Below are 50926 nucleotides of genomic sequence, written 5' to 3'. Positions count from 1 at the left end.
CTTTTTGAGACAGCCTCTTTTATCACACAATACTAAACCTACAAATCGTTCAACCACTTATTTACCTCATCCTGTGTTTTACCGGTCTTCTTTTGAAGCTTACCTACCAATTCGTCTTCTTTGCCCTCAGCATACAATAGATCATCGTCGGTAAGGTCTGCATATTGTTGTTTTACCTTGCCTTTGATTTCGTTCCAACGGCCTTTCCATGTTAATTCGCTCATAATTACTTTCGTTTTATTGTTTGTTAATAGAACAGTATCGCTCCGCAAATCGTTTAGAAAATAATGTTATAAAATGTTAAACTCACAACATTCACCTGGCAAACAGGCGCTTTCTATTTTTCGCAGGACTATTTCCGATTACAATTGGCCGTCCATGCCTTGCCGTCTTTTGTATAACCAATTGTCAATTTACCGGCATCAATACGGATAAATCCCGTACCTGCTGAGCCGATATTAACTAAGACGTTATCCTTTTTTTCAAAATCTACTCCATTGAGATTAGGAATGCCATTTCCAAAAGCAAAATTATAGGTATCGCCAACTTTTGTTACAGTAACCGTTCCTTCTCCCGAGGCAACATCGTTATCATTGTTGTTCATGTCATCAAAGCCAATAGTGCCTTCATATTTTCCAACAAAAAGATCGTTATCAGCCGGATCATCATCTTTGCTACATGATGTAAAGCCTACTAATACTGTTAAAATAAGCATACCTAGTCCCAGTGTTTGAATTAATTTTTTCATACGTCGATGTGTTATTGTGAATAATTTATGTATTACAGCAGGGTAAAATTCAAACTTTGTGCCAGTCCAAATACAAGATTCGAAACATACGTATCAAAACGCCCAAGAAGAGGTATAAATACAGTCTAAGGGTATTAATACAATCCGACCAAGACGAAACGCCCAATTGAGAGTCTATAACCGTACATCGAAGATCATTCAGAAAACAAATCTCATCCACTAAGAAAAGAGGCAAAATATTTTTTAAAAAACTTGGAGCGAAAGCGCATTATCGCTAAATTCATTTATTCCAAGCCTACACTATGGAAATCAATTATGCGTCTATTGTCCGAAGATTTGAGGAATACTTTGACGTATGGAGTTCCAAAGTATACCAATATGGGCTCAACAAAACCAAATCTTCTTATCTAGCCGAAGAAACTGTGCAGCGTGTATTTATCAAACTCTGGAAAAATATGCGTGACAAAAATATTGATTCCAGCATAGAATCCCAGATATTCTGTATCACCCGAACAGTAGTGATTGATTTGGTCAAAGCAGAGTATAATCGAAAGAAACTTTTGGATCACGATCAGACAATTGTCTTGCGGCATAGTCCTCATGATGATTTTTATGCCAAACAACTTTCATCCACACTCCATGAAATTGTCGATAAATTACCAAAGAAACGCAGCTGCCCTTTACCTGTTTCAATATATGCTTCTAAACTTTTCACAAATTGTCGCCATCCATCTGTACAAATATCATAGCATTCGATTTCAGGGGATAAGCCAATATGTTCAAGTTGCAACACAATCCCTTTTTCTTTTTCTGTGATGTCCCAAACGATCGTTGTGCCAATCCATTCTTTTTGATTATTCAATCCGGGAAGGGCTATCAATGAATCTTCGACATGCCAAACAACTTTTGCATTTTCATGTAAGTCTTCCACTTGCATTACTTTGTAAATAAGATCTCCAAATCGAATTGTAAATCTATCGTCCTTCTTATTGGAAGAGCCCTCAAACATGACTGTCCACCAAAATGGTATTTCATCGGTTAGTGCTTTAAATACCCGATCCTTTGTTACACCCAACTGGATAGTTTGACTATAATTTTCCATTGCCAATTTTTTTTTATTAAATACGGCCTCGATTTTCCGTTATTATTAACGAATTTATAGATAGATTTTCCAATCGATCTTAGCATAAGACAAGTTTTTCTTTAGTTTTAGGTAGTAGCGGATAATAGCTATATTACTTTTATACTCCAAACAACACGTTACTAATCAAATATAAAACCATCTATGAAGACTATGCTTCGAAAATTAGGAATATTAGGATTTCTGATCGTACTAAATCTCTCCACATAAAAGCCACGTCTCACGACGTGGCCTTAAACTATACATATGAAACAATTGTATTTTCTGTATAGCGCTGATCATAGCGCAAAATATACTCTTTCGGTGTGCAGCCGATAATCTGTTTAAATACGCGGTTAAAATTTGTAATGCTATTGAAGCCGCAGTTGTAAGCAATAAATGAGATATTTTCCAAATGTAAATGATCTTTTCCCAATTGACTACAAACCTCATTAATTCGTATCCGGTTTAGATAACCAACTAAAGTGATTCCACAGTGTTTTTTGAAATAACGGCAGAATGCCTGTGGCGACAGGTGTGCCCTTTCTGCAACACTTTCTAAAGTAAGCCCATGTTTAAAATGTGTATTGATATAATGACAAACCTTCTCTATGCGGTTATTTTTTCCAGTGGAACCGACTACAGTCTCCATCGGTTCGGGACAGAGCGCATCTGTTCTCTTTGAAATTTGGGCTAGTGTCCGGAGCAAATAGAAGAAATGCATCATTTTATCGATCTTTTCCGATTGTTTTAATAACAGCATACGCTTAGATACCATGTCGAAATCCACCTCCGGAATCTTAAATCCCCTGGAATCCTGACTTAAAAATTGCTCCAAGGATTCAAATTCACCCAACATAAAAAGTTGTTTCAACCTCCCTTCCGGATCAAAAAAGATCGAAATGGATCTAGCGGCATCACCAGCCTTATCCTCGGATACAGATTTAAATACATGTGCTTGGTGAGCAGCGATGAAAAATATATCGTTTTCCTTAAAGGGATGGAGGGTTTCATCCACAAGCAACACACCTTTTCCTTTCGTAATCCACATTAACTGGGCTTCTTGATGACGATGCAAATGTGGATAGAACGATTCCGAGATATCCTCCTGGACAGTGATGCTTTGTCCTTTAATTACAGGAATATTAAATTGTAACGTTTTCATAGCATGTTAGTATTAGGTTACTCAACATTGGTTTTACTAAATATAGACAACAAGCGTAACATATTGAGAAATGTCAATCGCACATCTAATAAAATGTCAAAATTTGCTCATAATTGGTTAATTTTCGCACTGTGGGCATCTAAGTTTAATATAGATCTGGGTTTAATAAAGTGTGGGGAACTTACTATGCTCCCCTAATCTTTATTGTGTAATACGCGTTACCGTTGGCAGTTTTACCTGAACCTCATAAGTACCTTCCATCAATAGCTGGAATCCAAAAACAGGGTTGACATTATTAGCACTTAAGCCGTCGATTTGGGCATACTTCATGGGGATGCGATAGTAATTGAGAAAACCCCAATCTGTTCCATCTTTTCCAATTAATTTAGCAAGCGGAAAAGGTGCAACCTCAAAATCACAGATCAACGAATTATCTGTCACTTGGACTGGATTAAACTTCACATGAGATTCAAACATCGGTCGATCCCCCCGTTTGATCACTTCTCCATTTTTAGGATTGAATGCATTTCCATTTTTATCGACGATCTTTAGGATAACACGAGCGCCATCGTTTGAAATTTTTGTACAAGTCACTTTTGGGGCTGTAATTCCGGTAAAAACTTCTGCAGCGCTCGATCCACTTGCCGCTTGATAGGTTACTTTAAACATATCATCAATCGTAGGTTCTACAATCTCGATGGTGGCCAATTTAGGGAATACACGCTCTCCTCTAGGGTTGGTCATTTTGACATCAAAATTAAAACGCCCTAAAGGTAGATTGGCAGAAGCTCGATTAAAAACCAGCTGTCCACTGACTGTATTAAATTCCATCGGGGCTTTCTTTACTGTTTCTCTCTTTTTATTGAGTAGTTCGACCGTGGTATCTGTCTCGGCATTGAACACTAAACCAGGCTTAAAGGTTAGAATGTCAAATTCTTTAAAAAAGACATCCGGTGCGGGCTGACCTGTTGCTTCATCGTTTAAGTTTAACAATTCGAATGTATAGGGGGGCGTAGAACCATCTGTATTAATACGGTCAGACATCGTTAGGGACATTCCACGTTTGCAAAAAATGGTATTATCTTTATATCGTATACCTTCGCTCAAAAAGCCGTTTTCAATTTTCTTGCAGCCAGAAGTTAGCGCAAAAGCAAACAGCAAGCTATATAAAATTTTTAAATTCGTTTTCATATCAGTCTCTAATCAGCCATTTTTCCGGCGTTAAAAAATAAACGATGTGTGTTTTGCAATACATGCAATACACCTGTCGTCGTCCTAATTCCCGAGGTTTGACAATCATAGGATTTATCAAGTTGATCTTTTGGAATCGCATTATAATCGGGTTCCTCAGCATCAAGAGTACCGATCACCTTTGTGAAATTGAGATAATCTACATAATCCAGATAATCGCTGTAGTCACGTGTTCTGCGCAATTTGATATTGAACCTGACATTGGGAATTGCACCAAGCTTGCTTACAAAATATTTGTTGTCAGGGCTGAGATTTTCTCGTGTGATCTTTCCATCGAATAGGTAGATCATCATCGAATCACGTAATTCTTTGACTGGGATGTTATTGATCCCGAACTGAATATTTTCGTTTCCCACCTCAATGATCCTTTGTTGTTTTTTGGCGGCTACATAATCCCGTACGCCATAATCGCTCGTTGCAAAGAACGTGACATCTGAATTCACAATATCTTTAATACCGGCACGGTCTATAATCTTAACCAACGAATCAAAGCTACCATGCTGCTTCAAAAAATCATAAGTTGTCTGGTTCACGTTGGCATCGCTCTTTCCACCATCGACTTTATAATTATCCTTCTTACATGCGAAAAGAAAAATTAATATTGACGCAAACAATCCTGTTATCTTTTTCATAATTCTTTTTTTAGTGCTTACACCTTTCCTCTCCAGTATGAGGTCTGTGTCAACTTGTTATTATTTTTGAATAGGGCTGGATTAATTGGCCAATAGAATCCTTCCTGACGGAAGCGGGACTCAGAGAGCCATGGAACAAAATTGCTGTATTGCCTTGTTCGCAATAGATCATAAAAAATATGCCCTTCGAGATAAAGTTCTTTTCCTCTTTCAATAATATATTCGTACATGACATCGTCTTTACTCGATGTATTATCCACGAAGGCAGATTCATCGGCGCCATTCCTTTTTCTAAATTCATTGATGATGTCTATTGCTTTGGAAACTTGATTTCTATAAAGTGCAATTTCGGCTTTCAACAAGCGCATATCCGCTAACCTAAAGACAATCAGATTATTGCTAACATAAGCATCTTGCTTTTGTGAGGGATTACGGTAGACAACACTTTGATATTTTACGCAAGTAGGTTTATCACTGTTTAGATCGGTAAAATTACGTCTACAACGAATATCACTATCGTCGAAGACCTGTGAAGGCATCGCCTTCCACTCCCACTGCTGCAAACTTGTATTCCAATACCAGTCCCAAACCTGGTCTATTTTATAAAAATGATTTGTCAGATAATCTGCATTGACATAACACCTCGAATTTGTTCCAGAAGTTGCCAGCTGCGCAGTTCTCAAAAACATATTGGCAATATGTTGATTGGTTCCTTCGCGTGTATTTTCACTCATTGCAATTTCAAAAATACCTTCACTCGAAAGTCCTTCGAAAGTCTTATAATAATTAGATGTGTCGGTCAATGAATACATACCATTATTTAAGATTTCATCGATGGCTTTATCTGCTTTGTCTACCGTTTCGAGATCAGGTTGGTTTGAATTGACATCACTCATTGTTGCCTTCCAAAGGTAGAAATGAGCTAACAATGCATTCACCGCGCCTTTATTGGCTGTGACTTTGGCGTTCCCAACAAGTGAATATTGCCAAGGCAACAATTCATGTGCCTGCAGTGCATCCTTCTCGATCTGCGCCATAACCTCTTTTTTGGTACTCCGTGCTAATTCTGGAGCAGAAATAGGGTCGTCGTATTCTTCCGTTACCACGGGCACGTCTCCCCACACGCGTAGCATCATAAAATAAGTGAACGCCCGTAAAAAATAAGCCTCTCCAAGCATCTCATTTTTGAACTTCGTTGGATTGGTCACATCGGTCAGTAAATCGTCCGCCACCTTAGGAACTCGATTAATAATGATATTGCTCATCGTAATCGCTTTATAGTACTTGGTCCAATCTCCAAAATTCTCTACATTGTATTGAAATGTAAAATCTCCATTTTGGATCCCTTCGAGTCCATCACCATTATATTGGATTGTAAAATAATTCTTGGCAATTGCATCGCCATACATAAAGTATCGTGGACTCGGATTCCAGTTACCCGAATTCATCACATCCCGTACCAAAGCATAGTTACCTGCCATAGCACTCCGTAAATCCCCTGAGCTTTTCCAATATGCGCCCGCGAAAGTCGAATTGACGGGTTCTTCCACCAAAAACTTTTTACATGACCCTAGCAAGAAAACCAGCATCAATAGCACCGCTAGTCTATAGTTTAAAAAAAATCTTTTCATCGTCTTAAAAAGTTAGTTCAAATCCTAATGTATATTTTCTTGGAATCGGATAACCACCACCGTTATACTCTCCATATGGGTTTACAGCCTCGGCATCCGGCAATTTTTTTGATTTTTGCCAACGGGCAACATTATCCACTATACCAAAGAATCTCACTTTGGAAATACTCCATTTCTTGCTGATCCGTTCAGGGAGGTTGTAAGAAAAAATCAGGTTCTTAAATCGCATATAGGAACCATTTTCTAAAAAGAAAGTCTGCGCAGAGGTGTAATAGTAACGATAGGTGCCGATATCATATTTTGCGTATTCGGCCTTGTCGCCGGGCTGTTTCCAGATATTGAGTTTGTCCAGATCCCGTATCGAATAGTAAGCAAAATTTGAAGTCGCATCGCCCGAAGTGGAGTTACTGAATTGATCTGATTCAAAAAGATTCAGTACATCCCTCCCAAAACCGTAGGTAAAAAACAAAGTAAGCGAAAAGTCTTTATAACTAAAGACGTTATTCCAGCCTCCGGTCCACTTAAAATTAGGATCTCCAATCGCCCTTTTATCTGGATTAATACCACTATTAAATACGTCTACAAAATAATCGCCATCTATATCTTCAAAATAAAAATCTCCGGGATTGAATGTTCCATTGGAATTTCGATAGCGTTCGCCTGTATATGGATTGACCGGAATATCGTCCAGGGTCGAGAAAACCCCCAGAGTTTTATAGAGATAAAATGCATTGATCGGGCTGCCCACCGAGAGGATATGAGATTTATCAAATCGATCGCCATCCATGACCATATCGCGGCCGCCATTTGGCAGATTCATGATCCGATTCTTGACATAGGAAATATTTAAATTGGACCGCCAGCTCAATGTGGAGCTACGTGGGAACATATCAGCAGACAATTGAATATCGACACCTGAATTGCGGATTCCTACCGAATTTGTTTTGGCGTAATCGTATCCGGACGTGACGGGAAGCATGACGTCAAATAGCCCATCATAGTTTTCCTTATTAAATACATCTACCATAGCTGTAAAACGTCCCTTGTACAATTCCATATCGACACCTAAATTCCATTGCCTATTGCGCTCCCAGCTGAGATTTTTTTGGGCAACGCCATTATTAAAGTTTGGTGTAATAGCCACTTGGCCATTATAGGAAGTTGCTCCGGAATTACCCTGATACCCCCCATTATTGACATTATAGAGATTATACTGCAAATAGTTACTTTTAGGGAGAGATCCGGTCAATCCATAACTTCCTCTAATTTTAAGTAAGGTGAATATAGGATTGTTTTTCAGAAAATCTTCTTCAGTTAAAATCCAGCCGACAGATGCGGACGGAAAATATCCCCATTTGTTGTTTTCTCCAAATCGGGACGATCCATCCGCACGGACAGCCCCTGAAAACAGGTATTTACTATCAAAATCATAGGAAAAGCGACCGAGATAGGACAGCTGTGACCACTTTTGCAAATCGGAGTTGGCACCGATGTTATTTTGCAGAAATCCTGTAACCACTTGGATCTGATCCGATACCCCCTGACTACCCCATGCGGATACATTTTGCATTTTATTTTTTTCCGCTTCCTGACCCAATAGTACATTTAAAGAGTGTTTTCCAAACTGTTTGATATAAGTTAAAAAGTTCGATATCCTGACTTGGCTATTCTCATAAGAATAAGCTGACGAATAATTACCGGCACCGCTCATCAAAGCTGATGGCCTATTATAAGCCCTATTGGCCATATCTTTGATATAGGCGGATTGGGAAGTAAAAGTTAATCCTGGTGCAATATTGAAAATCAGATTTAGATTGGTATTCAGATTAGAAGATTCATTGTTATCAAGACTACTATTATAGGTACCCAAAAGGTAAGTTTTTTTTGCATCTGAAAGATTAAAAAGTGATGATGGCATACTACCGGCACTCAAGGCAATTGGGCTCACGTCACTCCCGCTTCCTCGCGCTCGCTTATTATACGAATAGGCCACAATGGGATTGATCGTTAAACGTTCATTGATTGCCTTACTGGACAAATTGAGCCTTCCAGTATAGCGTTTAAATCCGGTTGCTTTAATGATTCCCGCCTCATCGTAATAGTTCCCACTAAAACGATATGAACTAATCGCTGACCCGCCGCTAACAGAAAGATCTGCACTCTTAATCTTTCCTTTTTGGTAGAATAGATCCTGCCAATCTGTATTCCCATTGAATGCAGGGTTCAACGAATCGGTAAGCATAAAGGGCAGATTTCTGAAATCGTTGGAAGAAAGCTGATTCTTTAGTATCCTCATCTTCTGCTCACGCTCGGTTCTTCCGAGTGTCACTTCACGGAGTTCGGGCCGTTGCGTTAGACCACCATATCCGGTTAACATAAAACGCGGATCTCCGTTACGCCCTTTTTTCGTCGTGATCATGATCACCCCATTTGCTGCCCTAGAACCATAAATTGCGGCGGCAGAAGCATCTCGGAGCACATCCACAGATTCGATATCATTCGGATTCAGACCTGCTAGATAATTTGTTCCTGTTCCTGTATTCGGGCCTACAAATTGTTCCGTTGGCTGCGGAACTCCGTCAATAACATAGAGTGGATTACTAATGACATTGTAATAATCGTCATTGGAGTAATTCAGGCTAACGGCCGATGTACCACGAACAGCCAATGTCGGCGAAGCACCTGGAGCGCCAGAAAAATTCTGAACGTTGACGCCGGCCAATCTTCCCTGAAGCAACATATCAAAACTGGCTGCCGGAAGATTTTCCAGATCTTTACCCGAAATACTTGAAATCGCAGCGGTCGCTTTTTTGCGGGAGGTACTCTGGTAACCGATCACTACGGCTTCATCTAGAATACTCAATGTTTCGACCAGGGTAAAGGTCATTTTGCCTGCCTCGGGAATGGGTTGACGAGCCCGCTCGTATCCGATAAAACTTGTCTCTAAGATATCTCCGGATTTACCTGAAATCTTAAAATTCCCCTGATCATCGGTCTGTGTACTGTTGGAAGTACTCGTGTTTCTCAAAGTTACTCCGGCCAATTGTTTACCATTTTTATCACGTACGGTTCCCGTGATCTGCTGGCCCAGTGCAATTAGTGAAGTTAGAAACACAGATAAAAATAAAACTATCTTTTTCATTTGTGTTTGATTAGGTGCTCTTACTTAGGTTATTCCAAATATAAGTGCCAAACACAGGTCACATTTTCTTAATTATTACCTGTTTACAGCACTTTTTTAGCAAAAAACAAAACGAGACATCTTTTAGTCTAGCAAGACTGTTACATTTCAATCCATAGCTTGTTCACACAATTTTATATCTTTAGCGCAAGAAAAAACCGATTTAGGTTCCAAAATCAATTATAGACCCAGGTAATACAATGACTAAACTAAAATGCATCATCCTATTGTTGTTCTTCAATTGTTTTATGGCAGTTGGTCAGGATGCGATCAGAATAAATCACTTACCTTTCATTCAAGGATTAACAGAGCAATCTGTTTCCATTATTTGGACGACAGACAAGCCTGCTACTGGCTGGGTTGAGCTGGCCCCAGATGACTCCAGTCACTTTTACTTTAAGGAAAGACCAAAATATTATGCGGCTGCCTATGGCTTCAAAAAAGTAGGTACGTTGCATCAAGTTACATTGAACAACCTAAAACCTGGAACACGCTATAGATATCGTGTGTATAGTCAAGAAGTCCTCAAACATGTTGGCGTCAATGTACAATATGGAAAAGTAGTAGCCAGTGATGTTTATCAAAAGGCACCCTTATTTTTCCAAACCTTTGGCCATGCCAGCTCCACCCATTTTACAGTTGTCAATGATATTCATGAGCGCAATGAGGTACTCGATAAGCTACTGGATATCGGCAATCTAAAGACAAGTGACTTTGTGGTATTCAACGGTGATATGGTTAGTAATCTACTCAGTGAAACACAGCTGTATGAGGGGTTCATGGATACCGCCATTAAAAAGTTCGCCAGTGAAAAACCAATGTTTTATGCAAGAGGCAATCATGAAACACGTGGACCTTTTGCCATTGAATATCCCAAATATTTCCTAACACCAACAGGTAAACTATATTACCAATTTAAGCATGGGAATACCGGTTTTATCGTCTTAGATTGCGGTGAAGACAAGCCCGATACCGACATTGAATATAGCGGTATTGTAGACATGGATAACTATAGAAGCGAACAAGCGGCCTGGTTAGCTCAAGCAGTTGAGAACCCGTCATTTAAAGATGCTGAATATAAGATCGTAATCTGCCATATGCCCCCTTTTGGTGGCTGGCACGGGGAACAGGAGATTTTGGAGAAATTTGTTCCTATCCTCAACAAAGCAGGAACACAGATCATGTTATCAGGACATTTACATAGACACATTATCAAAAATGCGACAAATACAGTACAATTTCCGATCATTGTAAATTCCAACAACAATGTGCTCCGCGTAGATTTAGACGACGAAAAAGGAATCTTCAAAATTCTCGATCAGCAGGGGAAAATGGTCGATCAAGTAATCATTAAGCCGTTAAAATAAAGCGGTAAATTCGCGTATGAAATAACGAACACCATTTTTATGAAACGATGATCGATTTAAAGCCGCTCTCACTCGAAGATGTCTCTCCATTTTATGAATGGATCAATGATGAGATGTCTATAAAGTACTCCCTTTCTCTTTTTCAGTCGCTAAACACAAGGGATCAAATCGACAATTGGTTTCTCTCCGTTGTCAACGATTCTAAAAATTTTAATCGTGGAATTTTCCTAAACGACTCTAATAAACTGATTGGTTATACAGGCATTTGTAATATTTCCAAAGCAAACAGATCTGGAGAGTATTTTATTTTTATAGGTGATCGCGAAGAATGGGGGAAGGGAATAGGCACTCAAGTTACCAAATTAATCTTAGCTATCGGATTTGGAAAACTAGAGCTCAACAGAATTATGCTGACGGTATCTGAGCCAAACTATACAGCCATAAAAGCATATGAAAACGCTGGTTTTAAATTGGAGGGAAGAATGCGTAAAGCTGTTTTAGAGATAATCAATTTCACGACAAGCTATTGATGTCAATCCTGGAAGAAGAGTGGCGTGATCGCACAAAACTAAGTATAAAATAAAACTAATCTCAGAATAGACATATTGTTACTTTGAATAGGCCGTTTTTGGATACAACTTCTTAAAAGCGTTGTAGACCGCTTGATGTATTACAGTCGAATGCAATTCATCAGGCATGTAATCAAATACAAAATGAATCTTCTTATTTCGTTTAAGAATCTCCGATAACGCTATAGCCTCATCAAACATTCTTATGTCTTCTTCCTTGTTGGGGATACCGAGATAAACCTTTATATTTTTTTTCAAATTAGTTTGCAGAAACTTCTCCCCATGCGTCAATAAAGACTCTTCTCCCCACCATAAACTTGGACTTATAATAATATAATTATCAAATAATTCGGGTTGTTTAAATAATATTTCTGATGAAAAAAGTCCTGCCAATGATTCTCCAATTAAAGTCTGTTTTCCGTTCGATTTAAAATTGCCATTTATATAAGGGATCAATTCATTTTTCAGGAATATCCGGTATTTTTCTGAACCACCATACGAAGGAAAGCTCGCTTTTTGAAAACCTTCCTTTTCTATAAAATCTGTGTTTTCAACAGGGAAGGTAAAATCTCTCCTTCGTGTGTTTCCACCGATTCCAACAACAATACTTTGCGGGAATCTATCGATCCAGGGTTGTGTACTGAAACGTACAATACCGGCTATATGAAAAAAATCTTCATCCATACTACCATCAAGAACATATACCACTGGATAGCGAACAGAATCATTGGGGTTATAATTGTCGGGAAGATGAATGTTGATCATTCTGTCTTCAGCCAAAACTTTTGAATGCAATATCTCTGATGTGCCTATCGTTAACGGTGTTCCATTTTGTGCAAAACAGTCTGTATTAAGAATAAAGAGCATTAAAAAAATGAGCATGCTATTGCCTATCATATCCGATATATTACGCTTACCAACAATGTTTTTTTGAGTAATCTTATATTGAAATACTTGACTATTAGACATAACATCCTTAGGGACTGCCAACAGTTTTGTTCAACAAATTACCAGCGCAATTTACAACGAAAATTAATATAATATTTAGCTTTTTATTTTTCATGAATGATTAAATGATTCTTTCGCAACGATAACCCCACTCAAACATCTTTCTAACAATGCTGTTGGTCTCAATTTCCAATTGCGAAGATTCAATTCTTAGAATACGTTCTTCATCTTCAAGATCGAAGTTAATTTTATAAGATGAAAACAGGCTGACAAGAGTTGCAACAATTTGCTGTGCATCTTTCATTCGATAAACATTGGTTTTAAATATTTCGACTCGTTTCATTAGATCAGATTAAGTTCCATTCAAGAAATACGGTGTTAGTCCTATTCCGTTTACTCATTCTAAACTACAATACGGGGCGTGCAACAGCTACAAAATTTAGATAAAGACAGTAAAAAACTCGGTAAATATGGGAAATTAAACGGTGAACATCGAGTTGCTATTTAATAACTGAATTGTAACCGTTCATAAATCCCTGAATAAGTTCTGGTAGATTCAATAATAGAAATACGCAAATGACAATAGCAATAATGGCATAAAAAAACCACGACGAACTTTTCTTTTTCATAACAAGCTATTTAAGAATAATCAATTTAAAAATATAGGCTTCCCAAAGCTAGAAATTACGCTAGAGCTCTACACAAATGAACAGATGCCGTAACATACCCTTTGGATTTTTCACTATAACTCAATATACGAAATTAATCTATATAACAAAAAAGTAATTTAAAAATTATATTTTTCAAAAATAAAAACAGCAGCTTCAAATAAGAAAGTTCATGTTATAAAATGGAATCTTTGCAGTCGGTATATAAATGAATCTTATCTTGCCGCATACTGTGTAAGGTATTAGGCTTTACAGTGCCATTGATTGAAGATTTATATTCTACCATCGTGTCTCCAATATTGGCCTGGGAATCTTTAGTTTTCACATTGGTAGAGAGGCTTACCAATCCTACTATAGTTAAAATTGCCAATGAATTAAAGAAGTGTATCATAAATAAAGATTGAATAGTTTATCCGCCCAATTTCAAAAAACAAACTGTAAAACACCATAATTTTTCGGTGAAAAAACAATTTTCATCGGTAAACAACAGAGTTTTACCTATTAACCGATCACCCCTTGTTATAAACGATTACAAAGAGTATTCCGTGCAAAATTTTCTGATCAGTCCTGTATTACAGATTTTCAGAGGCCCTTGACCATACTAAAAAACAGCGCGTCATCACCTACACTAAGTTCGCGGTCCAATATTAAGTTTTCTTTAATTTTGAAGCTTCCTATTTAGTCTGACTACTCAATTTCGTAAATATGTCCCATGAAAAGAATAGGAACATTTATTTTGACAACGTGTATGTTTGCAACCTCACAACTCACATTCAGTCAAAACAATATACAAAATAGGATTAGTTCAATTTTGGAAAGCAATAAAGTTGGACTACCAAATGGCTGGACACTAACCCCTGTTGGGAAACAGATAGAGCTCGGAGATTTACCGCTGAACTTAGTTATCAGTCATCATAAAAAGCTTGCAGCTGTCAGCAACAATGGACAAAGTACACAAACAATAGATCTTATCGATCTCGCTTCACAACGAAAAATCGATAGTATTGCTATACCAAAATCTTGGTATGGATTGGCTTTTTCGAGCGATGATAATACACTGTATACTTCTGGGGGACATGATAACATGATCAGGATCTATAAAATCAACGGTGGAAAAATTGCATCCAAAGATTCTATTGTTCTTGGCAAGCCATGGCCCAATAAAATAGGAATAGCCGGATTGGCTGTAGATGATAAAAACAAACAACAATTATATACTGTCACCAGAGAAGATAAAAAACTATATGTCATCGACTTAAAAACCAAAGCAACGAAAGCAACTTATGATTTGGGAGCTGAGGGGTATACCTGCCAGCTAACACCTGATGCAAAACAACTCTATATCAGCGTCTGGGGCGGAGAAAAGATTTTAGTATGGGATGTTACACAAAATAAGATAACCAAAGAGATCCCTGTGGGTAGCCACCCAAATGAAATTACGTTTAGTAAAAATGGTAAATGGCTTTTTGTCGCCAACGCAAATGACAACTCGGTATCCATAATCGATACTAAAACAGGAGCAGTCGTAGAAACATTGAATGCAGCATTGTATCCTAATGCTCCAAGTGGATCGACCAGCAATGGTGTTGCTTTGTCCACAGATGGTAAAACCCTTTACATAGCCAATGCAGACAACAATTGTTTAGCAGTATTCGACGTAAGCAAGCCTGGGAGATCTATTTCGAAAGGATTTATTCCAGTGGGCTGGTATCCAACGAATGTAAAAGTAGTCGATAAAACAATTCTGGTTACAAATGGTAAAGGCTTATCATCCAAAGCTAATCCAAAAGGTCCCAATCCGACAGACCAAAAGGAAAAAGTCGATCGTCATGCAGGCGACCTCAACAAACCAAAAGAGATACAATATATTGCTGGTCTTTTTAGGGGAACGTTAAGCTTTATACCTGATCCTAAACCAGAAGAACTCGCCCTATATTCTCGTGCGGTATACCGGAATACGCCCTATTCGAAAGAAAAAGAGCTGCAAACAGAGGGTGAAGCCGGCAACCCTATTCCAATGAAAGTTGGAGACCCCTCTCCGATCAAATACGTATTTTATGTCATCAAAGAAAATCGTACCTACGATCAAGTTCTAGGTGATGTTAAACAAGGAAATGGAGACGCTTCACTTTGTTTATTCGGCGAAAAAATCACGCCTAATCAACACAAAATTGTCAATGAATTTGCACTTCTAGACAATTTCTATGTCGATGCGGAAGTTAGTGCGGATGGGCACAATTGGAGTATGGGTGCTTATGCCACCGACTATCTGGAGAAAACCTGGCCATCAAGCTATGGCGGTCGCGGCGGCACTTATGGAGGAGAAGGGGAACGAGAAATAGCCAACAATAAAGGCGGATTTATTTGGGATAATGCCAAGCGACATCAAGTATCTTATCGCACCTATGGTGAATTCGCAGATAAAGGAAAACCCAACGTAAAATCTTTGGAAGGGCATGTTGCCACTGGATATACAAGTTATGACCTGAGTGTTGCCGACACCACACGTATAAGACAATGGAAAGCTGATTTTGATCAACTCATCCAAAAAGGAGAAATGCCCCAATTGACAACCATTCGAATCAGCAACGACCATACGGAAGGGATGCGTGCCGGCAAAAAGTCCCCTTATGCTCATGTAGCGGACAATGACCTCGCTGTTGGGATGTTTGTTGACCATATCAGCAAGAGTCCAATCTGGAAAGAATCTGCGATCTTTATACTGGAAGATGATGCCCAGAATGGTCCTGACCATGTGGATGCACACCGTAGTCCTGCCTATTTGATTAGCCCTTATGTAAAAAGAAGATCTGTAGATCACACCATGTATTCAACCTCAGGGATGATTAGAACGATAGAGCTGATTTTAGGGATGAAACCAATGACGCAATACGACGCTGCTGCAACACCCATGTGGCGATCGTTTAGCAATAACCCCAATTATACTCCATTTGATCATGTCGACGCAAATGTAGATCTCAATGAGCGCAATCCAAGTAAAGGGAAACTAGCTGTATGGAGTGACAAATATGATTGGTCGAAAGAAGACGCGGTACCTGATTTGGTATTCAATGAAATTCTATGGCAGGGACTTAAAGGTGAATCTGCTCCAGCTCCAAAAAGAGCCGCCTTCCTAAAGGTAAGCGAACAAAAAGAGGATGATGACGATTAATGTATATTTATAAAACCACAATGGTCAGCAATAGTATCGGGATTACTGCTGGCCATTGATGAGTATCCTACCTACTCTCCTTTTTTCAGAATCCCCCGAGCAACTCCAGCATCAATCAATTTTTCTGCATATTCCCACAATACTGCTGAGCCATCCTTAATGACAGATTTTTTTTCATAAACCTTTTCATAATTTACACCAGGTTCATTCCAGGTTCCACCATTATTGGAACTATTCTGTAAAAGTGGCTCCAATCGATCCATCGCTCGTGCGAACTGTGCTTCCGGCGTTTGACCAGCTTCAAATTCTTCCCAGATCGCAATGAGTTCCTCTGCTTGCTGCCCAGGCAAAATTCCAAAAATCCGCTGAGCTGCCAAACGCTCCGCACTTGTATTGGTATGGTTTTTTTCTGTATCATAGATAAAAGTATCACCTGCATCGATTTCGACGATATCATGTATCAATACCATTTTGACTACCTTCAATAAATCCACTGATTGATTTGCATGTTCTAAAAGCACAATAGCCATTAGGGCAAGATGCCAACTGTGTTCAGCGTCATTTTCGGGACGGTCACTATTGAAAAGTTTTGTCCTGCGCTGGATATATTTAATCTTGTCGATCTCCTTAATAAACTCGATCTGTTGTAATAATTTGTCTGAAAGCATCACTCTGAATCACTTATACAATTATATAATACATAAAATTACTCTTTTTGAGCCACAGCCTACTTGTCATTTGGCAAATTCATTCAAACCATATATTATTGACACCCATCGGACAATCCAAACTACCGATATAATCGCAACATTTATTAAATTTGATTGACATCAAATCCCATTGTGATTTATGAAAAAAATAGGCTTTTTATCTTTTGGCCATTGGTCCAAGCATCCCGCATATAGTACGCAGACCGCAAGCGATACTTTATTGCAATCCATAGATCTAGCAGTAGCTGCTGAAGAAATAGGTATAGATGGTGCATATTTCCGTGTACACCATTTTGCGAATCAGCTAGCATCTCCCTTTCCTTTATTATCGGCCATTGGAGCCAAAACCTCAAAAATTGAGATCGGCACCGGTGTCATTGATATGCGCTATGAAAACCCCCTTTATATGGTGGAAGACGCTGGAGCTGCAGATCTAATCTCCGGGGGCAGATTGCAGCTCGGCATCAGCAGAGGATCGCCTGAACAAGTAATAGATGGTTGGCGTCACTTTGGTTACAATATCAACGAGGGCGAAACAGATGCTGATATGGGAAGGCAAAAAGCATTGGAATTTTTAGAAAAACTTAAAGGAATTGGTTTCGCTGAACCAAATCCCTATCCAATGTTTCCAAACCCGCCCGGTCTGCTGAGGCTCGAACCCCATTCGGAAGGGTTACGTGATCGTATCTGGTGGGGAGCAGCATCGAACGCCACGGCTGTATGGGCTGCTCAAAACAGAATGCACCTGCAAAGTTCCACTTTGAAATATGATGAAAATGGCAAACCTTTTCATATCCAGCAGGCCGAACAAATACGTTTATACAAAGAGGCCTGGAAAGCAGCAGGGCACCCTGGTGAACCCCGCGTTTCAGTCAGTCGATCCATATTCGCTCTGGTCGATGATTTAGATCGTTATTACTTCGGGCAAGAGGCTGACAAAACAGATAAAATTGGGGTAATCGAATCGGACAAGCGGACGATTTTTGGGCGAAGTTATGCCGCAGAACCAGATCAACTCGTGAAAGAATTAGCGCAAGATGAAGCAATACAGGAAGCAGACACGCTATTATTGACCATTCCAAATACGCTAGGGGTCGACTACAATGTCCACATTCTTTCAGCCATTTTGGAACACGTAGCTCCCGAACTTGGTTGGCGTTAACTCCTCTTTCGTATGATAAAGAACATTCGCTACAAAACAAAAATTGCAGTCATTGGTGCGGGTCAGGCTGGACTTTCTGCTGCTTATCATTTGAAGAAGCTCGGACTTAAAATCGGGCCGGATTTTATCATCCTGGATGAAGCCTCTGCACCAGGAGGAGCCTGGCAATTTCGCTGGGACTCCCTTACCTTAAGTACAGTCAATAAAATATACGATTTGCCCGGCATGTCGTTTGAGGAGACTTTATCAACAAAAGGGGCGGAAGTTCAAGCCAACACCGCTGTTCCCCATTATTTTAAACTTTATGAAGAAAAATTTGGACTTCAAGTATATCGACCAGCTAAAGTAGAAAAAGTCTACATGTACCAAGATCGCTTTCATATCGATACGGCAGAAACTCTTTTCTCAGCACTCGGTATTATCAACGCCACTGGAACATGGGAAAACCCCTATATTCCTACCTATCCAGGTGCAGAATTATTTCGGGGCGAGCAACTCCACACAAAGGATTTTAAAACTGCAGAGTATTTTCGTGGCAAACATGTTATTGTTGTTGGAGCCGGTATTTCTGCCATTCAGCTATTGGACCAAATTTCCCAGGTTACAACGACAACCTGGGTAACACGACGACCGCCTTTATTCAGAGAGGGGCCATTTGATGACATGGCCGGGCATAATGCGGTTGCTATGGTAGAGGAACGTGTACGATTGGGGCTTTCACCTTTGTCTGTCGTTTCCGTTACGGGCCTCCCCTATTCTACAGAAATCCAGGAGATGGAAAAACGGGGTGTCCTTCAACGTTTTCCAATGTTTCAAGAAATAACAGAAAAGGGGATCAAATGGGCCAATGGAACAGAACAACAAGCAGATGTTATACTTTGGAATACAGGCTTTAAAAGTTCATTGAGCCATCTAGACGCAATGCTACCAAAAGAAAAACAGGGTGGCATTCAAATGGCAGGCAGACTAGCGACCATGGTCGCTAAAGAACCAAGAATTCACCTCGTGGGTTATGGTCCATCAGCATCGACAATCGGTGCAAACCGTGCAGGTAGCGCCGCAGCTAGAGAACTTCTAAAAACGCTTTCAGCTGCCGACCTGAACACAAATAAATTTAGTGGGAGCCAACTATAATGGTAGTTTCAATTTTGAGTACAATAATAAAAAGTCAAAGCAGTGGATTCAGTCGTTTTAAAAAGTGACCTGAGTCATTACAACCCTTCATTGGATTCAAATTGGATTGCCAATTATTGGCAAAATAATTATGTTAAATTACTGGAACATGCACAATTATTTCAGGTGAGAAGAAAAAAACCGCTCTACTATTTCAAATAAGTTGAATCAACGACATATACTTTAAACACTACGGGTCACAGTAAATCCACTAATCGAAATCCAACGATTATCCATATATTCTTATTTCATATTTCTGTATATTTAAAATTATAAAAAGTCGTAAAGCAAAGCCAAACAATTTATAAATGAAGCCTCAGATTATCTGTCCAGATACATCCATTGCATTATTCGTAAAGGCGATCCTAGTGTTTGAAAGTCAGACGAATGATTGCGTAAACTTACCTTTTTATGCTGATGGTTACCCTGGTTTATTGTTTCAACGATGCTATGGTGATTTTACAATCAAGCCTCATGATAAAAAAATGTCAAAGATTTTCCTCTATGGTCAGACAATAAAACCGATTTCAATCGATGTAAAAGGCCCTTTTCAGATTATCGTTTTTCAATTTTACCCATTTGTATTACGGACATTTTGGGGCATCTCGCCCGAAAGCATAAACGACGACTGTTATGATCTAAATACTCCTTCAAATACAACCTTCCACCAACTTACCGGCACATTATCCTCATTTTCAACAACTGAAAACAGCATCCAACTATTGACACAATCGCTTCTCAGCTTTTTCGATAGCAAGAAAAATAAACTTGATTTTTCGATTCAGCGAGCAATTCTTGAAATCATCGAAAGCCAGGGCCAAATCATTATTAAAGAAATTGCAAAAAGAGAAGCATTGAACATCCGAACTTTTGAAAGAAGGTTTCTCAAGGAAACTGGGATATCCGCTAAACAATTCGCTAAAATGGTACAATTTCAGGCCGCTTTTAAACAGCTCAATAGCAAAGACTTCCGAAAGATAACGGAAATTGTTTATGAAAATGGATTTGCCGACCAATCGCATTTTATTCGTGTCTTTAAGACTTTCACAGGCACAACTCCAGCGTCATTTAACAAAAAATAGGTTACTGTCGTTTTTATTCTATATTGACTCCCTGATTATCACAACTTTTGTATTGTCTAAGGTCGAGAGCAACGAAAGTGTGTATTTTTTTTAGCCTCAACTCCTTCGAAAAATTTACGATAAGAAAACAATGCTTTGATAAATCAGAACGCTTAGACAATGAGTTCAGCAAAACATGATACATCAAAAAAATATAGACATGAAATTACAAGACATCATTTTAGCGCTGGCAACAATATGTTCGGCTATCATATCAGGCTTATTTTTTTCGTATACCTTTTCGGTCAATTTGGGGCTACATAAACTCAGCGATAAAGCCTATTTGACCGCCATGCAAAATATTAATAAAAAAATACTAAATTCAGCTTTTTACTGCTGTTTTCTAGGCGCTCCAATTTTATTATTGATGGCTACAATATTATCTTTGGATCTATCGTCACCAAAATTTTATCTAATACTAGTAGCATGCCTAAGCTATATCATTGGTGTAATTGTGGTCACAGGCACACAGAATGTCCCCTTGAACAATCAATTGGCCTCGATCGACCTATCTATATCTCCAGAAAAATCTTTAAGACTTGCACGTGATGCCTTTGAAAAACCCTGGGTATTTTGGAATAACATCCGAACTTGCTGCTCTTTACTTACACTCACTTGTTTAATTATTAACTTGGTATTTTTTAAAGCAAGAAATTGATCATAATATGAGGTAATAGTTTAGGATCAAATACCATATAGCCCGTTTACTGGCATTTCCACCGAAAAAAACTTGCTATTATTTACCGACCTCTTTTAGACGAAAAAAAGTCCAATGTATGCGAATTTAAATCCATTCCCCCCGAATTTAAATCAAGTGCTAAAACCTCTTCCTCAATACCTTACTTTTATAAAAATTAATCGACGGATGTTATTGAATGTGAGTGTAAATCAGCATGAAGGCAGGTATATCGAAGATTCCAAAAAATCTTCGATAGATTACCAAAACATTAATAAGCAGAAGTTGTCTATCAATAAAAATAGTCTTTACAATTAATGAAATTTTTCCCCATGAAAACTAAACACTTAATTTCAACATCATTATTAGTATCTTCAGCCATAGGGTTGTTCTCATCTTGCAATGGTAGTTCTGTCGATACGGTAAAAGCGATCGAATCAAACTATGACAACCAAAACAAAACTATTACGTTAACAGGTGAATTTGATGCGCCTTCTTTTACATTCTCATCAGGAAAATCAAAAACTATGGCCATGAATTTCGTAGTTAAATCTCATGCGTTTAGTTCTGAAAAGTTCACTGCATTCAGCGTTATATTACCTGTAGGGACAGAAAAGAACAATGTTTTATTTGAAATTCCTACAGATCAGAAAAATTATACGCTTAAGAACTTTTATGTATTTGACGATAAGGGAGAAAAAATCAACCTAGATTCTCATACAACATTCAAGATGACAGGAACAGTACACTACAATGAGATGGAAAAACCTGTAAATGAACGGGAAAAAGATAATTTTTCCTATAAAATAACCGATGTAAGCTTTGTCAAAGATTAAAACTAACAACAATTGATAGCATAAGAAATAAAAAAGCCAGATTTCGAAACCTGGCTTTAAAAATAAACATATGATGATTAGTAAATGGCAAGTCCATAGGTACAGCTTAGTAGATAGTTCAATTATTCGAAAATTCCTCCACCCCGCGTTGATAACCTACGCACATGTACCTATTATTTCAATTGAACGCTACGAACATGCCTGAATAATGAGCAACCAATATTCTCGTCACGTTATCAGTCTTCTTAACGTTAAATATATACTAGGAGCGCCAAGATAGGACGCAACAACATGTCCGCATACGTTCAATTTATAGCCAAATATAGAAATAAAAACTAANNTTAGTTTTTATTTCTATATTTTTTAGCAACACCATACAAACTTGGTACGGATAACTTTCAATTAACAGTGCGCGATTGGGTTAATTTATCGCACATATAGCTGAAGCAAAAAGGTCCACCTATTAACTTTGGTGTGAAAAGATGAACTGTCAAAACGAAATTAATCCGAGCTAGGCTATTCCTAAAGCGAACGGCTGATATCTACAACATTAAAAATTTGGTCAACATCATCCAAACTTACCTCAAAATCTGGGTACCTTGTTTTATCAGCATTTAGCGAACGAAGGGTAAGAATTCCGTTATTGACATCATGATGAGCAATTTCTTTAATAATAACTCCTTCATATTTATGTACAACAACCCAATACCGATATTTGTGGGTATGAAATTTTGATTGCCATAACTCTCTTTTAATCAAACGTCCAGTCACAATATCACCGTCCAATACACTTGCGTCTGTTCCATCGGTCATACTATCACCACTAACTTCAAAAGAACGATAGGCACCTTTATGAAACTCAGTGACTGTAATAAAATGTGCCGGTAAATCGTCCATATATTCAGCATCAGAAAAGCCAGAAAGATACCCGGCTTTAGCTTTCTCTGTGACAAGTTTTGTCTGCATCAAATATCGTCCTGGGGAAACTTCAAAAAATATATTATTCTTATTTTCGTCAATAAACTTGACGTCCTCCGAAAAATATCCTATTGACTTACCATTACCAATACTAAGCATGGCTATCGTGTTGGGTTGCACTAAAGGAGCTACCTCCATTCTTTCACCTTTTCCATACAGCAACCAGTCATACTGAACATGAGGAAAAGCCGCTTGAATACGTGTTTTCATCGTAAGTCCAATAGGATACTCTCCTTTTTTAATACGCGAGTACACCTGCTCGCGTACCCCTAGTAAAGACGCGAATTCACGGTTAGTAACGCGCATCTCCAAGCGTAAAACTTCAAAGTTATTATTTGGATAAGTTTCCATAGTCGATCGGGTATTTAACAAATGTTACACAAATATATAACAATCTGACACTAAGTTACACAACTTATTAAACCTAAACAAATAGACAATCAAAATAAAACAATAAAATTCTAACTATCAAAGCATTACAGTTAAACAAATAAGTTTACTATTTCATATAAAAAGTAAAAATTAGGTTTTAATAAACTTGCAAGATTAACAAATTTGTTTAACTTTGTTAAACAATAAAAAAATATAGACCCCTAGAATAGATAAGCCGGGTAGTAAGCAGATCAGCTATTCGTTGGATTTGCAATTTGCGAGACAAAAATCAGTTCATACTTAAAGATAAAAGAAAATGTAACAGCTCATGTCATAACATCTCAGACAGCCCACTGTATACACAGTGGATTATTATCAACTACAAAAAACCAGCAATATTTTACGAAAAGAGGAAAGCAGTATAGTAACCGACAAAAATCGTTCACAACGTATGAACACATTATATTATTCATTCATCATGAGTTTCTTAAAAGAAAATCATCCCGAGATACTAAAATCCATCGATAAGATCTATGAATCTGATCTTTCCAAAATCAGCCAAGTAATTGACTGTTATTGTCAATTTGTGGGTATTCCTTCTCAGCAGATTATGGGAGAATATATCAATTACAAGGACATACAGCATCGTTACAAAGCTATCGCCGTTGTTCTACGTATCTTTCAGCCGGAAAAATTAAATAATCTGAAAACAAAAGTAAAAAGTAGCATATACAAGGAACTTGGTCCTTACTTAAAAATAAACAATGACACATTACAGAAATCTATCATCTGCGCTTGCAATCAATTTGACCTCTATCGTGATTTCAAAAAAGAGATTAAACAGATTGCCAATTATTACCTTATTGACCGGCATTTCGATGGGGATTAATATTATTTTATACAATCACAGCAGCTCTGCTCATTCAGCAACTGTATCCAGCTCTACAAAATAGTCCTTGAATTTTATACTCAAGGACTATTTCGTGTTATTTACTGAATTTTATTAAAATATAATGGTAACGATCTTTTTAATGGGTAACTACCAAATTCTAATCAACTTACGTTTATTTATCCACCAAATAATCAAGCCGACCAATATACTGCACCCCATTAAAAAATAAAGAAGACTTGACACTGCTGGTTTTGCAACCTCTTTTGATTGTTCTTTAGTTAGCTCCGTTTTCGTTTCAATTTGCTGACTACTTTTTGCTTTGTGATCTTTCCAATTGGTATTTAACCTTCTTTCAAGCTGCAGCTTTTCAGAATAATGTTCCTTTTTCGCATAGACTTTCTCCTTATGTAGCTGAACAACCCCATCCTGCATAATCTGAATCCCCTCACCTTCAACTTGCATCACATATTCATCTGTTACCAAAGCCTCTTTAGCTAATCCAACAACTTGTATATGTCCTGTCTTCTGTGCTATAGTAACAGACTCTGTATTTTTTTCTTTGATGCCAAACTCTTGTGATGCATTGGTTTTCTCAACCTTTTTAAACAAACCGCAGCTGCTAACCAGTAGCAGCATTGCGATTATCTGTAGTGTATTTTTCATTTTTAACGCGCTTTAATTCAATCTGTAGCCTATTATAAAGTTTCATAAGATCATCATATTTTACCTGCAAATCCGCTAAAGTCTTAGCACAAGACATACGTTCGTCATTTGCCAAATGTAACCCTTCATTAAGATCTTCAATGATCGTCCGTAAATGCTCAATATCTTTCTCTAACCTATTGGCATAGCCTTCCCATTTTTCAATTACCTTTCCGGCATTCTCAACATTTGTCGCCTCCACCTCGGCTTGCTGCTTAGGCCTTCCAACAAGATACCCCCCTACAGCTGTCGCTACAGGGATAATCAATTTCTCTAAAATCTCAAGTAATTCCATTATAATTTCCTTTTGTTAACGGTTTAAATTTTTCCCAGGGAAATTGTACCCCTGGATCCTCCTTTCTTTCAGGTGCAATATCCGAATGCCCTAAAATCTCTCGAATCGGATAAGTACGGATAATTGCTTTACATACTGCTATCGCCGCATTGATCTGCTTTTCAGTGTAACTCTCCATCCCTTTATTTTGCAATTCGATTCCAATGCTACAGTTATTCAAATTTTTTTGACCGGCCCAAGTACTAAGGCCTGCATGCCAACATTTTGTATTAAAAAGCGCCAATTGCGTTATGATACCATCACGACTAATATGAAGATGAGCGGAAACCTTGCTCCGGGAATCGGTCATCCAATCAATTGCACTTGTAGCATTGGACGCACCGTCGTAATGCATAATAATATAAACGGGTTTAATAATCCCACCTTTGTTTGGTGTTTCTCTATAAGAAACACCGATAAGTTTGTTTTCTTTAATTTCCATATCACGATTTTTTTATGAATTAATCTGTCTTACACTAAAAAACTTGTATTGAGAGAAGGGAAACACACTTTATTAGAGTTATTTAGCTTCTATTTTATACAAAGTTAAGCGTGATCCTGCGCAGTGAAGCGCACTATTAGCTGGATGTAAGCGGTAGGTTACAGATACCGAATATTGTGCAAAATTTTCATCGATGTACGTATACACCAAAAGCGAGCTTAACAGGACTTGCTCTTCATAGCACTCTCAAAAGCGAGAATAACACAACAAAATACTACTATAATTTATGGGAATATGTTGCCAAGACCGTGATATCATTCTCAAGCCATATCACAACAGACCATCCTTGAAGAGACATCAAACATTTCCTGTATTCCTTTGTTATTTGTTTGTTATAGCATAGGATAAGTTATACCGTGAAGGCTAGGAAGTTGGTTCGCCTAGCCTTTTTTGACGAATAAAACCAACATATTTGACTGATCCGTCCATCGCAATGACGTAGCCATTTTTTACAGAAGTTTCAATTTACATCACATTGTTTCCATGCGGTATATAATGAGATTAAGAACCCATTCATCGCTGTGGTCATGTACAAAATCCTTCGATTTTTTTATTAAATTCGTATGGAAGAAATCTAAATTCAATCGATTAAATGTTATATCAAAAGATGCGATCGATTGACATCTTCATTTAACTTTACAGACGTAAATCTTGATTTACAATACAATGAACAAGTTTGCTTTATTAGTCGGGAACGACATTAATAATATTTCACCAGGGATAAGCTGGAGTGATTTGCTACACAACATCAAAGAAAAGTATAAAGTTAGCTCATTGGAAAATGGACAAAAACCGTTCCCTATGTTGTATGAGGAAATATTCCTTAACGCAATTCGAGAAAAGCATATTAATGAAAGAGAACTTAAAAGCTATATATCGGATTGTGTCTCTCAAATCAATCAAAATGAAATCCACCAATTAATTCGGGATCTCTCGATCGAAAATATCATCACAACTAACTATGAATTCAGTTTAGAAGGAGAAACCGCAACAGCAAATGCTGGCCTTATCCGTGAAACAACCTACAGTGTATTTCGTAAACACCAAATCGGCAACACGAACTATTGGCACATCCACGGCGACTGCCTAAATCCCTCTTCCATTAACCTCGGTTATGAACATTACTGTGGTCAATTGCAAAAAATGAGGGATTATGTCGTTAATGGGACAAATTATAATTCGCAAACAGTCTACAAGGCTGCATTAATTAAAAGATTAAGTCGAAAAAAAGATACTAAACTCCAATCCTGGATTGACTTATTTTTCACGCAGGATATCCATATCCTAGGTCTATCGCTTGATTTTGTAGAAATAGACCTTTGGTGGTTGCTAACCTACCGCGCCAGAAATAAGTTTTATAGACGAAGTACCTTTATTAAAAATAAACTTTTCTATTATACAACAAAAAAATGGTACGCACTCTCCAAAGATAAAATGCAATTACTTCAAGCAAACGATGTTGAAATTGTTGTTATTGACGAAACCGATAAAACGAAATACTACAAGAACGTCCTCGCCAACATCAAAAAAAAATATAGGTTATCCAGCAAAATATTAAGTTGAACCTCAAAGCAATTTATAGATTTCTAGCTTGTTATCATGTCATTAATTGAAAAAGAATTTCGCGTTGCCAAACAAAATAAATTTACATTAAGCATTGAAAGCTTGGTGAATCGTCCAAAATCTGAACAGCAAGCTAATTAGGCACATTATCCACTAGTTTATTTCATCTAACGAGCCCCAAATAATGAGACATCCTTACGCAACCCTTATTTCATGCTGAAAATGATTGGCGACCAAAGTCAGTGAAACTACGCAATCAGGCCTTTACCAACTGATGGATCAAACAGGGGGATAAAGCCGGGAACAGCCTCCATCGACACAAGTCAAAAAGACACTTATAAATCAGAAAACCAAATATTTACAACATATAAAGTATTTTATTAAATTGATTTTGAGAAATAAAAAAAATAAATCATTTTTGCTATCATTTAGCTAAGATTAACAGGAAAAGTAAAACCGTAAGGGATTATCATTCATATTTTATTTTTATTGATCTATATGTCATTTAAGAGAATTGCCTATTTCTTTTTGGGATTTTTGTTATTTATTGGTTGTAAAAGAGATATTCATCCAGGAATTGTACCACCTGATCCCGAAGTCATTGAAAAAGATAAATTACCCATCCCTACAGGTTTCACAAGCGACCTAGGTTCAATAAAAATTAATACAATTGCCAATGCAAACCAACCCGGCGAAGAACTCCCAGGCTGGATACGCGATATCTCTGGCAATAGCGCGAGTTATTGCCACCCAGATGTTGAATATTTCCCTGCCGGTTTCAAAGGATACAAATATTGGATGGTATTTACGCCATATTTTGGCATAATCGGGTCAGACCGTACCGCCTCTCTCTATGAAAATCCGACTGTGGTAGTTTCTAATGATGGAAAAGAATGGATTACTCCGGCTGGATTAATAAATCCTATTCAACGACGTCCGGCACTAGAAGATTCTTTCATCCAAAAAGATGGTAGCCCCAATCAAGGTTATTGGTCCGATGTAGACTGGAATTTCAACGGTGAGGAATTCGAACTATATTATAGAGGCTGCTTTTTCTCAAGCAAAATTTTAAAAAAATGGGGCGCCAAAAGCGCAAACAACGATAAAAAATTAAATGAAGAAGCTGAACGTGTTATTGTAAGACAAACATCAAAAAATGGGATTGACTGGACACCGCTGGAACTCGTGTATAATAGTAATGAACCTACATCTTTCCAAGATAACCATATCCTTTCACCAACATTTGTGAGAAATTCGACAAATTTAACGACCAGTTACGAAGTGGATTTCATGCCTAGCTACAAAGCACCAATTATGACCAATATCCTATCGCGTATTTCTACAAATGGATTAGATTTTACAGCATATCGCGACAGTAAGAAAGTTGAATTTATGAACAAACCTTGGCTAGAATTCAGCAAGGGGTATTCGACTTGGCATCTGCAAGGTTCCTATATTGATGGATATTATTTTTTATGTCTGGCAATTGGAAACGTCGACCGATTTACCTCAGATATGAATTATCTCGCCTATTCAAAGGATGGTATACACTTTCGTGTATTCGAAAAACCTTTAGCTGCGGCCAATGTATACCGCTCTTCTGTATTCCCAAAGACATCTTCCTTAAAAAGCATTGAATTTGGCGCCGTAATTGGTTATAAATCCGGAGCCTTTGGCTATCGTGAATTCACCATCAGCAAACAGGTATTGGAAGATGGTTTAAAATAAAATAGTTATATTTAGGTTCAAAGTCATTTCGATGGAGTTATTTCCAACAATAGATATTCAAGAATTTAGAAAAGACCAGCTTGCAGGTAATCAAGGATATTTATACTCGGAATTACGTGGTGAACATCATATAGCGCGTCCACACCAGCATCATTTTTTTTTATTGGTACTTTTTGACCAAGCAGAAGGTGTTCATACGATTGATTTTAAAGATTACCATATTGATCGTCATCAAATCCATATCCTGTTTCCAAAGCAAGTTCATAGTTGGAAATTAGGGGCCAATACAACTGGTTTCCAATTGATGGTCGATAGGGAACACTTCGAGAAATTTTCGCCCAATTTCCATTTTTCATTTGCTTACTATCAACGTACTCCTGTTATCTCACTCTCTAGCGAAACATTTGCTCTGCTTTATTATGAATTTAATGCAATAAGAAAAGAACTTGAGGATCACAATTGCGTTCCTGCAATTATCTACTCTCGCACAGCTGTCGTCGCATCTATAATAAGCAAAGAGGTACAGAAAATAGTACAAAATGAACAAAATAATGACTCCAATCCATGTCTTTTAAAGTTGCAAGAGTTAATTGACATCCATTTTCAGCATGAGAAGTCGGTATCTTTCTATGCGAAACAACTTAATATATCAACTCCGCACCTTACTAAAATCTGCCGTCAAAAGCTCGAAGTATCTCCGAGCCAGCTTATTCAACAACGAACTATCTTGGAAGCAAAACGATTGTTAAAAGCAACCGATCTATCTATCAAAGAAATTTCGTTCAAACTTGGTTTCGTCGACTCTCCTTACTTCTCTAATTTCTTCAAACAACACACAGGTCTGAATCCAAAACAATTTAGAACGGACTGAGATTCACCAATACTTCGTATAAATTCATCAAAGCTTCTCTTAGTTTTTCCTGCTTAGTTTGGATTGCAATTCTTATTTTTATCTTTTGACTTTAACGCGCTAAAAATGGCAATAAAAGATATTAAAATTGTAAAAACTGAAATTCTATCAGACAACTGGTACACGTTAAAAAAAGTGACTTATCAATACAGCAAACTCGATGGGACGGTACAGCAACAAAGTCGAGAAGCTTATGATCGTGGCAATGGAGCCGTCATTTTACTCTATAATACCAGTGCTCAAACAGTCATATTAACAAGGCAATTTCGAATACCAACTTACATCAACGGGAATGAGTCAGGCATGCTTATCGAAGCTTGTGCAGGTCTACTTGATCAAGATTCTCCCCACGACTGTATACGGAGGGAAACAGAAGAAGAAACAGGCTATCAGATCAAGGAAGCAAAAAAGATCTTTATAGCTTATATGTCTCCAGGTTCTGTAACTGAAATTCTACATTTTTTTATAGCAGAATACACCAATAACATGAAAGTTGGCGATGGCGGTGGTTTAGAAGAAGAGGAAGAGCATATTGAAATTCTAGAAATCAATATCGAAGAAGCACTACATATGATTGATACAGGTGAAATCAAAGATGGAAAAACCATTATGCTACTACAATATATTCGATTAAAAAATATACTGTAGACGCCTAATTTAGATGATAAGAGGCTAGTGATTAACTTTCTCAAAGATAAACTTTGGGTCTTGGAAATTGATGGTTGAAGGTATATAATGTGGAATTCCCATATACACTTGCTCCGTTCCTGTACCTAAAATATACAAAGACCCTTTTTTTAATAAAGCAAAGGGTCTTCTTTTTTTCTGTCCCCAGCCAAATGGCGTATAATAATAGTCCCCAAGTAAAGTGTCTTTTTGGATATTGCCGCGAATGTCTCCCGAATCAACCTCACCTCCAGGTCTATAAAAGAACAATTTACCATGAAAACGGCTCTCAAAAAGATTAAGATCCAAACGGGCACTGTCACGTTCAGTATGAGCCATATAACTCAATACTTTAGGATCTCGCCTCCCCTCTTCACAGCTTATCAACAGCAGAGTCGAAAAAATAAAATAAACAGCAATCGAATATAAACGCATTTTTCTTTTGATCTACGATAATTAATCCCGTCTCAAGATAAACACAAAATTCAACAATATACAAGGAATTTGACATAAGATTCTTTTTCCAAATTTGATTTACTTAGATTCTCTATATAATCAAACTTAATGCGAACTACACTTTATCAAATCTTTTATTTTCTTCCTTCCATTCAACGTAGTTCGCTTTTAAGCAGTGCCCACAAGGGCGATAATGATGTTTTAGCGCTTCTTGCTCAGTGGAAAAAAAGACCCTGTTCTCCCGCTTCATCCGTTTTCCCGAAATACAGCAAAGCAATCCATAAATTTTTAGCTTTTCATTGCCACCAAATTGAATTTCTCCCGCTCGAATCTTGGCGCGCAATGAAGCATCTGTTATATTTTTATGCCATTCCATTGTGTGGGATTTATTTCTCGGCATCATGAAAAATAATACCCAACGCATGGCGTTCACCGGCCGTGACTTCACTCACTCCATGTTTCATATTAACCCTAAAATATCCCATTCGTCCTTTCTCAAGCCTAAAATTTGTTGCGAATAAAACGAGATCACCTTTTTTAGGTTTCAAAACAATTGCCTTTGATTGAGCCCTCGGAACTTGTTGTGTTAATACAAATTCTCCGCCCATAAAATCGACTCCTGGCTCATTTAACATCAAAATCACCTGCATCGGAAAGTAAACCGCTCCATACAAGTCTTGATGTAGCGTATTGAAACCTCCTTGACCATATTTCAAAATCAATACTGTTGCTTTTTCTTGTCCTTTCAAACGGCAATCCGTCAAAAGGTCTTCATGTTTCAATGAAAATGATATATCGATTTTCAGCGCACGAAACCAGGTATTAGCAATGACGGCAAGATAGGGATAAAGTTGAGATCGAATCGTTTGAATCAACTCAGGTAGTGGGTAGTCAAAATATTTATACTCCCCTAATCCGAATCGATGCCTTTCCATAACGACAGTTTTACGGTAGAGCGTCGAATCGCTATACCCTTTTTTTAATAGATCGCATTGTAAAGCTGTCAACAGGTTTGGTATAACCACATAACCATGCTTATGCATCTCTTCGGTAATCAAAGGCCAATTTAGATCTTCTATCTTTTGAATGATATTTTCCATACCACGAATCTCCACATTACAGTCCTATGAAAAAATCCGAAATATGCTAATATGATGTATAATAAAAGGAACGCGAACATGTATCGCTCAAGACAATCCATAGCACAAAAAAAAGGATTAAATACAGGCAGGTGTATTTAATCCTTTTTTGATTTCATATCGTATAAAAACTAGCTATTCCCAACATTATTCACGATTTTTTCTGCCAAAGCTTTAAGCTGAACCATATCAGTATAGTCGAGCTTAAGGGCTTCAAAAATCTGCAGGGGAATACAGCTCGCCTTTTCCTTCAATTGCAATCCTTGTGCTGTAAGCTGTATCTTCACGACGCGTTCATCTTCTTTGCTTCGTGTTCGTGTAAGCAAAACTTTAGCCTCCAAGCGCTTCAATAGTGGTGTAAGCGTTCCATTATCTAGAAATAACTTAGCCCCCAATTGATTTACTGTCTGCTCATCATTCTCCCATAAAGCCATCATCGTGATATATTGTGGATAGGTCAAGTCAATCTCTTCAAGAATAGTTCGATATTGCTGCATAATTTCTCTATGTAGCACATACACGGAAAAACAGAGTTGTTTGTCTAATTTTAATAAATCATCCATCTTGCAAATATATTGAGTTTCTGAGGGATTGAAAAAGTTGTTTGCGGTTTATTTGAATTCAACAACAAACTCTTCCTTAGGAACCCGAACCTTCTTCATCGTCGAAATCCAATCTCTCGAAGAGTCCGCCACGCCAACATACATCAATGAAACGCTTTTTAGTCCATGCTTTTCTAATTGTAGAACCTCATCCACGACTTGGTTATCAAAACCCTCGGCGGGTGTGGAATCGACACGAAGTTCAGCTGCCTGAGCCAACGCCAAACCTAAAGCAATGTAAGTTTGTCTTGCAGTATGTGCAAAATTTCTTTCGGCAGCTTCACTCAAATAAATAGATTTCAACTTGTCCGTATAAGAACCAAAGCGTCCCCTTGGCAAATCCCGCTCATCCGTTGTAAAATCATAAACTTTATCAATACGTTCTTCCGTATAACGATCCCAGGCAGCGAAAACAAGCACATGTGAACATTCACGCATACAGTCTGGATTTAGTGCTCCTTTTGCCAGTTCTTCTTTCAATGCCTGATTTTCAACAATCAATATCTTAAATGGCTGTAAACCCGAAGAAGTAGGTGCAAAGCGTGCAGCCTCAACGATTTTATCTACATTTTCCTGACTAACTTTTTTTGTCGGGTCGTATGCTTTCACAGCATGACGCCATTGTAAATCTTCTATTAATGACATATAATTATAGTTTTATTTTAAGAGAATAACGGATAACAACGCCAACAATGCAGGAACTCCTTGTACAAAAAATATCTTTTTGCTCGCTGTAATTCCGCCAAAAACACCGGCAACAAGGACACATCCTAAAAAGAACAGGCATACATTGTAACTCCAGATGGGGTCATTGATTAAAAAAGACCAGGCTAAACCTGCAACCAGAAAGCCATTGTAGAGCCCTTGATTTGCAGCAAGCCCCTTCGTTGGCTTAAATAATTCTGCCGGAAGAGCCTTTCCAAAACTACGTTTTCCTGCAGTTTCCCAAGCAAACATTTCCATCCATACAATGTATACATGTTCTAAAAGTACGAGTGCTGTAAGCACGTTGGCAATATAATTCATATATTATTCGTTAGTTGATACCGTCAATTTGACATCCATATTACCCCTTGTTGCATTTGAGTAGGGACAAACTTGATGTGCTTTTTCAATCAATTGTTGCGCTAATTCCAGGCTTACACCAGGTATATTTGCATGTAATTCTGCAGCCAAACCAAAACCACCATTATCCAATTGTCCGATACTCACATGGGCTGTTACCGAAGTTTCGCCCGCTTTTACTTTTTCTGATCTAATCACTAAATTCAAGGCACTATCAAAACATGCCGCATAACCAGCCGCAAAAAGCATCTCTGGATTGGCATAATCATCATTGGCCCCTCCTAGACCTTTTGGCATACGAACAGCTAAATCCAATACACCATTTTCGCTTTTTACCTGACCATTTCGTCCTCCCTTGGCTGTCGCACCGATGTTATATAACGTTTTCATATTTTAATTTGTTTTGTTTGTACAAATGTATGGCAAGGATTTATGTTGTGCAAAATATAATTTTGCAATTTACATTAAAATGAGAATTGCAAAATCTCAAAAAAAGTACATTGTTACCGAATGTAATCTAAAAGCACTACATTTGATTATTGCAAATAGGGCTTAAATGAAAACAACTTCCATCGAACAATTTTATCGGGAGATCAATGCGAGTATCCCAAAAGAGATCGCAAGAGAGATTGGTCATTTTAATGTGTTCAGTTATGAGGAACTTGCCGCTAAGTTGAAAGATAAACCGATCATGCCCTACAATAAGCGAACGTATTATAAAATCAGTTTAATCACAGGAAAAAACACAGCCGAATATGCCGACAAAGTAATCGAAATCGATGAATCGGCACTTGTATTTGCTACTCCTAAGGTTCCTTACCATTGGATACCGAAAGATGAGCATCAAAAAGGTTATTTTTGCGTTTTCACCGATGAATTTCTGGCAAGGAATAAAAGTGGTGTGATCATAGATGATTTGCCAATCTTTCAACCAGGCGGCCTTCCGATTTTCCAACTATCAGAAGAACAACGCATTGAAATAGAGGGAATCTTCCTAAAAATGAATAAAGAGCTATCTTCAGATTACGTTTTTAAATACGATCTGTTGCGAAATTATGTGCTTGAAATCGTCCATTATGGCCAAAAGCTGCAACCCAAAAGTATAACAAATCCTACACACAACGCCTCCAATAGGATTACTTCATTATTTGTAGAATTGCTAGAAAGACAATTTCCACTTGAATCTCCGATGCAACGCCTTCAACTACTAACAGCTAATGATTTTGCGGAACGACTGGCCATACATGTCAACCACCTGAATAAAATTTTAAAGGAAAATACTGGAAAAACAACCAGCCATGTCATCGCAGCCAGAGTCACACAGGAAGCAAAAATTTTACTGCGACAAACCGATTGGAATATATCTGAGATTGCTTATTCACTTGGCTTTGAGGAGATCGCCCATTTTTCCAATTTTTTCAAAAAGCAAACCAGCTTTGCCCCAAACATTTTTCGTTCCCAAACGTTATAATTTGAATTTCGCAAACATCCATTTGCATTTCGCAAGGAAAGGCTCAACTTTTCGGCGGATCTTTGTGCTATTGAATCTTTAAAACAAATTAAAATGGCTACAAACAAAATAGCATTGGTAACAGGCGGAAGCCGTGGTTTAGGTAGAAACATGGCTGTTAGCCTTGCAAAAAAAGGAATCGATATCATTTTAACCTACAATAGCAATCAGGAGGAAGCGGATCATGTGGTTGCTACGATACAATCTTTAGGGCAACATGCAGCTGCATTCCAATTGGATGCAGGAAATGTGCAGTCCTTTAATGGCTTTATTGAACGGGTTACGCAACATTTGCTACAACAAACGGGAAAGTCTAATTTTGATTTTTTGATCAATAATGCGGGCACTGCCTTATATGCACCCTTTATAGAAACCACAGAAGAACAATTTGATACAGTTTATAATATCCATTATAAAGGGGTATTTTTTCTCACGCAGAAAGCTCTTCCCTATTTGAATGATGGCGGACGTATTATCAATATTTCCTCTGGCCTCGCCCGTTTTGCATTTCCGGGATCATCTGCCTATGGCTCGATGAAAGGGGCAATCGAGGTACTCACGAGGTATCTTGCCAAAGAACTCGGTCCTCGAGGTATTGCAGCAAACGTCGTTGCTCCTGGCGCAATCGAGACTGATTTTGGTGGCGGGCATGTGCGGGATAACAAAGAAACAAATGCGCATATTGCAGCTGTTACAGCTTTAGGAGTTGCTGGTGTACCCGATGATATCGGTGGAGTGGTGGCCTTCCTTTGTACAGAAGATGCAAGATGGATCAACGGACAACGCATTGAAGTATCGGGCGGGATGAATCTTTAGTAACGTATCACTTAAATAAGCACATATCTGAGCCTATTCGATATGTGCTTATTTAACAGTATTTCTTCACCAATCCCATCCAGTTCCTCCTCTTTTAGAATAAAAATTATAATGCTATTATCATTTTCTTCTTTACCTCTTAAAGTGTACGTTGACTGACTATCCGAATGATTATGTTTGTAGCATAAGAATATGATACAACTTGCCATAATAAGTGACATTCATGCCAATTTAATTGCATTGGATGCGGTATTAACAGATATCAAAAATAAAGGATTAACACAAATTTACTGCTTAGGTGATCTTGTTGATTTCGCTCCCTGGGGCAATGAAGTCATTGACAGAATACAAGAAAAAAACATTCCATGTCTACTGGGAAACCATGACCAAAGAATTGCTTTTGACGAAGCCATTATCCCTTTACCACACCATGATGTAATAGAGACTTCAAATCGAGAAATCGCCATCAAGCTAAGTAAGAAGGAGATATCGGCCCCTCATAAAAAATGGCTAGCAACATTACCCTACACCATTGAACTAACCTTCAAACTTGGAACGAGTTTTAGGAAAATCCTTCTTGTCCATGCCAGTCTCCAAAGCAATGACGAATACATCCATGAATCAACCCAAAAATGTGCTCTATCAACTCAATTAAAGCAAAAAGCAATCGATATTCTGGTGATGGGACATACACACCATTCTTATATTCAACAGGATGGAGATGTCTTGTTTATCAATTGTGGTTCCGTCGGACGTAGTAAAGAAAAAGACAGAAAAGCAACTTACACAATAATAACCTTATCTGAAAAAGAAATTAATGCCGAGATCGTTAAAGTAAACTACCCAATAACAGCTGTCGCAAATGCAATTTACGACAGCAATATCCCCGATTTCTACGGAGACTTCTTACTTGCGAATAATACACTTTAATCATTGGCAATTTGTTACAATAGCTAAGGTTAATGTCATGCATCAGACAGCAAGTTTAGATTACATCGTTATTCTTACAGGGGAGATTTACTTGATTACAGACACAGAAGAAACGCTTTTACAGGCCGGCGATATTGTCATCCAACGCGGCACCAATCATGCTTGGAGCAATCGCTCCGATCAAATGTGCCTGCAATTGGCCATTCTAATTGATGCGAATTAAAAATCTACCCTGTTGCTCAATCGGCAAACTAAACATTGAGCCGATTAAAACACATCGAATTTATCTTGTAGGAACACCGCAATTTTTCTAAGTTTGGACTTCATGATAGCAACATATTTTCGGTCTTTGCGTCTGTTCGACGAAGAAGAGATCAATCAGATTGTTCAGCTTTTTGAATACAGAAAGCTGAACAAAAACGACTTTTTTGTTAAAGAGAATCAACCTTGTCATGAGGTTGCATTTATACAATCAGGGATCTTCCGTTCTTATTATAGCAGTGCGAATAGGGAAGATATTACCTATTGTTTCCGCTTTCCCAATACATGGATAGCGGCCTACTCCTCCTTTATTACAGGCGGGCCAAGTATGGAGACCATGCAGGCCATTACCCCTGCCGAACTGTGGACGATCAAAAAAAATATGATTGATAAGCTTGCTACGAATAGCCTAAAATGGACAAAATACCTTAAAATGATTGCCGAGGAACAATATCTTGAGCTTGAAAAACGCGTCTTTCAACTGCAAAAAGAAACCGCATCACAACGTTATGCCAATTTGCTCAAAGATCATCCTGAGTTTATCCAACAGCTTCCTTTACAATATCTTGCTTCCTATTTAGGCATCACACAACGTCATTTAAGTCGTATTCGCAGCGAAATTTCTTTTTAGACATTTGTCCTATAAAGACGGTGGCTCTATCGGTATTTTTGTAATGTAATACGACATCATGCAGAAAAAAATACTTATTATCAATGGTCACCCGAATCGGGAATCCTTCAATTTTGGCATTGCAAATACTTATCAAGAAGCTGCGGTAGCGTCCGGAGCTACAGTACGAACAATCCATATTATTGACCTGGACTTCAATCCAAACCTTGAATTTGGTTATCGTAAACGAACAGAACTTGAGCGGGACCTACTTCTTGCCTGGGAAGATATCTTATGGGCCGATCATTTGGTCTGGATACATCCCGTTTGGTGGGGCGGTCTTCCTGCCTTGATGAAGGGCTTTATCGATAGATTATTTTTACCTGGACGGGCCTTCCAATACCGCGAAAATTCTCTTTTTTGGGACAAATTACTCAAAGGAAAATCTGCTCGGATCATTACAACACTCGATCAACCAAGTTGGTATTATGCATTAGTTTACGGCAGACCAAGTGTTAATCAACTCAAAAGATCCACCCTTCAATTTTGTGGAATATCGCCGGTTAAAGTCACCTATGTCGGAATTATCAAAACTTCCGATCCTATTAAGCGAAATAAATGGCTACAAAAAGTACAACGGTTGGGACACAAACAAGCTTAAGCGCAATCCAAACGCATTAAGACTGCTGGCCAAATGATAATGAGGAGCACTTTTTGCCAAATGGCAATTGTCCTCCGCTTTGCAAGCCCTAGCTTTGACCATAAATTCAAGACAAACGCAACATGGACATTCTAATTGGGCTCCAGTGGGGAGACGAGGGTAAAGGAAAATTCATTGATCTGATCGGCAGCGACTATGATATTATCGCCCGTTTTAATGGCGGCGCGAATGCCGGACATAGTATTTATTATCAAGGTAATAAAGTTACGCTTAAACTACTCCCATCGGGTATTTTTTCGTCGCATGTCAAAAACATTATCGGCACCGGTGTGGTGGTTGACCCATTAGCATTTAAAGCAGAAATCGAAGAACTAGCGCACATTATGCCAGATCAAGATCTCGTTGATAGAATTTTGATATCCCAAAAAGCGCATCTCGTTTTACCGACCCATCGTTATTGGGATATCTATATGGGACAGTCCCCACTGTATCGCACGATAGGAACGACCAAAAATGGAATTGCGCCAAGCTATTCCAATAAAATACTCAGACAGAACCTTCGCGTTGGTGATCTTCACTCGGATAGTTTTGATACTGACGTATATCAAATTTTAAACCGCCAATACAAAGAACTACAGTTTTTGGGACAAGAAATGCCTGCATTCGAAGAGCTCTACCACAATTTTATTCAAGGATGCACTTCATTAAAACAAGTGCCAATTATAGATACTGAAATTTTTCTGAATAAGGCGATCCGAGATGGCAAGAAAGTATTGGCGGAAGGCGCGCAGGCAACTCTGCTTGATATCGACCATGGAAGTTATCCCTATGTGACCTCATCAAATACGATAGCCTCAGCAGCCTGTGTAAGCTTGGGTGTGTCGCCTAAAGTGGTGGACAAAATTTATGGCGTTACAAAAGCCTATTGCACCCGTGTGGGGAATGGCATTTTCCCAACAGAGATCACAGGGCAAGTTGCCAATGATTTACGGGACAAAGGAGCTGAATTCGGTTCCAATACCAAACGTCCCCGTCGTGTCGGCTGGCTGGATCTACCAGCATTAAAATATGCCATCATGTTAAACGGAGTTACGGAACTCGTTCTTACGAAAGCCGACATTTTGAACGAAATGGCTGACATCCCCGTCTGTACCCATTATGAAATAGATGAACAAAAAATTTCGTTAGCATTTCCCCAATCTTCTGAACAAAAAATTAAACCGATCTGGAAATATTTAAAAGGTTGGAATACCGATTTCTGTAATATCAAGCAAGCAAACTTGCTTCCACAAACCTTGAGGACATTTATATCTTTTCTCGAAGAAGAATTAGAAGTTCCCATAAAGTATCTTTCAACAGGACCTCAACGTGAAGAATTGATTAAATTAGCTAAGTAATATAAAGGGAACATGGAGCAATTACTGGAATACATCCGAAAATTTGGACAGCTCGATTTGCGAGAAGAGAACTTAATTCGACAAGCATTCGAAAAAAAGAGTATTCCAAAGTCAAGCTATTTTGTCGCTTGCGGTAAAGTAAACAATAGCATTGCTTTTGTGGAATCGGGGGTATTCCGTTCGCTCTATTACAACAGTAAAGGCGACGATTTTACGCGTTATTTTATTTATGAAGGTCGTTTTATTGGGGATCTTCAGAGCTTCTTGGATCGAACACCTTCCAACGACTATATAGAATCCCTCACAGATAGTGAGATCTGGAGCCTTGATTTTGAGAATTTTACGCTTCTTGAAAAGGAAATTAAAGTTTGGCCGTTGTTGATGGCCAAACTTTATGCTTTTGTGGTGGAAAGTAAGCTAAAAACGGCAAATACCATGATGAATCTCGATGCCAAAGAACGCTATCTCCTGTTCTTAAAGCTTTACCCGGGTTTAGCCAATCGTGTTCCATTAGCCATGTTAGCGTCCTATTTAGGGATTACCGCATCATCACTGAGCCGGATTCGGAAAAACATCTAAGTGTCGGGAGATCTCTAAATCAAACGGCCTAAACAACCTACTATATTGGTCAAACTAAATATTGATCCCTCAACACCGATACTCGCGAAAAAACAGCACTGAGCCAATTTACCAACGATAAAGCAGCCTTGTAGTGAAAACATTATCTTTCAGATCAGCCGAAAAGTTTGGTAAACTTGTGCTTTCGTTCGTTACATGCTCATTATATACAGTCAGTTTTATCCTATTGTTAATCTGATATGCAAGACCATAGCCCAGCGTACTAAACTTAACATCGCCATCGGCCGTAAAATTATCAGGCATGCCGATTGTCATGCCACTTGCTTTCGTATTTGGATCATATACGTCATACGCTATCAATGCAGTAATACCGGTCTTCGCAATCTCCTGCGTAAACCAAAGATAGTATCCATTAAATTTACGTTGATAAAGGTCTGTTGTCGGCTGGGTTGTAAAACTTCTGCTGGCGTAAGGTCCTTTAATATCGACACCACCGGCAACTCCAGGCTGGTCTCCTGCCACATATTCGGTTTTGAAACTGGATTTCCCGAAGCTATTATCAAACTCGACCTGTAAGTTTGCTCCATAATAGTTCCTGCCGATGGCTTTACCTTCATTCTCATCACTGGTATGCGCTGTATAACCATTGCTATTGGGCGTATAGTACGTTTTCGTATCATTACGCACTGAACCTTTATAGAACGAGCCGCCAAAACCCAAATGAAGTTTTTTATCGGCTAAACTATCAAATTTAAAAGCAAGATTACCGATCAGGTCCTTTTTAGAATCATAGTCCTTAGCGGAGTGACCACTACCGTTCACCAGGGCTAAATCTAAATTTAAGAATTTAACTTTACCCCCAGGATGATAACTTACCATCCCTCCAAGATCACGTTCGCGTGGCATCAACGTCTGGAATACACGTGCCCGTTCCGGAAAGTCACGATAGCCCGATGAGTATACAATGGAATATCCAAAAGGTCTATTGAAAAGTCCCGCAGTTAAACTAAGGCCTTTTTGACTTGGGTGACGCAATTGAATAAAGGCATCCATTAGTTGTACACCGTCTTGAGTAGCATCCAATTGAAAGACAATACTCGAGTAGGTATCCACACGGTCAATTTTAAGACGTCCCCTGCGGATCATAAATCTGTTATCCGAATTCTTTGAAAAATCCCCACCTGAAAAGGACGTAATTCCAGGAGATTGCGCCTTTTGAAACTGTGTTTGAAGATACCCCGTAATCTTGATATCATGTGGATCATAGCTGGAGGGCGCATTATTATTTTGCGCAAGTGCTACAACGGGTCCTATCAGAGCTAAGAGTAAAAGTGCTTTTTTCATGAGAATTTTAAATAAATTATCTTTTTCGCTTGTGATGATATGATACGAGCAGAATCATTTTTCCTTCTTCTATTCCATCATCTTTCAACGGCGTAAAAATAGATTCTCAATATTAAGTTAATATTAATAAATTGTTAGTCTATTAATTTATATACATAAAATTAACGATTTAGTAATATGTCTCGTAAGGGATAGGCCGAGACAATGCGAACTATCGCAATCTATAGGTATTCTTAAATAAAAAGGCCGATACAAATTGTACCGGCCTTTTAATCCTATTGATTCCTTCTTAAAATTATTCCAACCCCTTATTATAATCGCTTTCACGAAGAGGTATAGCCCAAGTCCATTTATTTTTATCTTCTGGCTTAATTGTAGTAACCAATGAAGTCAAGAAATTACCACCGTTAGCAAAGTCTTTTCTCACAATAGTATCTCCCCATCGTTTCATATCAAACCAATCGAATCCTTCGCCCCATAGTTCAACCGCGCGATAAAGTTTAATTTCATTAAGTAGATCTGTTCCTGTTTTTGTACAAACATAATTCACATCCCTTCCTGAAGTAGCGTTTAATGCATTAAGAACACCTTGAACTTCGCTTGCTGCCTTATTTTGGAAAAATTTCGCTTCAGCCTCAATGAGATACATTTCGGAAGCCCTAAAATGATTCACATGACCGATACCAGGTATATCATTCGCTTTAAATTTGAAATTCATATACGCAAAAGGAACTGCAGTAGCTTGTAAATCTGGGAACAACTTAAATGCTCTCGCTTTCATAGCTGTCCCCGCAATACCCGTTGCGGTAGTATATGCTTCATTCTTTGGATCCAAAAATAAATCTCTACGAACATCTGTCGTCGGTATCTTATCGAACAATTCTCTACTGATACATTTTGGTGTTGTTCTTACGGCACTAGCTGTTGAGTTATAGGCAATATAAGACTGGAATGAATAGAAATATAACGTTTCATCAGAGGCTCCATAACTACTCCATATCCATTCGCCATTCGGAGTAGAAAAACCGTTTTTATAATCAGCGTTACTCATCAATTTATAATTTTTACGAGCAAGAACTGCATATTTTTCTGCGTTAACGTAGTCCTGTTTGTTTAGTGCTGCCCTTGCGTAAATCGCGTAAGCCACATCCTCATTCACTTGGAAATTTTTGTCGGATTCTCTATCCAATTTAGACGATTCATATAGCGCTATTGCGTCATTTAAATCTTTATAAATTAAATCATATGTCTGCCCTAAAGTAGATAAAGGCATGTCTCCTGTTGATACGTCGGTTCTTAGAACTAAGCCTCCAGTTTGACCATTATTGGAATCCTTCCATCTATTTCCGTAAATCTGAGCTAACATCATATAACTGTATGCTCTAAAGGTTAATGCTTGTGCTTTTATGAAATCTTTTTCAACGGCTGGTCCCTCCGCTCCATCAATACTTATTACAATTTGATTTGCATTACCTATAATCTTGTAATAATAATACCAAGGATAATAAAGGTAAATACTTGTTAAATTTTGATTGTAATTTGCATTAATGATATCGGCCCAACCACTTAAGTTGACAAAAAAATTGTTTCCAGGATAATTCCCGTAATACATTTTGATTGTTCCTTCTCCATTAAAGCCCTGGCTTCCCAAATATTGTTGGGTCATCATTTTAGCTAAGCCATTTACAGCTAACTTGGCATTTTTTGTTGTTTCAAATACCGTAGGAGTACTTACAGAGTCTGTAGGAAGTGTCTCTAAATAGTCCTTTTTACAGGAAGCTAGCAACAACACTCCTGCAAATAATACTTTAATATAATTTATATTTTTCATCCTTTTATTTCTTATAGTCCAACTTTTACTCCAAAAGATACAGTACGCGGAGTTACCCAAGCATTTGTACTAGTACCATTCCATTGCTGTTGCGGGTTCATTCCTTTGCGTTTCGTCATTGTTGCCAAGTTTTCGATCCCCGCAACAATTCTTACTGAAGACAAATCTATTTTACTAACTAATGTTTTTGGCAAACTATAGCCCACCGCAATATTTTTGATAACTAAATAAGAGCCATCCGTTAAAAAACGATCACTTGAATAGTTGTTCATATTGCTCTGTGAAAAGTTAATTGCTGGAATACTATTCGGATCCAATCTATTTACAGAAGTCGCAGTCATACCTTCAGGAATTCCATTCCATGACTTCATAATATCTGTATGCATAGCACTTGGCGTACCAGACATAGACATTAAACCTGCATAAGACGAATCAAATACTTTACCTCCGATAGCGTAAGTAAATAAAGCCGAAAAACTAAAATTCTTATATTCAAAGTTGGTATTGAAACTTCCATTCATCTTAGGAATAACAGATCCCGACCAATCCCTTACACCATAATTGGATGGATTGGTAACATAATATTTTCCGTTAATCTCTATTAATTCAGCAGCTGGTATAGCTGCCTTATCAGGAGCTGAACCATTTACATTAAATCTTTGTGTATCTGGAAGATACAGAGAACGCCCGGTCATTTGATCTACACCTGCAAATTTAAACATCCAGAAATCATATCTTCCACGTCCTTCCATCCATTTAAAATTACCAGTGATAATACCATTTTCTCTATTCTCTTCTGGTAATGCTAATATTTTGTTGGTCAACCATGTTGCATTCGCTCCAATATTCCATTTCCATCCATCACCTTTCAAAACATCGACATCAAATGTTAGCTCAAAACCGCGATTTGACATTGAACCGATATTACGTGTAATTGTGGAAACAGCAGAAGAAGTAGATGTCGCACCGGCAGATAGCGGCAAATTAACGTCAAATATCAGATTTTGTGACTGCTTATTAAAGTATTCAAAGCTTAAATTTGCACGCTGGAATAAACGTGTCTCAATAGCTGCAGAAAAAGAACTTGAAGTTTCCCAAATCAGATCCGGCGACGCATTTTGTTTTTTATAAAGAGCCGCCATATTTGCATTTTGATCTATATCATACAAAGCTAAGTGTGCATATTTATTAGCACTTTCATCATTTCCAACTTCTCCATAAGATGCTCTTACTTTCAAATCATTGAGAACACGAAGTGCATCTTTAAAAAAGTCTTCTTTGGAAACTATCCAACTTCCACCTAATGACCAAAAGTTACCCCAACGATTTTCAGGGCTGAATCTAGAAGATCCGTCTCTTCTAAAGGAGGCCTCAGCAAAATACTTACCATCATAATTATAGCGAGCGCGAGACAAGAAACTTTCGACGCGATAGTCCTCTTGGTAGTCATACAAAGAGGTAATCTTGGTAAAGTTAACCATGTCAGTTTTTCCAGCAAACGTCTCATCCGTTTTATAACCATACAAGTAGCTCCAATTATCGGAATAATTTTCATGTCCTGCTAAAACGTCAACGTGATGCTTTCCAAAGTCCTTATTCCAACTTAACAGTTGTTGTAGCGTATAATTTTTGTACCGATAAATATTTCTAGCAGCGCGACCTTGTCCATTACCATCTCCTATCACTGCATTATTATAGGTACGGCGTTCAGAATTACGAAGATTCAAATCACCATTTAGCGTGAACGTAAAATCTTTCAGGAATTTAAATTCGAGGAATCCTCGACCGTTGACAGTATTTCTAATCGTTTGATCACTGTTCAATTCATTTTCCCAAATAGTATGCCTTCCAACATATTGTAATCTTGTTGATTCACCATTATCGAATTGTTTATCTCCTAAAGCATCTAATGCATAGGTACCATCAGGATTATGTAGATGAATCGGATAAATTGGTGCAATTGAACGTGCATAATTAAAAGGATTTGTGAAAGAACCAGCATCATCCGTGGAACCGCTTATTCTATCTGAAATTTGGTGTGATCCTGCTAAATTGAAGCCATATTTAAACCAATTTTTAGCTTGCAATTCTGCATTTAAACGACCTGTAAACCTCTTTAAACCTGAATTTTTAATATAGCCCTTTTCGTCCAAATATCCAGTAGAATAAAAAACTTTTGCTTTATCCGTGGCTGTATTCCCATCAATATTATAATTTTGACGATGTCCTATACGATCTACTTCACTAAACCAATCCAAGTCATCTCGATATCCACTTTTAATTTGCGCATCGGAAACTAGCTTACCATTCGCGTCAAATAATTTATCATCATCTTTATCATAAATGTTTAGTTTAAGATAGTTACTTACCAATGACTTTGAAGCCTCATCATTTGCCGATTGGGTTGTCGGATATTTGGTTGAACTACTTGTCAATAAGTTATTTCGATACCCCATCCACATAGCCTCCATGAATTGTCTATCATTCACTCGGCTATATTCTGCAATACCTCTTGAATAAAACCCTTGATCAGTGGAAACATTCACTTGTGAGCGTCCAGCTTTTCCTTTCTTTGTTGTAATAATAATAACACCATTACTTGCCCTACTACCATACAAAGCTGAAGAAGAAGCATCTTTCAATACCGATATACTTTCTACGTCATTCGGATTTATATCGGAGATATTACCACCAAAAGGAACACCATCGACAACATAAAGAGGGTCATTCGAACCATTTAGTGATGAAAATCCACGAATCCTTATACTAGGTTCTGCACCTGGCATACCAGAAGTATTGTTCAGTTGAATACCAGCAGCAGATCCCTCTAAAGCTGCAAATGCATTGGTAACTGGTCTCTTTTCGATATCTTTAGCAGAGACGGAGGTTACGGATCCAGTCACAGATTCTTTTTTGGCAGTACCATAAGCGACTACGACAACCTCATCTAATGCTGTATTCTGATCCTCTAGTGACACGTTGAATAATGACTGTCCATCTTTAACGATTATAGTCTTATCAGAATGACCGACATACCTGAAAACCATTACTTTACCAACAGGAACTGATAAAGAATATTTTCCATTTGCATCTGTTTGAGTAGCAATGTTTGATCCTTGAACAGCAATTGTAACTCCTACCAACGGTTTCCCGTCAGCGCCAGTTACACGACCGCTTACTTTCTTCTCTTGCGCAAAAGCAACAGAAGAAAGGATCATACTCCCCACGAAAAAACTGAGTAGTTTGTGTTTCATATGTTTATGTTTGTTTAAATAAGTAGTTTATCTAACTAAATACGATAAAAGCACCGAAGAAACTTTTAATATATGTTTTTCAAAAGTGATGAGCCCAACAGGCTAATACAGTTAGTGTACAAAACCAAACATGAAATGTTAAGGTTTTGTTAAAAGCAAAGATAAAACAATCTTTTAAAGATGCAACAAGAAGTTATAAATAGAATTAAAAAACTGGAAAACAAACGATATAAATCATAGTATTTCACACAAAAAAATAACACACAAAAACACTAAATACCAAACAATTACACAAACAACACACCTTAATCTAAAAAAGTAGCTATTTTTTTTTATGAAGTAACAATAAATACTGTAATATTTTGTATTTTTCATCATAAAACTACCCTTACAATCGATAATAATAAAAAAACACACGTAACTGCTATCAAAAAGACAAAACAATAGTTCGAACCAATAAAAGGCAAAAAAAAGATGAACTACAAAAGCTTAAATCCAATATTATATACAAAAAGCTTAGATCAAACTATTCAGTTCTATACTGAAAAACTCGGGTTTACATGTGTTGAAAAAAACGAAGCATTGAACTGGGCTCTACTGCGAAGTGGAACCATCGAAATCATGTTTTCGCATCCTGTTGAAAGCATTGCTTTTGAAACAGCACAATTTACCGGGTCCCTTTATTTTAACATAGCTGATGTTGATAATTTATTGGAAAGTTTGAAAGATAATGTCAAAATATGTTATGAAATAGAAACTTTCGAATGGGGGATGCGCGAATTTGCTATATATGACAATAATGGATATGTGCTTCAGTTTGGGCAGGAAACTACATAAAAAAACCACTTTAGGATATAAATGAACTAAAGTGGTTTTTTAACAGTAATCTAGCGTACTTTACATATGGCCTTTGTAAGATTTAAAGTCAAGAGACAAGGGATAAACTACTTCAGACACAACAGCTACACCATTTTCTTTTGCTGGAATCCATTTCCCTGATCTCAAAAGGGCTCTTTTTGCGTTTTCCAAAACCTTATAGCCCGGGTCATTTTCGAAATTAACATTGGAAATCACACCCTTTGTATCTACCGTAAATCGCAAATTAAACTTTCCTTTTACCCCAGCGTTTAAAGCCTCCTTAGGATACTCAAAAGTATTAGAAAAATTTTCATTAAAAGCGTTCATTCCTTTCTCTGGAATAGCGACATGGTCTTGGCTATCTGCAATTTCTTCTGATGAAAGAACATGATATGGCAATCTAACCCAAGAGGCTACTTCTTTATTATCCTTAACTGCAGGTGTCCATTCTCCCGAAACCTTCAATATACGAATAAGACGCAGTGCAATTTGGTTTCCAAGATCTTTAACGATATCTGCAGAATCTATCTTCCCTTTTTCATTTACACGAAATTCAACGATTATATCTCCAGAAATATTCTTATCAATTTCGGATGTTGTCAACACTAGGTTCTTACTTAGATCTTTTACCAAATTATCGTATCCAATCTTTGGTGTAGCCTCTTTATTTTGCCCCTTGCATACCAGCACCACCCCAAAACCCATAAATAAAGTTAAAAAAGACTTTTTCATAAGATAAAAATTAAATAGTAAAAGCAGAGGAAAAGACATTACTCTTCCTCTACTTATTAATTGATTAACTAATCTCTCGGTCCAGTGTAGACAAATTTCTCTTCAAAAGTACGTCCGCCTCCATTTGAAGTCCAGTTTACTGTAAGTGTTTTAGTCGCTGGATCGTATTTACTTGTTGGCTTAGTAGCAATTGGTAATAAAGTTGTCATTTCTACTGTAATATTGTTCGTAGCTTGATCAATAGTATAATTTACAACATTTGAATATGTTCCCAAAAGTCCTGGTTTCAATTGACATTTATTTCCGCCAATTGTTACAAGTGTTACTGTCTTATTTGCATTTGGAACAAGAGCAGTGTTTGCAGAAGTTGTATAGGCATAAGTTCCGTCGAAGAAATTTTTACCAGAGATTCCAACAACCATTTTACCAAAGTTTCCAGAGATATTTCCAACGGAAGCAGATTCAATAGAAAATCCAAGCGCATAGCTTTTATCAAAAGTAAAAATACTGGGCTTTAAATCAACAACAAACTTACCTACTCGTTCCCCCTTCTTTATGACAACATCGAATGAAGAAATACTATACTGTGAAGTAGGAAGAGCTACAAACTCATCGTCCTGATCATCATTGTATTCGTCAATTAATGAATTATCTAGCTTAACCTTCACATTAATATCATTCGGGGCAGTATTTGAACCTGCATAATTTACTTCTAATACCAACTGCCCTGTTGGATTCATATCAAATGATAATAAATATAAGGGTAGCTTACTAGTAGTACTAGATTGAATAAAACCAGGATTCTTAAATTCGATAATATTTGATATTGCCCCTGGAGCATCTGGCCCAATCAAAACTTCATCTTTCAAACAAGATGAAAATATAGTGGCAATAACCAATGCTAAAGAAATATATTTTAATATTTTTTTCATGTTATTTTAAATTTATCTAGCCCAAAAAATCTTCGATGTATATTTATCTATTGAAGGAATATTTGCACTATTATAGTTAAACTCAGTATTCGGATACATCACTCGCGTAGGCAACTTATCTGTAGCTGTAGCTTCAGAAGTTATAGAAACAAATGTATTATTTCTGTTTGCAATATTATTCGGATAATATGCATTTGTATTCGGGTTAATCAATGAAGGATACCCTGTACGGCGATATTCGTTCCATGCCTCATGTCCAAACAAAAAATTGAAAGCAACATATTTCTGTGTAATTATGGCTTGCAATTTTTGTACATCCGAAGTGGCGCTTGCTATATTTACTAAATAGTTACTGGCATTTTCTGCTTTATAATTTGTTAAATAAGCTGTTAAATCGGCTGCAGAAACAGTTGTTGCATCCGCTTCATTTCTATTTAAATAATTATACGATGCTTTAATCCCCTCATCAAATAAAGTAGCCACAGTACCAGAAGTTATCCCTTTCAAAGCAGCTTCCGCTTGTAAGAAATAACTTTCCGAAGCCAACAAAATTGGCTGACCAGCCGCGGGGCCTTTTAATATTCCTTTTCCTGTATAGGATGTTGAAGAAGTGCCTAAAAACCAAGAACTTGGTGCTTGACCACGACCAGCATCAGATTGCTGGTATCCCAACTGATTTACAGGCGTAGACACCCCTGTCTTATAAATTAAATTAGCGCGAGCTGCATCAGATATTTTAGTACCATTATAAAATGTCATAATATAGGGCGTTGGCGCATATTGACTTGCAGCTCCTACAGCCGCTCCATCATAGGAATAAGCCCAAGCATTCCACATTGGATTTTGCTTACCGTCATTTTTAGTAAAGCCAGGATTAACAATCACATCAGCTGTTACAAACCCAACATCATCTAGTGTTGTTTTCGTAAATTGAACTTTATCTTTAGCACGCAATAACATTTTTAATTTCAACGTATTGCCTAATTGCGCCCATTTAATACCATCTCCTTTATATAAAAAGTCTGTATTTTTAAATAAAGTTGAAGATGTGCTCGTCTTAAAATAAGCTACCACGCTATCTAATTGTGTACCCAAATCCTTATAGATATCCGTTGCTTTATCATAGGCAGGAGTAAGACTTGCTTTCCCTTTTAAGGCTTGTGAATAAGGAA

Annotated in this window: 52 protein-coding genes (1 of these 52 only partly in view); 22 read left to right on the top strand and 30 right to left on the bottom strand. The window is 37.8% G+C overall.

The window, feature by feature from the left end:
* Positions 1 to 38: 38 nt before the first annotated feature.
* The 9 genes from B3H30_RS03025 to B3H30_RS02985 all read right to left on the bottom strand — a co-directional run bounded on the left by B3H30_RS03025 (position 39) and on the right by B3H30_RS02985 (position 9689).
* On the bottom strand, positions 39 to 224 hold the full coding sequence (locus B3H30_RS03025; protein WP_046672091.1) for a CsbD family protein: 186 nt from the start codon (positions 222 to 224) through the stop codon (positions 39 to 41).
* Between the two features lie 128 nt (positions 225 to 352).
* Complete coding sequence (locus B3H30_RS03020; RefSeq protein ID WP_070565238.1) at positions 353 to 748, bottom strand: hypothetical protein; 396 nt, start codon at positions 746 to 748, stop codon at positions 353 to 355.
* Between the two features lie 407 nt (positions 749 to 1155).
* Complete coding sequence (locus B3H30_RS03015) at positions 1156 to 1341, bottom strand: hypothetical protein (RefSeq protein WP_070565235.1); 186 nt, start codon at positions 1339 to 1341, stop codon at positions 1156 to 1158.
* A gap of 17 nt (positions 1342 to 1358) precedes the next feature.
* Complete coding sequence (locus B3H30_RS03010; RefSeq protein WP_070565233.1) at positions 1359 to 1850, bottom strand: SRPBCC family protein; 492 nt, start codon at positions 1848 to 1850, stop codon at positions 1359 to 1361.
* A gap of 277 nt (positions 1851 to 2127) precedes the next feature.
* The gene (locus B3H30_RS03005) at positions 2128 to 3033 is read right to left on the bottom strand and encodes an AraC family transcriptional regulator (RefSeq protein ID WP_070565230.1); all 906 of its coding nucleotides are present in this window, start codon (positions 3031 to 3033) and stop codon (positions 2128 to 2130) included.
* Positions 3034 to 3234: 201 nt separating this feature from the next.
* Positions 3235 to 4224 carry a DUF5007 domain-containing protein gene (locus B3H30_RS03000; RefSeq protein WP_070565228.1) on the bottom strand — a complete coding sequence of 330 codons (990 nt, stop codon included), beginning with the start codon at positions 4222 to 4224 and terminating at the stop codon, positions 3235 to 3237.
* A gap of 8 nt (positions 4225 to 4232) precedes the next feature.
* A complete protein-coding gene (locus B3H30_RS02995; protein WP_070565225.1) occupies positions 4233 to 4916 on the bottom strand; it encodes a hypothetical protein in 684 nt (227 codons plus the stop codon).
* 17 nt (positions 4917 to 4933) lie between these two features.
* The gene (locus B3H30_RS02990; protein ID WP_046671676.1) at positions 4934 to 6547 is read right to left on the bottom strand and encodes a RagB/SusD family nutrient uptake outer membrane protein; all 1614 of its coding nucleotides are present in this window, start codon (positions 6545 to 6547) and stop codon (positions 4934 to 4936) included.
* Between the two features lie 4 nt (positions 6548 to 6551).
* On the bottom strand, positions 6552 to 9689 hold the full coding sequence (locus B3H30_RS02985; RefSeq protein ID WP_046671675.1) for a SusC/RagA family TonB-linked outer membrane protein: 3138 nt from the start codon (positions 9687 to 9689) through the stop codon (positions 6552 to 6554).
* 239 nt (positions 9690 to 9928) lie between these two features.
* Here B3H30_RS02985 and B3H30_RS02980 point away from each other — a divergent pair, with 239 nt between their 5' ends.
* Positions 9929 to 11095 (top strand): FN3 domain-containing metallophosphoesterase family protein, encoded by a 1167-nt coding sequence (locus B3H30_RS02980; RefSeq protein ID WP_070565222.1) that lies wholly within the window; start codon positions 9929 to 9931, stop codon positions 11093 to 11095.
* A 47-nt stretch (positions 11096 to 11142) separates the two neighbouring features.
* A complete protein-coding gene (locus tag B3H30_RS02975; protein ID WP_217493521.1) occupies positions 11143 to 11625 on the top strand; it encodes a GNAT family N-acetyltransferase in 483 nt (160 codons plus the stop codon).
* Between the two features lie 78 nt (positions 11626 to 11703).
* Here B3H30_RS02975 and B3H30_RS02970 read toward each other — a convergent pair whose 3' ends face one another.
* From B3H30_RS02970 to B3H30_RS02960, 3 genes are all read right to left on the bottom strand, one after another.
* The gene (locus B3H30_RS02970) at positions 11704 to 12633 is read right to left on the bottom strand and encodes an alpha/beta hydrolase (RefSeq protein ID WP_286833185.1); all 930 of its coding nucleotides are present in this window, start codon (positions 12631 to 12633) and stop codon (positions 11704 to 11706) included.
* A gap of 100 nt (positions 12634 to 12733) precedes the next feature.
* Complete coding sequence (locus B3H30_RS02965; RefSeq protein WP_070565219.1) at positions 12734 to 12955, bottom strand: methyltransferase type 11; 222 nt, start codon at positions 12953 to 12955, stop codon at positions 12734 to 12736.
* Positions 12956 to 13112: 157 nt separating this feature from the next.
* Complete coding sequence (locus B3H30_RS02960) at positions 13113 to 13241, bottom strand: hypothetical protein (RefSeq protein WP_256602545.1); 129 nt, start codon at positions 13239 to 13241, stop codon at positions 13113 to 13115.
* 751 nt (positions 13242 to 13992) lie between these two features.
* Between B3H30_RS02960 and B3H30_RS02955 the strand changes: the two genes are divergently transcribed.
* Positions 13993 to 16452: a bifunctional YncE family protein/alkaline phosphatase family protein gene (locus tag B3H30_RS02955; RefSeq protein WP_083295894.1), complete on the top strand. Its 2460-nt coding sequence runs from the start codon at positions 13993 to 13995 to the stop codon at positions 16450 to 16452.
* Between the two features lie 71 nt (positions 16453 to 16523).
* Here the strand turns inward: B3H30_RS02955 and B3H30_RS02950 are convergent, their stop codons facing one another.
* Positions 16524 to 17120, bottom strand: a complete 597-nt coding sequence (locus B3H30_RS02950) for an HD domain-containing protein (protein ID WP_070565210.1) — start codon at positions 17118 to 17120, stop codon at positions 16524 to 16526.
* Positions 17121 to 17301: 181 nt separating this feature from the next.
* Between B3H30_RS02950 and B3H30_RS02945 the strand changes: the two genes are divergently transcribed.
* The 5 genes from B3H30_RS02945 to B3H30_RS02925 all read left to right on the top strand — a co-directional run bounded on the left by B3H30_RS02945 (position 17302) and on the right by B3H30_RS02925 (position 22130).
* Positions 17302 to 18324, top strand: a complete 1023-nt coding sequence (locus B3H30_RS02945; protein WP_070565207.1) for an LLM class flavin-dependent oxidoreductase — start codon at positions 17302 to 17304, stop codon at positions 18322 to 18324.
* A gap of 12 nt (positions 18325 to 18336) precedes the next feature.
* A complete protein-coding gene (locus B3H30_RS02940) occupies positions 18337 to 19458 on the top strand; it encodes an NAD(P)-binding domain-containing protein (protein WP_070565205.1) in 1122 nt (373 codons plus the stop codon).
* Positions 19459 to 19805: 347 nt separating this feature from the next.
* The gene (locus B3H30_RS02935; RefSeq protein WP_070565203.1) at positions 19806 to 20579 is read left to right on the top strand and encodes a helix-turn-helix domain-containing protein; all 774 of its coding nucleotides are present in this window, start codon (positions 19806 to 19808) and stop codon (positions 20577 to 20579) included.
* A gap of 199 nt (positions 20580 to 20778) precedes the next feature.
* The gene (locus B3H30_RS02930) at positions 20779 to 21276 is read left to right on the top strand and encodes a DUF1772 domain-containing protein (protein WP_070565313.1); all 498 of its coding nucleotides are present in this window, start codon (positions 20779 to 20781) and stop codon (positions 21274 to 21276) included.
* A gap of 350 nt (positions 21277 to 21626) precedes the next feature.
* Positions 21627 to 22130 (top strand): hypothetical protein, encoded by a 504-nt coding sequence (locus B3H30_RS02925; protein ID WP_070565311.1) that lies wholly within the window; start codon positions 21627 to 21629, stop codon positions 22128 to 22130.
* A 522-nt stretch (positions 22131 to 22652) separates the two neighbouring features.
* Here B3H30_RS02925 and B3H30_RS02920 read toward each other — a convergent pair.
* Positions 22653 to 23459: a LexA family transcriptional regulator gene (locus B3H30_RS02920; RefSeq protein ID WP_070565200.1), complete on the bottom strand. Its 807-nt coding sequence runs from the start codon at positions 23457 to 23459 to the stop codon at positions 22653 to 22655.
* Positions 23460 to 23931: 472 nt separating this feature from the next.
* On the opposite strand from B3H30_RS02920, the gene B3H30_RS02915 reads away from it, so the two are divergent.
* Positions 23932 to 24369 (top strand): hypothetical protein, encoded by a 438-nt coding sequence (locus B3H30_RS02915; RefSeq protein WP_139144962.1) that lies wholly within the window; start codon positions 23932 to 23934, stop codon positions 24367 to 24369.
* A 150-nt stretch (positions 24370 to 24519) separates the two neighbouring features.
* Here B3H30_RS02915 and B3H30_RS02910 read toward each other — a convergent pair whose 3' ends face one another.
* The 3 genes from B3H30_RS02910 to B3H30_RS02900 are packed head-to-tail and all read right to left on the bottom strand — an operon-like array spanning position 24520 to position 25850.
* On the bottom strand, positions 24520 to 25035 hold the full coding sequence (locus B3H30_RS02910; protein ID WP_070565193.1) for a hypothetical protein: 516 nt from the start codon (positions 25033 to 25035) through the stop codon (positions 24520 to 24522).
* Positions 24992 to 25369: a hypothetical protein gene (locus tag B3H30_RS02905; RefSeq protein WP_046671699.1), complete on the bottom strand. Its 378-nt coding sequence runs from the start codon at positions 25367 to 25369 to the stop codon at positions 24992 to 24994. Before B3H30_RS02905 ends, B3H30_RS02910 begins: the two co-directional genes overlap by 44 nt.
* Positions 25356 to 25850 carry an N-acetylmuramoyl-L-alanine amidase gene (locus B3H30_RS02900; protein WP_070565190.1) on the bottom strand — a complete coding sequence of 165 codons (495 nt, stop codon included), beginning with the start codon at positions 25848 to 25850 and terminating at the stop codon, positions 25356 to 25358. The genes B3H30_RS02905 and B3H30_RS02900 overlap by 14 nt, the downstream gene beginning before the upstream one ends.
* 726 nt (positions 25851 to 26576) lie before the next feature.
* Between B3H30_RS02900 and B3H30_RS02895 the strand changes: the two genes are divergently transcribed.
* The 4 genes from B3H30_RS02895 to nudK all read left to right on the top strand — a co-directional run bounded on the left by B3H30_RS02895 (position 26577) and on the right by nudK (position 30759).
* Entirely contained in the window at positions 26577 to 27473 is an 897-nt protein-coding gene (locus tag B3H30_RS02895; RefSeq protein WP_070565187.1) for an SIR2 family protein, read from the top strand.
* Positions 27474 to 27971: 498 nt separating this feature from the next.
* Positions 27972 to 29201: a hypothetical protein gene (locus tag B3H30_RS02890; protein WP_070565184.1), complete on the top strand. Its 1230-nt coding sequence runs from the start codon at positions 27972 to 27974 to the stop codon at positions 29199 to 29201.
* A gap of 31 nt (positions 29202 to 29232) precedes the next feature.
* On the top strand, positions 29233 to 30072 hold the full coding sequence (locus tag B3H30_RS02885) for a helix-turn-helix domain-containing protein (protein WP_070565181.1): 840 nt from the start codon (positions 29233 to 29235) through the stop codon (positions 30070 to 30072).
* Between the two features lie 105 nt (positions 30073 to 30177).
* A complete protein-coding gene (gene nudK / locus B3H30_RS02880) occupies positions 30178 to 30759 on the top strand; it encodes a GDP-mannose pyrophosphatase NudK (RefSeq protein WP_070565178.1) in 582 nt (193 codons plus the stop codon).
* A gap of 24 nt (positions 30760 to 30783) precedes the next feature.
* On the opposite strand, the gene B3H30_RS02875 is transcribed toward nudK, so the two are convergent.
* The 7 genes from B3H30_RS02875 to B3H30_RS02845 form a co-directional block, all read right to left on the bottom strand.
* Positions 30784 to 31116 carry a hypothetical protein gene (locus B3H30_RS02875; RefSeq protein WP_139144961.1) on the bottom strand — a complete coding sequence of 111 codons (333 nt, stop codon included), beginning with the start codon at positions 31114 to 31116 and terminating at the stop codon, positions 30784 to 30786.
* Between the two features lie 232 nt (positions 31117 to 31348).
* Positions 31349 to 31609: an Ada metal-binding domain-containing protein gene (locus B3H30_RS02870; RefSeq protein WP_070565173.1), complete on the bottom strand. Its 261-nt coding sequence runs from the start codon at positions 31607 to 31609 to the stop codon at positions 31349 to 31351.
* A 10-nt stretch (positions 31610 to 31619) separates the two neighbouring features.
* Entirely contained in the window at positions 31620 to 32333 is a 714-nt protein-coding gene (locus B3H30_RS02865; RefSeq protein ID WP_175441979.1) for a 2OG-Fe(II) oxygenase, read from the bottom strand.
* Between the two features lie 170 nt (positions 32334 to 32503).
* Positions 32504 to 32935 carry a MarR family winged helix-turn-helix transcriptional regulator gene (locus B3H30_RS02860; protein WP_070565170.1) on the bottom strand — a complete coding sequence of 144 codons (432 nt, stop codon included), beginning with the start codon at positions 32933 to 32935 and terminating at the stop codon, positions 32504 to 32506.
* A 48-nt stretch (positions 32936 to 32983) separates the two neighbouring features.
* Positions 32984 to 33619, bottom strand: coding sequence for a nitroreductase family protein (locus B3H30_RS02855; protein ID WP_046671708.1), 636 nt, complete (start codon positions 33617 to 33619; stop codon positions 32984 to 32986).
* Positions 33620 to 33631: 12 nt separating this feature from the next.
* On the bottom strand, positions 33632 to 34000 hold the full coding sequence (locus B3H30_RS02850; RefSeq protein ID WP_070565167.1) for a DUF1304 domain-containing protein: 369 nt from the start codon (positions 33998 to 34000) through the stop codon (positions 33632 to 33634).
* Between the two features lie 3 nt (positions 34001 to 34003).
* On the bottom strand, positions 34004 to 34429 hold the full coding sequence (locus B3H30_RS02845; protein WP_046671710.1) for an organic hydroperoxide resistance protein: 426 nt from the start codon (positions 34427 to 34429) through the stop codon (positions 34004 to 34006).
* Positions 34430 to 34595: 166 nt separating this feature from the next.
* Between B3H30_RS02845 and B3H30_RS02840 the strand changes: the two genes are divergently transcribed.
* The 8 genes from B3H30_RS02840 (at position 34596) to B3H30_RS02805 (ending at position 40803) form a co-directional block, all read left to right on the top strand.
* Complete coding sequence (locus B3H30_RS02840; protein ID WP_286833181.1) at positions 34596 to 35510, top strand: helix-turn-helix domain-containing protein; 915 nt, start codon at positions 34596 to 34598, stop codon at positions 35508 to 35510.
* Positions 35511 to 35603: 93 nt separating this feature from the next.
* Positions 35604 to 36365 (top strand): SDR family NAD(P)-dependent oxidoreductase, encoded by a 762-nt coding sequence (locus B3H30_RS02835; RefSeq protein WP_070565161.1) that lies wholly within the window; start codon positions 35604 to 35606, stop codon positions 36363 to 36365.
* Positions 36366 to 36557: 192 nt separating this feature from the next.
* The gene (locus B3H30_RS02830; RefSeq protein ID WP_046671713.1) at positions 36558 to 37295 is read left to right on the top strand and encodes a metallophosphoesterase family protein; all 738 of its coding nucleotides are present in this window, start codon (positions 36558 to 36560) and stop codon (positions 37293 to 37295) included.
* A 37-nt stretch (positions 37296 to 37332) separates the two neighbouring features.
* Complete coding sequence (locus tag B3H30_RS02825) at positions 37333 to 37518, top strand: cupin domain-containing protein (RefSeq protein WP_236586118.1); 186 nt, start codon at positions 37333 to 37335, stop codon at positions 37516 to 37518.
* 102 nt (positions 37519 to 37620) lie between these two features.
* On the top strand, positions 37621 to 38187 hold the full coding sequence (locus tag B3H30_RS02820) for a Crp/Fnr family transcriptional regulator (RefSeq protein WP_286833179.1): 567 nt from the start codon (positions 37621 to 37623) through the stop codon (positions 38185 to 38187).
* Between the two features lie 58 nt (positions 38188 to 38245).
* A complete protein-coding gene (locus tag B3H30_RS02815; RefSeq protein ID WP_286833176.1) occupies positions 38246 to 38827 on the top strand; it encodes an NAD(P)H-dependent oxidoreductase in 582 nt (193 codons plus the stop codon).
* Positions 38828 to 38949: 122 nt separating this feature from the next.
* Positions 38950 to 40224, top strand: coding sequence for an adenylosuccinate synthase (locus B3H30_RS02810; protein WP_286833173.1), 1275 nt, complete (start codon positions 38950 to 38952; stop codon positions 40222 to 40224).
* Positions 40225 to 40236: 12 nt separating this feature from the next.
* The gene (locus B3H30_RS02805; protein WP_070565150.1) at positions 40237 to 40803 is read left to right on the top strand and encodes a Crp/Fnr family transcriptional regulator; all 567 of its coding nucleotides are present in this window, start codon (positions 40237 to 40239) and stop codon (positions 40801 to 40803) included.
* Positions 40804 to 40911: 108 nt separating this feature from the next.
* Here the strand turns inward: B3H30_RS02805 and B3H30_RS02800 are convergent, their stop codons facing one another.
* The 3 genes from B3H30_RS02800 to B3H30_RS02790 form a co-directional block, all read right to left on the bottom strand.
* Entirely contained in the window at positions 40912 to 42147 is a 1236-nt protein-coding gene (locus tag B3H30_RS02800; protein WP_070565147.1) for a porin, read from the bottom strand.
* Between the two features lie 295 nt (positions 42148 to 42442).
* Positions 42443 to 43978: a RagB/SusD family nutrient uptake outer membrane protein gene (locus B3H30_RS02795; RefSeq protein WP_286833170.1), complete on the bottom strand. Its 1536-nt coding sequence runs from the start codon at positions 43976 to 43978 to the stop codon at positions 42443 to 42445.
* A gap of 11 nt (positions 43979 to 43989) precedes the next feature.
* A complete protein-coding gene (locus B3H30_RS02790; RefSeq protein WP_286833167.1) occupies positions 43990 to 47232 on the bottom strand; it encodes a SusC/RagA family TonB-linked outer membrane protein in 3243 nt (1080 codons plus the stop codon).
* Between the two features lie 474 nt (positions 47233 to 47706).
* On the opposite strand from B3H30_RS02790, the gene B3H30_RS02785 reads away from it, so the two are divergent.
* The gene (locus B3H30_RS02785; protein ID WP_286833166.1) at positions 47707 to 48069 is read left to right on the top strand and encodes a VOC family protein; all 363 of its coding nucleotides are present in this window, start codon (positions 47707 to 47709) and stop codon (positions 48067 to 48069) included.
* Positions 48070 to 48129: 60 nt separating this feature from the next.
* Here the strand turns inward: B3H30_RS02785 and B3H30_RS02780 are convergent, their stop codons facing one another.
* From B3H30_RS02780 to B3H30_RS02770, 3 genes are all read right to left on the bottom strand, one after another.
* Entirely contained in the window at positions 48130 to 48822 is a 693-nt protein-coding gene (locus tag B3H30_RS02780; protein WP_201639663.1) for a TonB family protein, read from the bottom strand.
* 68 nt (positions 48823 to 48890) lie between these two features.
* Positions 48891 to 49754 carry a DUF1735 domain-containing protein gene (locus tag B3H30_RS02775; protein ID WP_201639664.1) on the bottom strand — a complete coding sequence of 288 codons (864 nt, stop codon included), beginning with the start codon at positions 49752 to 49754 and terminating at the stop codon, positions 48891 to 48893.
* Positions 49755 to 49766: 12 nt separating this feature from the next.
* Positions 49767 to 50926: the 3' portion of a SusD/RagB family nutrient-binding outer membrane lipoprotein gene (locus B3H30_RS02770; RefSeq protein ID WP_201639665.1), read on the bottom strand. It continues 415 nt past the right edge of the window; only the last 1160 of its 1575 coding nucleotides appear in the window; the start codon falls outside the window, past its right edge — the gene reads right to left on this strand; the stop codon is at positions 49767 to 49769.

Source organism: Sphingobacterium sp. UBA7038, assembly GCF_002494055.1.
Taxonomy (GTDB): Bacteria; Bacteroidota; Bacteroidia; order Sphingobacteriales; family Sphingobacteriaceae; genus Sphingobacterium; species Sphingobacterium multivorum.
Note: the sequence above shows the minus strand (reverse complement) of the source record. Positions and strands in the feature narration are given on the sequence as shown.

What these genes read in the sequence shown, in the direction of transcription:
- B3H30_RS03025 (WP_046672091.1), bottom strand. Translation starts at nt 224, where the DNA reads ATGAGCGAATTAACATGGAAAGGCCGTTGGAACGAAATCAAAGGCAAG.
- B3H30_RS02815 (WP_286833176.1), top strand. Translation starts at nt 38,246, where the DNA reads ATGCAGAAAAAAATACTTATTATCAATGGTCACCCGAATCGGGAATCC.
- B3H30_RS02955 (WP_083295894.1), top strand. Translation starts at nt 13,993, where the DNA reads ATGAAAAGAATAGGAACATTTATTTTGACAACGTGTATGTTTGCAACC.
- B3H30_RS02975 (WP_217493521.1), top strand. Translation starts at nt 11,143, where the DNA reads ATGATCGATTTAAAGCCGCTCTCACTCGAAGATGTCTCTCCATTTTAT.
- B3H30_RS02785 (WP_286833166.1), top strand. Translation starts at nt 47,707, where the DNA reads ATGAACTACAAAAGCTTAAATCCAATATTATATACAAAAAGCTTAGAT.
- B3H30_RS03020 (WP_070565238.1), bottom strand. Translation starts at nt 748, where the DNA reads ATGAAAAAATTAATTCAAACACTGGGACTAGGTATGCTTATTTTAACA.
- B3H30_RS02810 (WP_286833173.1), top strand. Translation starts at nt 38,950, where the DNA reads ATGGACATTCTAATTGGGCTCCAGTGGGGAGACGAGGGTAAAGGAAAA.
- B3H30_RS02925 (WP_070565311.1), top strand. Translation starts at nt 21,627, where the DNA reads ATGAAAACTAAACACTTAATTTCAACATCATTATTAGTATCTTCAGCC.
- B3H30_RS03010 (WP_070565233.1), bottom strand. Translation starts at nt 1,850, where the DNA reads ATGGAAAATTATAGTCAAACTATCCAGTTGGGTGTAACAAAGGATCGG.
- B3H30_RS02990 (WP_046671676.1), bottom strand. Translation starts at nt 6,547, where the DNA reads ATGAAAAGATTTTTTTTAAACTATAGACTAGCGGTGCTATTGATGCTG.
- B3H30_RS02865 (WP_175441979.1), bottom strand. Translation starts at nt 32,333, where the DNA reads ATGGAAAATATCATTCAAAAGATAGAAGATCTAAATTGGCCTTTGATT.
- B3H30_RS02945 (WP_070565207.1), top strand. Translation starts at nt 17,302, where the DNA reads ATGAAAAAAATAGGCTTTTTATCTTTTGGCCATTGGTCCAAGCATCCC.
- B3H30_RS02915 (WP_139144962.1), top strand. Translation starts at nt 23,932, where the DNA reads ATGAACACATTATATTATTCATTCATCATGAGTTTCTTAAAAGAAAAT.
- B3H30_RS02930 (WP_070565313.1), top strand. Translation starts at nt 20,779, where the DNA reads ATGAAATTACAAGACATCATTTTAGCGCTGGCAACAATATGTTCGGCT.
- B3H30_RS02940 (WP_070565205.1), top strand. Translation starts at nt 18,337, where the DNA reads ATGATAAAGAACATTCGCTACAAAACAAAAATTGCAGTCATTGGTGCG.
- B3H30_RS02845 (WP_046671710.1), bottom strand. Translation starts at nt 34,429, where the DNA reads ATGAAAACGTTATATAACATCGGTGCGACAGCCAAGGGAGGACGAAAT.
- B3H30_RS02875 (WP_139144961.1), bottom strand. Translation starts at nt 31,116, where the DNA reads ATGGCTCATACTGAACGTGACAGTGCCCGTTTGGATCTTAATCTTTTT.
- B3H30_RS02870 (WP_070565173.1), bottom strand. Translation starts at nt 31,609, where the DNA reads ATGGAATGGCATAAAAATATAACAGATGCTTCATTGCGCGCCAAGATT.
- B3H30_RS02995 (WP_070565225.1), bottom strand. Translation starts at nt 4,916, where the DNA reads ATGAAAAAGATAACAGGATTGTTTGCGTCAATATTAATTTTTCTTTTC.
- B3H30_RS02985 (WP_046671675.1), bottom strand. Translation starts at nt 9,689, where the DNA reads ATGAAAAAGATAGTTTTATTTTTATCTGTGTTTCTAACTTCACTAATT.
- B3H30_RS02890 (WP_070565184.1), top strand. Translation starts at nt 27,972, where the DNA reads ATGTCATTTAAGAGAATTGCCTATTTCTTTTTGGGATTTTTGTTATTT.
- B3H30_RS02820 (WP_286833179.1), top strand. Translation starts at nt 37,621, where the DNA reads ATGATAGCAACATATTTTCGGTCTTTGCGTCTGTTCGACGAAGAAGAG.
- B3H30_RS02780 (WP_201639663.1), bottom strand. Translation starts at nt 48,822, where the DNA reads ATGAAAAAGTCTTTTTTAACTTTATTTATGGGTTTTGGGGTGGTGCTG.
- B3H30_RS03005 (WP_070565230.1), bottom strand. Translation starts at nt 3,033, where the DNA reads ATGAAAACGTTACAATTTAATATTCCTGTAATTAAAGGACAAAGCATC.
- B3H30_RS02960 (WP_256602545.1), bottom strand. Translation starts at nt 13,241, where the DNA reads ATGAAAAAGAAAAGTTCGTCGTGGTTTTTTTATGCCATTATTGCTATT.
- B3H30_RS02970 (WP_286833185.1), bottom strand. Translation starts at nt 12,633, where the DNA reads ATGTCTAATAGTCAAGTATTTCAATATAAGATTACTCAAAAAAACATT.
- B3H30_RS02775 (WP_201639664.1), bottom strand. Translation starts at nt 49,754, where the DNA reads ATGAAAAAAATATTAAAATATATTTCTTTAGCATTGGTTATTGCCACT.
- B3H30_RS03015 (WP_070565235.1), bottom strand. Translation starts at nt 1,341, where the DNA reads ATGCCGCAAGACAATTGTCTGATCGTGATCCAAAAGTTTCTTTCGATT.
- B3H30_RS02900 (WP_070565190.1), bottom strand. Translation starts at nt 25,850, where the DNA reads ATGGAAATTAAAGAAAACAAACTTATCGGTGTTTCTTATAGAGAAACA.
- B3H30_RS02910 (WP_070565193.1), bottom strand. Translation starts at nt 25,035, where the DNA reads ATGAAAAATACACTACAGATAATCGCAATGCTGCTACTGGTTAGCAGC.
- B3H30_RS02790 (WP_286833167.1), bottom strand. Translation starts at nt 47,232, where the DNA reads ATGAAACACAAACTACTCAGTTTTTTCGTGGGGAGTATGATCCTTTCT.
- B3H30_RS02965 (WP_070565219.1), bottom strand. Translation starts at nt 12,955, where the DNA reads ATGAAACGAGTCGAAATATTTAAAACCAATGTTTATCGAATGAAAGAT.
- B3H30_RS02840 (WP_286833181.1), top strand. Translation starts at nt 34,596, where the DNA reads ATGAAAACAACTTCCATCGAACAATTTTATCGGGAGATCAATGCGAGT.
- B3H30_RS02980 (WP_070565222.1), top strand. Translation starts at nt 9,929, where the DNA reads ATGACTAAACTAAAATGCATCATCCTATTGTTGTTCTTCAATTGTTTT.
- B3H30_RS02920 (WP_070565200.1), bottom strand. Translation starts at nt 23,459, where the DNA reads ATGGAAACTTATCCAAATAATAACTTTGAAGTTTTACGCTTGGAGATG.
- nudK (WP_070565178.1), top strand. Translation starts at nt 30,178, where the DNA reads ATGGCAATAAAAGATATTAAAATTGTAAAAACTGAAATTCTATCAGAC.
- B3H30_RS02950 (WP_070565210.1), bottom strand. Translation starts at nt 17,120, where the DNA reads ATGCTTTCAGACAAATTATTACAACAGATCGAGTTTATTAAGGAGATC.
- B3H30_RS02935 (WP_070565203.1), top strand. Translation starts at nt 19,806, where the DNA reads ATGAAGCCTCAGATTATCTGTCCAGATACATCCATTGCATTATTCGTA.
- B3H30_RS02835 (WP_070565161.1), top strand. Translation starts at nt 35,604, where the DNA reads ATGGCTACAAACAAAATAGCATTGGTAACAGGCGGAAGCCGTGGTTTA.
- B3H30_RS02855 (WP_046671708.1), bottom strand. Translation starts at nt 33,619, where the DNA reads ATGTCATTAATAGAAGATTTACAATGGCGTCATGCTGTGAAAGCATAC.
- B3H30_RS02795 (WP_286833170.1), bottom strand. Translation starts at nt 43,978, where the DNA reads ATGAAAAATATAAATTATATTAAAGTATTATTTGCAGGAGTGTTGTTG.
- B3H30_RS02805 (WP_070565150.1), top strand. Translation starts at nt 40,237, where the DNA reads ATGGAGCAATTACTGGAATACATCCGAAAATTTGGACAGCTCGATTTG.
- B3H30_RS02895 (WP_070565187.1), top strand. Translation starts at nt 26,577, where the DNA reads ATGAACAAGTTTGCTTTATTAGTCGGGAACGACATTAATAATATTTCA.
- B3H30_RS02860 (WP_070565170.1), bottom strand. Translation starts at nt 32,935, where the DNA reads ATGGATGATTTATTAAAATTAGACAAACAACTCTGTTTTTCCGTGTAT.
- B3H30_RS02885 (WP_070565181.1), top strand. Translation starts at nt 29,233, where the DNA reads ATGGAGTTATTTCCAACAATAGATATTCAAGAATTTAGAAAAGACCAG.
- B3H30_RS03000 (WP_070565228.1), bottom strand. Translation starts at nt 4,224, where the DNA reads ATGAAAACGAATTTAAAAATTTTATATAGCTTGCTGTTTGCTTTTGCG.
- B3H30_RS02850 (WP_070565167.1), bottom strand. Translation starts at nt 34,000, where the DNA reads ATGAATTATATTGCCAACGTGCTTACAGCACTCGTACTTTTAGAACAT.
- B3H30_RS02830 (WP_046671713.1), top strand. Translation starts at nt 36,558, where the DNA reads ATGATACAACTTGCCATAATAAGTGACATTCATGCCAATTTAATTGCA.
- B3H30_RS02800 (WP_070565147.1), bottom strand. Translation starts at nt 42,147, where the DNA reads ATGAAAAAAGCACTTTTACTCTTAGCTCTGATAGGACCCGTTGTAGCA.
- B3H30_RS02905 (WP_046671699.1), bottom strand. Translation starts at nt 25,369, where the DNA reads ATGGAATTACTTGAGATTTTAGAGAAATTGATTATCCCTGTAGCGACA.
- B3H30_RS02825 (WP_236586118.1), top strand. Translation starts at nt 37,333, where the DNA reads ATGCATCAGACAGCAAGTTTAGATTACATCGTTATTCTTACAGGGGAG.